Source organism: Nocardia sp. PLKS1-43, from assembly GCF_059510335.1.
The window spans coordinates 1-53,903 of the sequence record NZ_JCAJZQ010000022.1 but is presented as its reverse complement, the minus strand read 5'-3'; the positions used below and the strand labels follow the sequence as shown (position 1 = coordinate 53,903).

Annotated in this window: 54 protein-coding genes; 19 read left to right on the top strand and 35 right to left on the bottom strand. The window is 68.0% G+C overall.

Translation table 11 applies throughout. The annotated features are described in order from the left end of the window. From AC5WS7_RS39445 to AC5WS7_RS39435, 3 genes are all read right to left on the bottom strand, one after another. A partial coding sequence (locus AC5WS7_RS39445) for an acetyl-CoA C-acyltransferase (RefSeq protein WP_495959765.1) occupies window positions 1-733 on the bottom strand: 733 nt, incomplete at its 3' end. Next, the gene (locus AC5WS7_RS39440) at window positions 726-1,379 is read right to left on the bottom strand and encodes a 3-oxoacid CoA-transferase subunit B (RefSeq protein ID WP_495959764.1); all 654 of its coding nucleotides are present in this window, start codon (window positions 1,377-1,379) and stop codon (window positions 726-728) included. The genes AC5WS7_RS39445 and AC5WS7_RS39440, both read right to left, overlap by 8 nt. A gap of 70 nt (window positions 1,380-1,449) precedes the next feature. Continuing rightward, window positions 1,450-2,202 carry a CoA transferase subunit A gene (locus AC5WS7_RS39435; RefSeq protein ID WP_495959763.1) on the bottom strand — a complete coding sequence of 251 codons (753 nt, stop codon included), beginning with the start codon at window positions 2,200-2,202 and terminating at the stop codon, window positions 1,450-1,452. Between the two features lie 164 nt (window positions 2,203-2,366). On the opposite strand from AC5WS7_RS39435, the gene AC5WS7_RS39430 reads away from it, so the two are divergent. Beyond that, a complete protein-coding gene (locus AC5WS7_RS39430) occupies window positions 2,367-3,140 on the top strand; it encodes an IclR family transcriptional regulator (RefSeq protein WP_495959762.1) in 774 nt (257 codons plus the stop codon). Window positions 3,141-3,153: 13 nt separating this feature from the next. Here AC5WS7_RS39430 and AC5WS7_RS39425 read toward each other — a convergent pair whose 3' ends face one another. Genes AC5WS7_RS39425 through AC5WS7_RS39405 form a run of 5 tightly spaced genes read right to left on the bottom strand, consistent with a single transcriptional unit; the run spans window position 3,154 to window position 9,292 of the window. Then, a complete protein-coding gene (locus AC5WS7_RS39425) occupies window positions 3,154-3,990 on the bottom strand; it encodes an HpcH/HpaI aldolase/citrate lyase family protein (protein WP_495959761.1) in 837 nt (278 codons plus the stop codon). Window position 3,991: 1 nt separating this feature from the next. Next, entirely contained in the window at window positions 3,992-4,498 is a 507-nt protein-coding gene (locus AC5WS7_RS39420; RefSeq protein WP_495959760.1) for a MaoC family dehydratase, read from the bottom strand. Further along, on the bottom strand, window positions 4,495-5,658 hold the full coding sequence (locus AC5WS7_RS39415; RefSeq protein ID WP_495959759.1) for an acyl-CoA dehydrogenase family protein: 1,164 nt from the start codon (window positions 5,656-5,658) through the stop codon (window positions 4,495-4,497). Before AC5WS7_RS39415 ends, AC5WS7_RS39420 begins: the two co-directional genes overlap by 4 nt. Continuing rightward, window positions 5,655-7,682, bottom strand: coding sequence for an acetyl/propionyl/methylcrotonyl-CoA carboxylase subunit alpha (locus AC5WS7_RS39410; protein ID WP_495959758.1), 2,028 nt, complete (start codon window positions 7,680-7,682; stop codon window positions 5,655-5,657). Before AC5WS7_RS39410 ends, AC5WS7_RS39415 begins: the two co-directional genes overlap by 4 nt. 14 nt (window positions 7,683-7,696) lie before the next feature. Then, window positions 7,697-9,292 (bottom strand): carboxyl transferase domain-containing protein, encoded by a 1,596-nt coding sequence (locus tag AC5WS7_RS39405; RefSeq protein ID WP_495959769.1) that lies wholly within the window; start codon window positions 9,290-9,292, stop codon window positions 7,697-7,699. Between the two features lie 133 nt (window positions 9,293-9,425). Between AC5WS7_RS39405 and AC5WS7_RS39400 the strand changes: the two genes are divergently transcribed. After that, on the top strand, window positions 9,426-10,037 hold the full coding sequence (locus AC5WS7_RS39400; RefSeq protein ID WP_495959768.1) for an SACE_7040 family transcriptional regulator: 612 nt from the start codon (window positions 9,426-9,428) through the stop codon (window positions 10,035-10,037). Window positions 10,038-10,320: 283 nt separating this feature from the next. Then, the gene (gene car / locus AC5WS7_RS39395) at window positions 10,321-13,839 is read left to right on the top strand and encodes a carboxylic acid reductase (protein ID WP_495959757.1); all 3,519 of its coding nucleotides are present in this window, start codon (window positions 10,321-10,323) and stop codon (window positions 13,837-13,839) included. 66 nt (window positions 13,840-13,905) lie between these two features. Here car and AC5WS7_RS39390 read toward each other — a convergent pair whose 3' ends face one another. Genes AC5WS7_RS39390 through AC5WS7_RS39370 form a run of 5 tightly spaced genes read right to left on the bottom strand, consistent with a single transcriptional unit; the run spans window position 13,906 to window position 18,363 of the window. After that, window positions 13,906-14,325: an OsmC family protein gene (locus tag AC5WS7_RS39390; RefSeq protein ID WP_495959767.1), complete on the bottom strand. Its 420-nt coding sequence runs from the start codon at window positions 14,323-14,325 to the stop codon at window positions 13,906-13,908. Window positions 14,326-14,330: 5 nt separating this feature from the next. After that, complete coding sequence (locus tag AC5WS7_RS39385) at window positions 14,331-15,695, bottom strand: LLM class flavin-dependent oxidoreductase (protein WP_495959756.1); 1,365 nt, start codon at window positions 15,693-15,695, stop codon at window positions 14,331-14,333. Between the two features lie 15 nt (window positions 15,696-15,710). After that, window positions 15,711-16,775 (bottom strand): ABC transporter substrate-binding protein, encoded by a 1,065-nt coding sequence (locus tag AC5WS7_RS39380; RefSeq protein WP_495959755.1) that lies wholly within the window; start codon window positions 16,773-16,775, stop codon window positions 15,711-15,713. Between the two features lie 23 nt (window positions 16,776-16,798). Further along, window positions 16,799-17,530 carry an ABC transporter ATP-binding protein gene (locus AC5WS7_RS39375; protein WP_495959754.1) on the bottom strand — a complete coding sequence of 244 codons (732 nt, stop codon included), beginning with the start codon at window positions 17,528-17,530 and terminating at the stop codon, window positions 16,799-16,801. Next, window positions 17,527-18,363, bottom strand: coding sequence for an ABC transporter permease subunit (locus AC5WS7_RS39370; RefSeq protein WP_495959753.1), 837 nt, complete (start codon window positions 18,361-18,363; stop codon window positions 17,527-17,529). Before AC5WS7_RS39370 ends, AC5WS7_RS39375 begins: the two co-directional genes overlap by 4 nt. A gap of 198 nt (window positions 18,364-18,561) precedes the next feature. Between AC5WS7_RS39370 and AC5WS7_RS39365 the strand changes: the two genes are divergently transcribed. Continuing rightward, complete coding sequence (locus tag AC5WS7_RS39365) at window positions 18,562-19,188, top strand: GntR family transcriptional regulator (RefSeq protein WP_495959752.1); 627 nt, start codon at window positions 18,562-18,564, stop codon at window positions 19,186-19,188. A 55-nt stretch (window positions 19,189-19,243) separates the two neighbouring features. Here the strand turns inward: AC5WS7_RS39365 and AC5WS7_RS39360 are convergent, their stop codons facing one another. Further along, the gene (locus AC5WS7_RS39360; protein ID WP_495959751.1) at window positions 19,244-20,053 is read right to left on the bottom strand and encodes a COG4705 family protein; all 810 of its coding nucleotides are present in this window, start codon (window positions 20,051-20,053) and stop codon (window positions 19,244-19,246) included. Window positions 20,054-20,108: 55 nt separating this feature from the next. Further along, complete coding sequence (locus tag AC5WS7_RS39355) at window positions 20,109-20,684, bottom strand: TetR/AcrR family transcriptional regulator (RefSeq protein WP_495959750.1); 576 nt, start codon at window positions 20,682-20,684, stop codon at window positions 20,109-20,111. Between the two features lie 132 nt (window positions 20,685-20,816). Between AC5WS7_RS39355 and AC5WS7_RS39350 the strand changes: the two genes are divergently transcribed. Further along, window positions 20,817-21,959 carry an acyl-CoA dehydrogenase family protein gene (locus AC5WS7_RS39350; protein ID WP_495959749.1) on the top strand — a complete coding sequence of 381 codons (1,143 nt, stop codon included), beginning with the start codon at window positions 20,817-20,819 and terminating at the stop codon, window positions 21,957-21,959. A gap of 3 nt (window positions 21,960-21,962) precedes the next feature. On the opposite strand, the gene AC5WS7_RS39345 is transcribed toward AC5WS7_RS39350, so the two are convergent. Together AC5WS7_RS39345 and AC5WS7_RS39340 are read right to left on the bottom strand one after the other, a co-directional pair. Next, on the bottom strand, window positions 21,963-22,820 hold the full coding sequence (locus AC5WS7_RS39345) for a hypothetical protein (protein ID WP_495959748.1): 858 nt from the start codon (window positions 22,818-22,820) through the stop codon (window positions 21,963-21,965). Between the two features lie 159 nt (window positions 22,821-22,979). After that, window positions 22,980-23,597 (bottom strand): TetR/AcrR family transcriptional regulator, encoded by a 618-nt coding sequence (locus tag AC5WS7_RS39340; protein WP_495959747.1) that lies wholly within the window; start codon window positions 23,595-23,597, stop codon window positions 22,980-22,982. 112 nt (window positions 23,598-23,709) lie between these two features. Here AC5WS7_RS39340 and AC5WS7_RS39335 point away from each other — a divergent pair, with 112 nt between their 5' ends. After that, window positions 23,710-25,314 carry an FAD-dependent monooxygenase gene (locus AC5WS7_RS39335; protein ID WP_495959746.1) on the top strand — a complete coding sequence of 535 codons (1,605 nt, stop codon included), beginning with the start codon at window positions 23,710-23,712 and terminating at the stop codon, window positions 25,312-25,314. A gap of 43 nt (window positions 25,315-25,357) precedes the next feature. On the opposite strand, the gene AC5WS7_RS39330 is transcribed toward AC5WS7_RS39335, so the two are convergent. Genes AC5WS7_RS39330 through AC5WS7_RS39320 form a run of 3 tightly spaced genes read right to left on the bottom strand, consistent with a single transcriptional unit; the run spans window position 25,358 to window position 28,466 of the window. Then, a complete protein-coding gene (locus AC5WS7_RS39330; RefSeq protein WP_495959745.1) occupies window positions 25,358-26,140 on the bottom strand; it encodes an SDR family NAD(P)-dependent oxidoreductase in 783 nt (260 codons plus the stop codon). After that, window positions 26,137-27,093, bottom strand: coding sequence for an alpha/beta hydrolase (locus AC5WS7_RS39325; RefSeq protein WP_495959744.1), 957 nt, complete (start codon window positions 27,091-27,093; stop codon window positions 26,137-26,139). The genes AC5WS7_RS39330 and AC5WS7_RS39325 overlap by 4 nt, the downstream gene beginning before the upstream one ends. After that, window positions 27,090-28,466, bottom strand: a complete 1,377-nt coding sequence (locus AC5WS7_RS39320) for a flavin-containing monooxygenase (protein WP_495959743.1) — start codon at window positions 28,464-28,466, stop codon at window positions 27,090-27,092. Before AC5WS7_RS39320 ends, AC5WS7_RS39325 begins: the two co-directional genes overlap by 4 nt. A 144-nt stretch (window positions 28,467-28,610) precedes the next feature. Here AC5WS7_RS39320 and AC5WS7_RS39315 point away from each other — a divergent pair, with 144 nt between their 5' ends. Beyond that, window positions 28,611-29,234: a TetR/AcrR family transcriptional regulator gene (locus AC5WS7_RS39315; protein WP_495959742.1), complete on the top strand. Its 624-nt coding sequence runs from the start codon at window positions 28,611-28,613 to the stop codon at window positions 29,232-29,234. A 57-nt stretch (window positions 29,235-29,291) separates the two neighbouring features. On the opposite strand, the gene AC5WS7_RS39310 is transcribed toward AC5WS7_RS39315, so the two are convergent. Further along, window positions 29,292-30,353 (bottom strand): phosphotransferase family protein, encoded by a 1,062-nt coding sequence (locus AC5WS7_RS39310; protein WP_495959741.1) that lies wholly within the window; start codon window positions 30,351-30,353, stop codon window positions 29,292-29,294. After that, the gene (locus AC5WS7_RS39305; protein ID WP_495959740.1) at window positions 30,350-31,402 is read right to left on the bottom strand and encodes a TIGR03857 family LLM class F420-dependent oxidoreductase; all 1,053 of its coding nucleotides are present in this window, start codon (window positions 31,400-31,402) and stop codon (window positions 30,350-30,352) included. Before AC5WS7_RS39305 ends, AC5WS7_RS39310 begins: the two co-directional genes overlap by 4 nt. Window positions 31,403-31,584: 182 nt before the next feature. Here AC5WS7_RS39305 and AC5WS7_RS39300 point away from each other — a divergent pair, with 182 nt between their 5' ends. Next, entirely contained in the window at window positions 31,585-32,643 is a 1,059-nt protein-coding gene (locus tag AC5WS7_RS39300; RefSeq protein WP_495959739.1) for an NAD(P)H-dependent amine dehydrogenase family protein, read from the top strand. A 197-nt stretch (window positions 32,644-32,840) separates the two neighbouring features. Further along, the gene (locus AC5WS7_RS39295; RefSeq protein WP_495959738.1) at window positions 32,841-33,770 is read left to right on the top strand and encodes a DAPG hydrolase family protein; all 930 of its coding nucleotides are present in this window, start codon (window positions 32,841-32,843) and stop codon (window positions 33,768-33,770) included. On the opposite strand, the gene mftR is transcribed toward AC5WS7_RS39295, so the two are convergent. Continuing rightward, entirely contained in the window at window positions 33,764-34,381 is a 618-nt protein-coding gene (gene mftR, locus AC5WS7_RS39290; protein WP_495959737.1) for a mycofactocin system transcriptional regulator MftR, read from the bottom strand. The genes AC5WS7_RS39295 and mftR overlap by 7 nt on opposite strands. Before the next feature lie 96 nt (window positions 34,382-34,477). Between mftR and mftA the strand changes: the two genes are divergently transcribed. The 7 genes from mftA to mftF are packed head-to-tail and all read left to right on the top strand — an operon-like array spanning window position 34,478 to window position 40,185. Further along, window positions 34,478-34,606: a mycofactocin precursor MftA gene (gene mftA / locus AC5WS7_RS39285; protein WP_495959736.1), complete on the top strand. Its 129-nt coding sequence runs from the start codon at window positions 34,478-34,480 to the stop codon at window positions 34,604-34,606. Further along, complete coding sequence (mftB, locus tag AC5WS7_RS39280) at window positions 34,596-34,919, top strand: mycofactocin biosynthesis chaperone MftB (protein WP_495959735.1); 324 nt, start codon at window positions 34,596-34,598, stop codon at window positions 34,917-34,919. Before mftA ends, mftB begins: the two co-directional genes overlap by 11 nt. Next, a complete protein-coding gene (gene mftC, locus AC5WS7_RS39275) occupies window positions 34,916-36,106 on the top strand; it encodes a mycofactocin radical SAM maturase (RefSeq protein WP_495959734.1) in 1,191 nt (396 codons plus the stop codon). The genes mftB and mftC overlap by 4 nt, the downstream gene beginning before the upstream one ends. A 15-nt stretch (window positions 36,107-36,121) precedes the next feature. After that, entirely contained in the window at window positions 36,122-37,297 is a 1,176-nt protein-coding gene (gene mftD / locus AC5WS7_RS39270; RefSeq protein WP_495959733.1) for a pre-mycofactocin synthase MftD, read from the top strand. A 2-nt stretch (window positions 37,298-37,299) separates the two neighbouring features. Beyond that, a complete protein-coding gene (gene mftE / locus AC5WS7_RS39265) occupies window positions 37,300-37,953 on the top strand; it encodes a mycofactocin biosynthesis peptidyl-dipeptidase MftE (protein WP_495959732.1) in 654 nt (217 codons plus the stop codon). Then, entirely contained in the window at window positions 37,940-38,752 is an 813-nt protein-coding gene (locus AC5WS7_RS39260; protein ID WP_495959731.1) for a mycofactocin-coupled SDR family oxidoreductase, read from the top strand. Before mftE ends, AC5WS7_RS39260 begins: the two co-directional genes overlap by 14 nt. Then, the gene (gene mftF / locus AC5WS7_RS39255) at window positions 38,749-40,185 is read left to right on the top strand and encodes a mycofactocin biosynthesis glycosyltransferase MftF (protein ID WP_495959730.1); all 1,437 of its coding nucleotides are present in this window, start codon (window positions 38,749-38,751) and stop codon (window positions 40,183-40,185) included. The genes AC5WS7_RS39260 and mftF overlap by 4 nt, the downstream gene beginning before the upstream one ends. Window positions 40,186-40,291: 106 nt before the next feature. Here the strand turns inward: mftF and AC5WS7_RS39250 are convergent, their stop codons facing one another. The 3 genes from AC5WS7_RS39250 to AC5WS7_RS39240 form a co-directional block, all read right to left on the bottom strand. Next, window positions 40,292-40,774 carry a hypothetical protein gene (locus AC5WS7_RS39250; protein ID WP_495959729.1) on the bottom strand — a complete coding sequence of 161 codons (483 nt, stop codon included), beginning with the start codon at window positions 40,772-40,774 and terminating at the stop codon, window positions 40,292-40,294. 668 nt (window positions 40,775-41,442) lie between these two features. Further along, the gene (locus tag AC5WS7_RS39245) at window positions 41,443-42,429 is read right to left on the bottom strand and encodes a small ribosomal subunit Rsm22 family protein (protein ID WP_495959728.1); all 987 of its coding nucleotides are present in this window, start codon (window positions 42,427-42,429) and stop codon (window positions 41,443-41,445) included. A gap of 82 nt (window positions 42,430-42,511) precedes the next feature. Further along, window positions 42,512-43,123, bottom strand: coding sequence for a TetR/AcrR family transcriptional regulator (locus AC5WS7_RS39240; RefSeq protein WP_495959727.1), 612 nt, complete (start codon window positions 43,121-43,123; stop codon window positions 42,512-42,514). Window positions 43,124-43,223: 100 nt separating this feature from the next. Between AC5WS7_RS39240 and AC5WS7_RS39235 the strand changes: the two genes are divergently transcribed. Then, window positions 43,224-44,567, top strand: a complete 1,344-nt coding sequence (locus tag AC5WS7_RS39235; protein WP_495959726.1) for a cytochrome P450 — start codon at window positions 43,224-43,226, stop codon at window positions 44,565-44,567. Window positions 44,568-44,647: 80 nt separating this feature from the next. Here the strand turns inward: AC5WS7_RS39235 and helR are convergent, their stop codons facing one another. The 3 genes from helR to AC5WS7_RS39220 form a co-directional block, all read right to left on the bottom strand. Then, window positions 44,648-46,837: an RNA polymerase recycling motor ATPase HelR gene (gene helR, locus AC5WS7_RS39230; protein WP_495959725.1), complete on the bottom strand. Its 2,190-nt coding sequence runs from the start codon at window positions 46,835-46,837 to the stop codon at window positions 44,648-44,650. Window positions 46,838-47,026: 189 nt separating this feature from the next. After that, complete coding sequence (locus tag AC5WS7_RS39225; protein ID WP_495959766.1) at window positions 47,027-47,494, bottom strand: carotenoid oxygenase family protein; 468 nt, start codon at window positions 47,492-47,494, stop codon at window positions 47,027-47,029. A gap of 183 nt (window positions 47,495-47,677) precedes the next feature. After that, window positions 47,678-48,271, bottom strand: a complete 594-nt coding sequence (locus AC5WS7_RS39220; protein WP_495959724.1) for a DUF3159 domain-containing protein — start codon at window positions 48,269-48,271, stop codon at window positions 47,678-47,680. An 88-nt stretch (window positions 48,272-48,359) separates the two neighbouring features. On the opposite strand from AC5WS7_RS39220, the gene AC5WS7_RS39215 reads away from it, so the two are divergent. After that, window positions 48,360-48,887, top strand: coding sequence for a PadR family transcriptional regulator (locus AC5WS7_RS39215; protein ID WP_495959723.1), 528 nt, complete (start codon window positions 48,360-48,362; stop codon window positions 48,885-48,887). Between the two features lie 334 nt (window positions 48,888-49,221). After that, window positions 49,222-50,097, top strand: a complete 876-nt coding sequence (locus tag AC5WS7_RS39210; RefSeq protein ID WP_495959722.1) for an SAM-dependent methyltransferase — start codon at window positions 49,222-49,224, stop codon at window positions 50,095-50,097. Between the two features lie 3 nt (window positions 50,098-50,100). Here the strand turns inward: AC5WS7_RS39210 and AC5WS7_RS39205 are convergent, their stop codons facing one another. The 6 genes from AC5WS7_RS39205 to AC5WS7_RS39180 form a co-directional block, all read right to left on the bottom strand. Then, entirely contained in the window at window positions 50,101-50,988 is an 888-nt protein-coding gene (locus AC5WS7_RS39205) for a phytanoyl-CoA dioxygenase family protein (protein WP_495959721.1), read from the bottom strand. 117 nt (window positions 50,989-51,105) lie between these two features. Then, on the bottom strand, window positions 51,106-51,762 hold the full coding sequence (locus tag AC5WS7_RS39200) for a DUF6069 family protein (protein ID WP_495959720.1): 657 nt from the start codon (window positions 51,760-51,762) through the stop codon (window positions 51,106-51,108). Between the two features lie 303 nt (window positions 51,763-52,065). Next, complete coding sequence (locus AC5WS7_RS39195; protein WP_495959719.1) at window positions 52,066-52,227, bottom strand: hypothetical protein; 162 nt, start codon at window positions 52,225-52,227, stop codon at window positions 52,066-52,068. Continuing rightward, window positions 52,224-52,532: a cytochrome C oxidase subunit IV family protein gene (locus AC5WS7_RS39190; RefSeq protein WP_495959718.1), complete on the bottom strand. Its 309-nt coding sequence runs from the start codon at window positions 52,530-52,532 to the stop codon at window positions 52,224-52,226. The genes AC5WS7_RS39195 and AC5WS7_RS39190 overlap by 4 nt, the downstream gene beginning before the upstream one ends. 3 nt (window positions 52,533-52,535) lie before the next feature. After that, window positions 52,536-53,138, bottom strand: coding sequence for a cytochrome c oxidase subunit 3 (locus AC5WS7_RS39185; RefSeq protein WP_495959717.1), 603 nt, complete (start codon window positions 53,136-53,138; stop codon window positions 52,536-52,538). Continuing rightward, a complete protein-coding gene (locus AC5WS7_RS39180) occupies window positions 53,135-53,902 on the bottom strand; it encodes a hypothetical protein (RefSeq protein ID WP_495959716.1) in 768 nt (255 codons plus the stop codon). The genes AC5WS7_RS39185 and AC5WS7_RS39180 overlap by 4 nt, the downstream gene beginning before the upstream one ends. Between the last annotated feature and the right edge of the window lies 1 nt (window position 53,903).

The window sequence follows — 53,903 nt, the reverse complement described above, 5'->3', positions numbered from 1 at the left end:
TGGTGCCGTCCGGGGCGAAGGCCGGGCGCAGCTTGGCCAGCGACTCGACGGTCGTATCGGCCCGGACCCCCTCATCCTGGCTCACCATGATCGGATCGCCCTTGCGCTGCGGCACCGGCACCGGCGTCACCTCGTCGGTGAACACGCCGTTCTTCCAGGCCGAGGCGGCGTTGCGGTGCGAGGCGGCGGCGAAGGCGTCCTGATCCTCGCGGCTGATGGCGTCCACCGCGTTGCGGGCGTCGGTCAGCGCACCCATGGCCTGACCGGTGAAGATGTCCCGCAAGCCGTCCGCGATCATGTGGTCGTCCAGCGTCGCGTCGCCGTACTTGAACCCTTCGCGGCTCTTGGTCAGCAGGTGCGGCGCGCGGCTCATCGACTCCTGCCCGCCGGCCACCACGATCTCGTACTCTCCCGCGCGAATCAGCTGATCCGCCAACGCGATCGCGTTGATACCCGACAGGCACACCTTGTTGACGGTGACCGCCGGGACGTCCATCGGGATACCGGCGGCCACCGCCGCCTGGCGCGCGGGGATCTGGCCCGCACCGGCGGTCAGCACCTGTCCCATGATCACGTAGTCGACCTGTTCGGGCGCGACGCCGCTCTTGTCCAGGGCGGCATTGATCGCGAACCCGCCCAGATCCGAGCCGCTGAATCCGGACAGACCGCCCAGCAGCCGCCCGACGGGGGTCCGGGCTCCGGCGACGATGACGGAAGTGTGCGCATCAGACATGGGCTTGCTCCTCCAACGCGACGACGAGTTCGTAACCTGTTGCGGCGGTTATCTGTTCGACGGTCACATCGGGCGCGAGCTCGCGCAGCAGCAGCGTGCCGTCCCGCACATCGATGACGCCCAGATCGGTGATGATGCGATGCACCACGCCCTTGCCGGTCAACGGCAGCGAGCACCGCTCGACGATCTTGGGCCCGCCGTCGCGGTCGGTGTGCTCCATGACCACGATGACGCGCCGGGCGCCGTGCACCAGATCCATGGCGCCGCCCATCCCCTTGACCATCTTGCCGGGCACCATCCAGTTGGCCAGGTCGCCCTCGTGCGAGACCTGCATACCACCCAGGACCGCGGTATCGATGTGCTCGCCGCGAATCATGCCGAACGACAACGCCGAATCGAAGAACGCGGCGCCCGGGTTCACCGTCACGGTTTCCTTGCCCGCGTTGATGAGATTCGGGTCGACCTCGTCCTCGGTCGGATACGGGCCGGTGCCCAGGATGCCGTTCTCCGAGTGCAGCACCACGTTCACGCCCTCGGGGAGGTGATTGGGAATCAAGGTCGGCAGCCCGATCCCCAGGTTCACGTACTCGCCGTCGACCATCTCGGCCGCCGCGCGAGCCGCCATCTGTTGCCGCGTCCAGCTCATGCTGTGTCCTTTCCGTCATGAGCGGGGCGCTGCGTGGTGACGCTCCGCTGCCTCCTCCGCGCCTGACCACTCATGCCGCCGACACCGTCCTCTTCTCGATCCGCTTCTCCTGCACGCCCGTATGCACCAGCCGCTGGACGAACACGCCCGGCAGATGCACCTTCGACGGGTCCAGTTCCCCCGCCTCGACGAGGTTCTCCACCTGCACGATCGTGGTGCGCCCGGCCATCGCGGCCAGCGGGTTGAAGTTCATCGCGGTCTTGTCGAAGACGAGATTGCCCAGGGTGTCGCCGATTTCGGCGTGCACGAGCGCGAAGTCGGCGACGATCGACTCCTCGAGCACGTAGGTGCGCCCGCGGAACTCGCGCGTCTGTTTCGGCGGCGAGGCGATCGCCACCGAGCCGTCGGCGTGGTAGCGCCACGGCAGCCCGCCCTCGGCGATCGGGGTGCCGACTCCGGCCGGGGTGTAGAAGGCCGGAATTCCGGCGCCGCCCGCGCGCAGCCGCTCGGCGAGGGTGCCCTGCGGGGTGAGCTCCACCTCCAGCTCACCCGCGAGGTACTGCCGCGCGAACTCCTTGTTCTCCCCGACGTACGACGCGGTGACGCGCCGAATCCGACCGGCCGACAACAGGATTCCCAAACCCCAGTCGTCGACCCCGCAGTTGTTGGAGAACACCTCGAGCCCGGACACCCCGCGATCGGCCAGCGCGCCGATCAACTCGTTCGGGATGCCGCACAGGCCGAATCCGCCCACGGCGAGCGAGGCTTCGTCGGGTATGTCCGCGACGGCCTCGGCCGCCGAACCGTATATCGTCACCGCCACTGGGTACCGCACCTTTCGTCCACTGAACGGACGTCACAACCGTTCCCCGGTAGTGAACAATATTGCCGTCCTACCTCGGAAGTATCTCGCGCGAAGTGCTCGACATCCGATCGGATCACGACCTAGGTGTCCATGGAGTGAACGCGCTGGCCTATGCTTGCGGTATGGCTCGGTCGGCACCGGAGAGTTCGCACGTGGTCGAGCGCGCGGCGCGCCTGCTGCGCGCCATCAGCGCGTACCGGTCCGACGGCGCGTCGACCACCGAACTGGCCAATAACACCGGTCTGGCGCGTCCCACGGCACACAGACTGCTGGTATCGCTGGCCGAACAAGGTCTGGCGGATCGCGATCCGAAGACCGGGCGCTGGTCGCTCGGGCCCGAGTTGTATCTGCTCGGCGCCGTGGCCACGAACCGATACGACATCACCGACCAGGCCCGCGACATCGTCGATCAGCTCTCCAGACTGACCGGGGAGAGCGCGTTCCTGTCCGCCCATCGCGGCGACGAAACGGTCTGCATCCTGTGCCGGGAGGGCAGCTTCCCGCTGCGTTCGCACGTCCTGCACGAAGGTAAACGCTTCCCGCTGGGGGTGGCCTCGGCGGGCCTGGCCATTCTGAGCCACCTCCCGGACCGGGAGATCGACGACTACCTCCGGCACACCGACCTCGCGCCGGACTGGGGTGAGGCGCATTCGGAACAGCAAGTGCGCCAACGGATCGCGACCACCCTGGCCGACGGATACGCGGTGAACCCCGGGCTCATCGTGGAGGGCAGCTGGGGCATCGGGGCCGCGGTGTTCGACCGGGCCGACCGCCCCTCGTGGGCGTTGAGCCTCACCGGCGTCGAGACCCGTTTCCGGGAGCCGAGACGAACCGAGCTGGGCACGCTCCTGCTGGAGCATGCCCATCGACTCTCGGTGCGGCTCAAATCCCTCTGATCGAGATGCGCGGTCAGCCGACGGCCCGGTCACCCGCCCGCCGCACGATCTGCTCCGCGTGCCGGAACACCGGCGCGTCGACCATCTTGCCCTCGAAACTGAAGACGCCCCGCTCGCTCCCCGCCGCTGCGAGAACCCTGCTGGCCCAATCGAATTCCGCATCGGTGGGCGCGTACGCCGCCCGGATGACCGGCACCTGACTCGGGTGGATCGCGACCTTCACCTCGAATCCGACCGCGACGGCGTCATCGGCCTCGGCCCGCAGCCCGTCGAGATCCTTGATGTCGAGGTATACGCCGTCCAGCGCGAGCTTGCCGTACGCCTTCGCGGCCAGCAGACAGCTGGAGCGAAGATGGACCGCCACGTCCCGGTACGAGCCGTCCGCGCGGCGGCTCGCGGTACCGCCGAGCCCGGCGACCAGATCCTCCGCACCCCACATCACGGCAACCGCATTGGCCGCCCGCGCGGACTCGGCGACCGTCACCACGCCCAGCGGCGATTCGATCAGGGCGATCACCGCATACGGCGCCAGCGACGAAACCTGTTCCGCGGATTCGCATTTGGGCAGCATCACCCGGGTGTAGCGGGTCTGCCGCAACGCCTCCAGATCCAGGCGCTGATCCTCGGTGCCGTGCGCGTTGACGCGCACGACGGTCCGCTCCGGATCGAGCGGGGTGTCGATGACCGCGCGCCGCGCCGCCGCGCGATCCGCCGCCCCGACTCCGTCCTCGAGGTCCAGGATCACCACATCGGCGGCGGCCGCCGCCTTGGCGAACCGTTCGGGACGGTCGGCCGGGCAGAACAACCACGCCGGACCCGCCGGTGTCCAGGACGCCTGCGTCGAACCCATGTCACTGTCCTTCCGGCCGTTTGCGCACCATCGTCTTGCGGACCGCGGTCGCGACGACGTCACCGTGCTGATTGCGAGCGGTGTGGGCGAAAGTCACGATGCCCTCCCCCGGGCGGCTCTTGGACTCTCGCTTGTCCAGGATCTCGGTCTCCGCGTACAAGGTGTCACCGTGGAAGACCGGCTTGGGGAAAGCGATCTCGGAGAATCCGAGGTTGCCGACGATCGTCCCCTGCGTCAGCTGCGCCACGGACAGGCCGACGAGGGTGGACAGGGTGAACATCGAATTCACCAGCCGCGCGTTGAACGGCGGCAGGTCCTCGGCGAACGCGGCGTCCAGGTGCAGCGCCTGGGTGTTCATCGTCAACGTGGTGAACAGCACGTTGTCCGCCTCGGTGACGGTGCGCCCCGGGCGGTGCTCGTACACCGCGCCGGTCTCGAACTCCTCGAACCACAAGCCGCGCTGCACGATTCGGTGCGGTTGCCGGTCGGTGGCCGATTGCTCGTTCACAGTCCCGCCTCCCGCGCGATCAACATCAACTGCACCTCGGTGGTGCCCTCACCGATCTCCAGGATCTTCGAATCCCGGTAATGCCGGGCGACCGCGTATTCGTTCATGAAGCCGTAGCCGCCGAAGATCTGCGTCGCGTCCCGGGCGTTGTCCATCGCCGCCTCGCTCGCCGCCAGCTTCGCGATCGACGCCTGCTTCTTGAACGGCTTGCCCGCCAACATCAGTGCCGCCGCGTCGTAGTAGGCGGTGCGGGCGGTGTGCGCGCGCGCCTCCATCCGCGCGATCTTGAACGCGATCGACTGATTCGCACCGATCGGCCGCCCGAACGCCTCGCGCTCCTTGGCGTACCGGACCGATTCGTCGACGCAGCCCTGCGCCGCGCCCACGGACAACGCCGCGATCGCGATCCGGCCCTCGTCCAGGATCCGCAGGAAGTTCGCGTAGCCGCGCCCGCGCTCGCCGAGCAGATTCTCCCGCGGCACCCGGACGTCGTCGAAGCTGAGCGGATGGGTGTCCGAGGCATGCCAGCCGACCTTGTTGTAGGCCGGTTCGGCGGTGAACCCGGGGGTCGAGGTGGGCACCAGGATCGTCGAGATCTCCTTCTTGCCACCATCTTTCACACCCGTCACCGCCGTCACGGTGACCAGTTTCGTGATATCGGTGCCGGAGTTGGTGATGAACTGTTTGCTGCCGTTGATCACCCAGTCCGCACCGTCCTCGGTGGCGGTGGTGCGGGTGCCCCCGGCGTCGCTGCCCGCCCCGGGTTCGGTCAAACCGAAGGCGGCCAAGGACTTTCCGCTCGTCAGCTGCGGCAGCCATTCCTGCTTCTGCGCCTCGTTGCCGAACCGGTACACCGGCATCGCGCCGAGCGAGACGCCCGCCTCGAGGGTGATCGCGACGGACTGGTCGACCTTGGCCAGCTCCTCGAGCGCGAGGCACAGCGCGAAGTAGTCCCCGCCCTGACCGCCGTACTCCTCCGGGAACGGCAGGCCGAACAGTCCGAGTTCGGCCATGCCCGCGATGACCTCGTACGGGAAGGTGTGGTTGGCGTCGTGCTCGGCGGCGACCGGCGCGACCACCGCCCGGGTGAAGTCGCGGACCGTCTTCGCCAGCTGGGCGTAGTCGTCCGGTAGCGCCCCGGTGGACAGATAGTCGGTCATCTCTCGGCGTCCTTCTCGTTCTGCTCGTTGGGAATCACACGTGCCAGCAACTGGTCGACCTTGACCTGGTCGCCGGCGGCGACGTGGATCTCCACCGTGCCGTCGACCGGCGCGGTGAGGGCGTGTTCCATCTTCATCGCCTCGACGACCACGATGGTCGTGCCCGCGGTGACCGCGGCGCCGGACTCGACGCCGACGGCGATGACCGAGCCCGGCATCGGACTGGTCAGCTCCGCCTCCCCGGCGTGCGCGTCGCCGGCGCGGACGTTCTCCTCGGCCACTTCGCGGATCGTCACGACACCGGAAGAGCTTGCCAGCCAAAGGTTTTCGTCCTGTTCGGCGACTCGGTAGGTCTCGCCGAGGCCACCGATCGTGACTCGCAGTTCCGCCCCGGCCGGCGACGCGGTCAGGGATCGGGCCTGACCGTCGTCGATCGCGACGACCGCCGCGCCGGGGCTGCCGGTGATGCCGACGTGCACGACGCGACCGGGCGTCGCGAGCCGGAACGTGGTCGGCTGCGGACCGCCCACGCGCCATCCGCTCGGCACGTCCCAGGGGTCGGCGGCGCCGGCCGGCCACAGGTTCAGCCACCGGTGGACCGCGGCCGCGATGATCTGCTCGTCCGAGGGTTCGGCGGCGACGAAATCCGCCACCCGCCGGTCCAGCAGACCGGTGTCGAGGCGACCGGCCACCACGTCCGGATCGGCGAGCAGGAAACGCGCGAACTCGATATTGGTGACGACACCCAGCACCGCGGTCTCGGCCAGCGCCCGGTCCAGGCCGCGCAGCGCCGCCGCGCGATCGGCGCCGTGCGCGATCACCTTCGCCAGCATCGGGTCGTAGTCGCTGCCGACGACCGTGCCCACCCGCAGGCCGGAATCGACGCGCACCCCGGGACCGGTGGGTTCGACCAGATCCACGACCGTACCGCCGGTGGGCAGGAACCCGCGCGCGGGATCCTCGGCGTAGACGCGCGCCTCGATCGCGTGCCCGTTCATCGTGATCTCGTCCTGGGCGATCGTCAGCTTCTCCCCGGCCGCGACCCGCACCTGCCATTCCACCAGGTCCAGGCCGGTGACCAGCTCGGTCACCGGATGCTCGACCTGCAGCCGGGTGTTCATCTCCATGAAGAAGAACTCGTCCGGGCGATCCGCGGACACGATGAACTCCACCGTGCCCGCCCCCGCGTAGTCGACACTGCGGGCGGTATCGCAGGCCGCCGCGCCGATCCGGGCGCGGGTCGCCTCGTCCAGCAGCGGCGAGGGGGCTTCCTCGATCACCTTCTGATGCCGGCGCTGCAAACTGCACTCGCGCTCACCGAGATGGATCACGTTGCCGTGCGTGTCGGCGAGGATCTGCACCTCGATATGCCTGGGCCGCAACACGAATCGTTCCAGGAACAACGTGTCGTCGCCGAATGCCGAGGCCGCCTCGCGGCGGGCGGAGACCAGCGCCGCGGGCAGCTCGGCCGGATCCTCGACCATCCGCATCCCCTTGCCGCCACCGCCCGCGGACGGTTTGACCAGCACCGGATACCCGATATCCGCGGCAGCGGCGATCAGGTCGGCGTCGGTCAATCCCGGCTTCGCGATCCCCGGCACCACCGGCACCTCGAACGCCGCGACCGCGTTCTTGGCGGTGATCTTGTCCCCCATCACCTCGATCGCGTGCGCGGACGGACCCAGGAACGCGATCCCCGCCGCCTCCAGCGCGGCGGCGAAATCGGCGTTCTCGGAAAGGAATCCGTATCCCGGGTGCACCGCATGCGCGCCCGTCCGGCGCGCGGCCTCCACCACCTTGCCGATATCGAGATAGCTCTCCCGCGCCGCGGCGGGACCGAGCAGCACCGCCACATCGGCCTCGCGCACGTGCCGGGCATCGGCGTCCGCCTCGCTGTACACCGCGACCGAACGGATGCCCATCGCCCGCAGCGTGCGGATCACCCGCACCGCGATCTCACCCCGATTGGCCACCAGCACGGTGTGGAACAGGCGGGGCCCGCCGTCCGCCGATGTCGTCGTCATGTCGTTCACCGTCATCACATCCGGAACACGCCGTAGGAAACCGGCTCGATCGGCGCGTTCGCGCACACCGAAAGAGCAAGTCCGAGAATGGTTCTGGTATCGGCGGGGTCGATGATCCCGTCGTCCCACAGTCGGGCCGTCGAGTAGTACGGGTTGCCCTGCGCTTCGTACTGCTCACGGATCGGCGCCTTGAACGCCTCCTCGTCGGCGGCCGACCACGGGTTGCCCGAGGAGTCGAGCTGATCGCTGCGCACCGTCGCGAGCACCGAGGCCGCCTGCTCGCCGCCCATCACCGAAATCCTCGCGTTGGGCCACATCCACAGGAACCGCGGCGAATACGCCCGCCCGCACATCGAATAGTTGCCCGCACCGTACGAGCCGCCGATGACCACCGTCAGTTTCGGCACCCGCGCACAGGCCACCGCGGTGACCATCTTCGCGCCGTGCTTGGCGATCCCGCCCGCCTCGTACTCGCGCCCGACCATGAATCCGGTGATGTTCTGCAGGAACAGCAGCGGAATACTGCGCTTGTCGCACAACTCGATGAAGTGCGCGCCCTTCATCGCCGACTCACCGAACAGCACCCCGTTGTTCGCGACGATGCCCACCGGATGCCCCTGAATCCGAGCGAAACCGGTGACCAGCGTCCTGCCGTACTCGGCCTTGAACTCCTGGAAGCTCGAACCACCTTGCGCGGCACCGCGATCGACCACCCGGTCGATCACCTCGTGCACGTCGTACGGGGTGCGCGAATCGGTCGGCACCACGTCGTACAACTCCGCTGGATCCGCGACCGGATCCAGCGCGGGAGCCACCTCCCACGGCCGCGCCGCTCGCGGTCCCAGTGTGGCCACGATGTTCCGCACGATCCGCAACGCGTCCCGATCATCGATGGCGAGATGGTCGGTCACCCCGGAAACCTTCGAATGCAGATCGCCGCCGCCGAGTTCCTCGGCCGTGACCACCTCACCGGTGGCCGCCTTCACCAGCGGCGGACCGCCGAGGAAGATCGTGCCCTGATCGCGCACGATCACCGCCTCGTCACTCATCGCCGGAACATAGGCGCCACCGGCGGTGCACGAACCCATCACCGAGGCGATCTGCGCGATGCCCTTGGCGCTCATCGTGGCCTGGTTGTAGAAGATCCGCCCGAAATGCTCGCGATCGGGGAACACCTCGTCCTGGCGCGGCAGGAACGCGCCACCCGAATCCACCAGGTAGATGCACGGCAGATTGTTCTGCAACGCCACTTCCTGCGCGCGCAGATGCTTCTTCACCGTCATCGGGTAGTAGGTGCCGCCCTTGACCGTCGCGTCGTTCGCCACGATCACGCACTCGCGCCCGGACACCCGCCCGATACCGGAGATCATGCCCGCCCCCGGGCACTGATCGTCGTACAGGCCGTTCGCCGCCAGCGGGGACAGCTCCAGGAACGGGCTCCCGGGATCGAGCAGCGCGTTCACCCGGTCCCGCGGCAGCAGCTTGCCGCGGTCGATGTGCCGCTGACGTGCCTTCTCACCGCCGCCCAGTGCGGCCACCCGGAGGTTTTCGCGCAGTTCCGCCACCAACCGCTCGTGTTCGGCCCTGTTGCCGTCCCGGTCCAGACCCATCTCGCCGCCCGTCGTATTTCCGGCCATTCGTGACCGTCGAGTCGATTCGGTTAATCCTCGATCACCGAATTTAAGATAACTGTGATTAACTGAGTTGTCCACACCCCTCGCGCCGAGAGGAGATCCGGCGGTGCTGCCCGACCACGAACCGAGCGACGAGCCGAGACTCACCCGGCGCAGCCTGGCCAAGGCCGACCGGCGGCGGCAGTTGCTCACCGAGGCCGCCCGCCTGATCGCCGAGCGCGGCTACGCCGGGGTGCGGCTCGAGGATCTCGGCTCGGCGGTCGGCATCAGCGGCCCCGCGGTCTACCGGCACTTCCCGAACAAGGAGGCGGTGCTGGTCGAGTTGCTCGTGGGCATCAGCGCGCGACTGTTCGAGGGCGGCACCGAGGTGGTGCTCTCGGCCGGCGACCCGGCGACGGCCATCGCGGGCCTGATCGAATTCCATCTCGACTTCGCCCTCGGCGAGTCCGATCTGATCCGCATCCAGGACCGCGACCTGGGATCGCTACCCGACTCGGCCCGCCGCCAGGTGCGCCGGTATCAGCGCCGCTACGTCGAACTGTGGGTGCAGGTGCTGCGCGAGACCGATCCGGGACTGTCGGAGACCGAGGCGCGCACCAAGGCGCACGCCATCTTCGGACTGATCAACTCCACACCACACAGCATGGGCCGCACATCGCCGACCGTGACCCGAGACGTGTTGCGGCGCATGACCATTGCCGCGCTCGCCCCGGGCGTGTGAACGCACCGGCGCGGCCGCCGGCACCCGGTCGAGCCGATACCCCATGACACCGGGACATACAGAGTTCCCATTCATTCCCCGGGTTACCCCTGCGCCCAACCCATTGCAGTGAGCCAAGTCTCACAATCCTTCGCCGTGCTAATTACCTTGTCTATCAGTACAGTCGAGGGCGGGGCGCCGGGGCGAAATCGGGCAGGGGCATGACGATTTCCCTTCTCCCGGAACCACATTGGCAAGAACCCTTGGAGTGATACCGCGGCTCGTGACGGAAGCTGGTGATGGCGTGAGTAAGCAGGATCGGCAAGACCCCCAGGACAGGGCAGCTCGGCTGGAGGCCGAACTCAGAGCCTCCGACCGTGAGTTCCGCGAGACGTTACCGCTGGACGCGGTCACCACGGCCGCACGCGAACCCGGCCTCGGGCTGGCCCGGACGGTGGAACGGATCATGACCGGCTACCGGGACCGTCTCGCGGTCGCGCAACGCCGGACCGAACTGGTGCGCGACCCCGGCACCGGCCGCAATGCCGTGCGGGTGCTGCCGGACTTCACCACCCGCACCTACGGCGAGGTCTGGGATCGGGTGCGCGCGGTCGCCACCGCCTGGTCCGCGCACGGCATCGGTCCCGGTGACTTCATCGCCACCACGGGTTTCACCAGCGCCGAATACCTGACGCTGGACCTGGCCATCAGCTACCTCGGCGCGGTCGCGGTCCCGCTGCAACCCAGCGCCGCCGTGCCGCAATTGCGGGCGATCGTCGAGGAGACCGCGCCGAAGGTGCTCGCGACGAGCCCGGCCTACCTCGGCAAGGCGGTCGAACTGGCCGTGGCGGCCCCGTCGAAACCGCGGATTCTGGTGTTCGACTGCAATCCCGGCCTGGACGACGATCGCGAGGCACTCGCCGAGGCGACGCGGCGGCTGGCGGGCACCGGCCGGCGCGTCGACACCGTGGACGAGATCGTCAGCGCCGCAGCGGATCTGCCGCCCGCGCCGCTGTTCGACCCGGCGCCCGGCGAGGACCCGCTCAGCCTGCTCATCTACACCTCCGGCAGCACCGGGACCCCCAAGGGCGCGATGTATCACGACCGGATCGTGCGCGGATTCTGGACCGGCGAGGCGATGAGCAGTCGCGATATCGCGGCGATCACGGTCAACTACATGCCGATGAGCCACGTGATGGGCCGGGCATCGATCATCGGCACGTTCAATCGCGGCGGGCTCAACTACTTCACCGCCCGCGCGGATCTGTCGACGCTGTTCGAGGACATCGCCCTGGCCCGGCCCACCGAACTCGCCGCGGTGCCCCGGATCTTCGACATGCTCTTCCAGCTGTATCAGAGCGAATTGCATTCGCGCAGCGCCGAATTCGACGATCGTGAGCAGCTCGACGCGGCCGTGCTGGCGGATCTGCGCGAGCGCGTGCTCGGCGGCCGGGTGCTGCACGGCCTGGTCGGCAGCGCACCGATCTCCGCGGAGATGAAGGCGTTCGCCCGAGCGTGCCTGGCCGTACCGCTGCAGGAGGGCTACGGCTCGACCGAGTCCGGCATCGTGATCATGGACGACAAGGTGATCCGCCCGCCGGTGATCGACTACAAGCTCATAGACGTTCCCGAACTCGGATACTTCGCCACCGACCGGCCCTACCCGCGCGGGGAATTGCTGTTGAAGACCGAGAACATCTTCCCCGGTTACTACAACCGGCCCGAGGTGACCGCCGCGGCGTTCGACGCGGACGGGTACTACAAGACCGGCGACATCATGGCCGAAGTCGGCCGGGACGAGCTGCGCTACGTCGACCGGCGCAACAACGTGCAGAAGCTGTCGCAGGGTGAGTTCGTCGCGTTGTCCAAGGTCGAGGCGGTGTTCTCGGCCAACCCGGCCATTCGCCGGATCTATCCCTACGGCAACAGTGAACGCCCCTATCTGCTCGCGGTGATCGTGCCGACCGAGCACGCGCTCGAACAGGCGGGCGGCGTCGAGGCGGTCAAACCGCTGCTGGTGCAGGCGTTGCAGCAGACCGCGAAGGACGCCGGACTCGAGCCGTACGAGATCCCGCGCGATTTCCTGATCGAGACCGAACCGTTCAGCATGGCCAACGGGCTGCTGTCCGATGTCGGCAAGCTGCTGCGTCCCCGGTTGCGCGAACGCTACGGCGACCGGCTCGAACAGCTGTACACCGAACTCGCGGACGGCGCGGCCGAGGAACTGCGGGCGTTGCGGGCCGGAGGCCGGAATCAGCCGATCCCGGCGACCGTCGCACGCGCGGCTCGCGCCTTGCTGGGCAGCTCGGATGCCGAAACCCGGCCCGAATCGCATTTCACCGATCTGGGCGGCGATTCGCTTTCGGCACTGTCGTTCTCGAATCTGCTGAAGGACATCTTCGAGGTCGACGTACCCGTCAGCATCGTGATCAGCCCGGCCAACGATCTGCGCGCCATCGCGGATTACGTTGCGGCCCAGCTGGATCGCGGCGAATATCTGCCGACCTTCGGCGCGGTGCACGGCGTCGGCGCGACCGAGGTCCGGGCGGGCGATCTGCGCTTGGACAAGTTCATCGATCCCGGTATCCTGGCCGCCGCCGAGCGGCTGCCCGCTCCCGCGCGCACCGAGCCGCGAACCGTATTGCTCACCGGCGCAACCGGATACCTCGGCCGCTTCATGTGCCTGGACTGGCTCGAACGCCTCGCCGAACGCGGCGGCAAGCTGATCTGCGTCGTGCGCGGCGCCGACGACGCGGCCGCGCGCCGCAGGCTCGACGACACCTTCGACAGCGGCGACGCCGAACTGCTGGACCACTACCGCAAACTGGCGCAGGAGCACCTCGAGGTGCTCGCGGGCGATCTCGGCGCACCGCGACTGGGCCTGGACGAGAGCGCCTGGAACCGCCTGGCCGAGGAAGTCGACGCGGTCATGCATCCGGGCGCACTGGTCAACCACGTGCTGCCGTACGACCAGTTGTTCGGGCCCAACGTCTACGGCACCGCCGAGCTGATCCGGCTGGCGATCAGCACCCGGCTCAAGCCGTTCACCAACGTCTCGACCATCGGCGTCGCCGATCAGATGGCGCGGGGAACGTTCGACGAGACCACCGACATTCGCGAGCTGAGCGCGGTGCGCCGCGTCCACGACGGCTATGCCAACGGCTACGCGATGAGCAAATGGGCCGGAGAGGTCCTGCTCCGGGAGGCACACGACGCGTTCGGACTGCCGGTGACCGTGTTCCGGTCGGACATGATCCTGGCGCACAGCACCTACACCGGCCAGCTCAATGTGCCAGACATGTTCACCCGGCTGATGCTCACGCTCGTGGCCACCGGCCTCGCACCGAAATCCTTCTACACCCTCGGGCCGGACGGCGCCCGCCCCCGGGCGCACTACGACGGGCTGCCGGTCGATTTCAGCGCCGAGGCCGTGAACGTCCTGGGCAGCGGGCACCGGGACGGGTATCGCACCTACCACCTGTTCAATCCGCACGACGACGGCATCTCACTCGACACCTACGTCGACTGGCTGATCGACGCGGGTTACCGCATCACGCGAGTGGACGACTACGCCGACTGGCTGGCCCGTTTCGAAACGGCGATCAAGGCGCTGCCGGAGAAACAGCGCCGCCACTCATTGCTGCCGCTGCTGCACAACTACGCGGCACCGGACACCCCGGCGAGCGGCGGGGTGGCACCGGCGAGCGAGTTCCGTCAGGCCGTGGCCGAGACCGGAGTCGGTGGGCGGCATGAGATCCCGCAGGTCACCCCCGGCCTGATCGTCAAGTACATCGACGACCTCGAACAGCTCGGATTGTTGTGAACCGTTGCGGGGCAGGGCGTCTCGACGCCCTGCTCCGCCGCCGCCCGCGTCGCGACCGGACGTGGATCAGAGCTGTTCCGCGACGACCTCGAGTTCGATTCCGGTGCCCCGGCGGACCGTGTTGTAGATCGGACAGGTCTCGGTGAACCTCCTGGCCAGCGTCTCGGCGACGGATTCGCTCACCCCGGATATCCGGATGCCGATCCGGGTGCTGTCGTAGCGGGTCGGATCGTCCACTCCGCGCGTGTGAGTCGCGCTCACCTGGATTCCGGTGACCGGATACCCGGCCTCGGTGGCGGTGGATTCGATATTCGCCATCGCGCAGGACACCAGTGCGGCGAGGAACAATTCACCGGCCTGAATGGATTCGCCCGGGCCGAAACGGGAATCGGTGATCAGGTGGTTGGTCCGGGCGTCCAGGACGAACCGCCCGGACACGCCCGAAATGGTGTGCCCCGAGACCGTCACGGTGTTCTCGGCCCGCATCTCGCTCACGAAGCCACCCGCCGCGCCAGCGGTGCCCGATGTGCCCACTCGCCCGCATCCGGCCGGGCCAGACCGAGATTCTCGCGCAGCGTACGTCCCTCGTACTCGGTGCGAAACAGCCCGCGCCGCTGGAGTTCCGGCACCACCTGACGGGTGAACTCCTCGAATCCGCCCGGCTGATAGGGCGCTTGCACGGTGAACCCGTCGCAGGCGCCGCCGGTGAACCACTCCGCAAGACCGTCGGCCACCTCGGCGGCCGTGCCGACGAAGCCGCCCTCGACCCGCCCGCCGTACTGTTTGCCGAGTTCGCGCAGGGTCAGCCCGTCGCGTTCGGTGATCTCGCGGACCTCGCGGTAGTGCCCCTCGACACCGGGCACCTCGACCTCGGGCAGCCGTTCGTCCAGCGGGAACGTCGACAGGTCGACGTCGAGATGGTAAGCGAGCGTGGACAATCCGCCCAGCGGCGGCACCAGGTCGTAGAGTTCGTCGCGCAGCAGCCGGGCGTTCTCGGTGGTCGTGCCGATGATCGGCGTGATGGACGGCAGAATCTTGATCTGGCCGGGATCACGTCCGTGCGCGGCGGCCCGCTCCCTGATCTCGGTGTAGAAGGCCCGCGCGGATTCCAGCGAGGCGTGGCTGCAGAAGATGACGTCCGACCAGCGGGCGGCGAAATCCTTGCCTTTCGCCGAGGCGCCGGCCTGGATGAGTACCGGATAGCCCTGCGGCGGACGCGGCACGTTGAGCGGTCCACGCACGGAGAAGAATTCACCGTCGTGGTCGATCGCGTGCACCCGCTCCGGATCGGTGAACAACGGTTCCGCGGCGTCCAGGACCAGGGCGTCGTCCTGCCAACTGTCCCAGAGCTTTCCGGTAACCTCCAGGAATTCATCGGCCCGCTCGTAACGCAGTTCGCGCGGAAATTGGCTGTCGCGGTTGAAGTTCCGAGCCTCCGCCTCCTGGAAGGAGGTGACGATGTTCCAGGCCGCGCGCCCGCCGCTGAGGTGATCGAGGGTGGCGAACGAACGTGCCACGGTGTACGGCTGCGCATAGGTGGTCGACACCGTCGCGGCCAGGCCGAGACGGTGCGTGACCGCACTCATCGACGAGAGCACGTGCAGCGGATCCAGCCGCAGCGAGCCCAGGGCTCCGTTGCGGAGCTGGGTTTCGGTGCTGCCGCCGAACCGGTCCGGCACCGACAGGATGTCGGCGAAGAAGGCCAGGTCGAAGCGTCCGGCCTCGAGCGTTCGGGCGATGTCCTGGTAGTAGCCGGCGCTGAGCCACCCCGGCACCGAGGACGGGTAACGCCAGCCGCCCGGCCGGCCCGGCCCCGCGGTGACGAAGGCGGCGAGATGCATCTGTGAAGTCGACATAGCTACGGTCACAATCTATTTCGTGAGTTCCTGGTCGATGACCCGTTTGATCGCGTCGAATCGCGAGTTCTGCAGCCAGCTGGTCACATCGACCCGGTCCGGGTAGACGCCGAGGCGGTGGAAGTTGTCGGCGAGGTCCTGGGTGGCCGCGATCGCGTCGTGCCCGACCGTGGTGAAAGTGCCCGCGCCGGAATAGGACAGCCGCCGGCTCCGGATCAGGTCCCGGTACACCTGCGCCTCCAGCGTGCTGTTGCCGAATCCGCCGAGCCGGGTGAAGGCGCCGACCGCGCGCTGCGGGTCGCTCTCGATCCAGCGCTGCGCGTCGCGGACGTTGCGCACCAGCGTCGCGGCCTGCTGTGGGTGGTTGTTCGCGAACGATTCGCTCGCCACGAAGAAGGCGTAGTCGTAGGTCCGCACGTCGGGCAGCGTGGCCGCATCGTGTTTGCGGCGGGCCAGTTCCGCGGTGGGCTGCCAGGTGATCCAGGCGTCCACCTTGCCCTGGGCGAAGGCGGCCTCGGCGTCCGCGGCGGTCAGATTCGCGTACTGGATGTCGGAGATGGTCAGTCCGGCGCTGTCGAGATATTTGATCAGACTGTAGGTTCCGGTGGTGCCGCGCTGATCGGCGACGCGACGGCCCTTCAGATCCGCGGCCGACCGGATCGGCGAACCCTGCGGAACCAGGATGTCGACCTCGTTCGAGGGCAGCGGGTACGCGACCAGCGGCACGATCGGGACACCGCCGCCGATGGCGTAGATGACGGCGGTGGCGGTGGCGAAGGAGAAGTCGACGCTGTGCGCCTTGATCGCCTCCATCACCGGCAGGGAGGCCGGAAATCCGGTGGGCCACTCGATCGGCACGCCGAGTTCGGCGCCCGGGTCCACGCCGCTGAGCTTGTTGCGCAGTACGGTGCCCGGTTCGGCGCGGCCGTCGCCGATCAACGCGTAACGCACCCGCTTCAGCGGGCCGTCGTCCTTCGCGGCGGTGCCGCATCCCGCCGCCGCGAGTGCGGACAGGCCCAGCAGCCCGGCCCCGGCGGCGACGAATCCGCGGCGGTTCAGGGTGCGCGGGGGTGATGACATGGGAAACCTTCCGTTCATGGGTGCTATAGCCGCAGCGCCCGGTCGGCGGCGAGCAGCGCGTCGAGGAGATCGGCCTTGCGGGTGGCGAGTTCGATGTCGCCGGGTGATCGCGGGCGGGGCTGATCGATGCGGATGTCGCGGGCGATGCCGGAGCCGGTCAGCAACAGCACCCGGTCGGACAGGATCAGGCTTTCCTCGACGTCGTGGGTGACCAGGACCACCGTGCGCGGATGTTCGGCCAGCAGACGCTCGAGCAGCCGTTGCATGGTGACGCGGGTGATGGCGTCCAGCGCGCCGAAGGGCTCGTCGAGCAGCAGCACGTCGGGCCGGTGCAGCAGGGCCCTGGCCAGGGCGACGCGCTGACGCTGCCCGCCGGACAACTCCTGCGGCCAGTCCCGTTCGCGCCCGGCCAGGCCCACCGCGTGCAGCAGTGCCACGGCGCGGTCGCGCCCGCCTCGCACACCGAGCCGGACGTTGTCGAGCACCGAACGCCACGGCAGCAGCCGGTCCTCCTGGAACATCATGCGCGAGAGCACTTCCGCGTCACCGGTCGAGCGGACCCGCCCCGCGGTGGGTTGTTCGATACCCGCCAGCAGCCGCAGCAGTGTCGACTTGCCGACCCCGCTGGGTCCGAGGATCGTCACGAACTCCCCGGGCTCGATGGTGAGGTCGATCCCGCCCAGGATCTGCTTGCCGCGATATCGGTGGCCGACGCCGGACAGTTCCAGCCCGCCACCGGCACGAACCCGGTTCATCGGCGACTTCCCTTGCGGTAGTTGACATTCCAACGCAGCACGCGCCACTCCACCAGTCGCACCAGCTGATCGGCGATCAGCCCGGCCAGCGCGTAGAGCACGATCGCCAGCACGATGCGGTCGTTGCGCAGCAGGTCGCGGCCGTTCTGCGCGAGATAGCCGATGCCGTCGCTGCTGGCGATCGTCTCCCCCACGACGAGGGTCAGCCAGGCCACACCGAGCGCGTACCGGATGCCGGTGAGGATCATCGACATCGCTCCCGGGATCACGATCTCGCGCAGCAGGTCCCCGTAACCGAGCCCGTAGGAACGGCCGAGTTGCACGAGTTTCGGATCCACCGAACGGATTCCGGAGACCGTGTTCAGGTAGACCGGAAACACCACGCCGAGGGCCACCAACACCACCTTGGGCACTTCACCGATGCCGAACGCGGCGATCAGCAGTGGCACCACCGCCAGATGCGGGACCGCGCGCAACATCTGCACGCTGCGGTCGATCAGCGCCTCGGCGATCCGCGACAGGCCCACCAGGAATCCCAGACCGAGCCCCAGCGCGGCGCCGATGCCGAATCCGATCGCCACCCGCCGAACGCTGGCGCCCAGGTAACGAGGCAATTCGCCGGTGCCCCAGAGGTTTTCGGCGGTATCGAGCACCGTGCTCGGCGGCGGCAGGATCTCGGCCGAGACGATTCCGGTGGACGCGGCCCACTGCCAGGCGGCGATCAGCAGGACCGGAACGGTCCAGGGCAGCAGCGCGGTGAACGGCACCCGGCGGCGGACGGCCGGGGTGCTGCGCAGGGGGCGGGCGATCGGTGTGGTCAGGGTGTCAGACACGGCGCCGGGACCTCGGCGACCGGACGGGAACGTACATGGCTCTCCTCGCAGAACAACGTGTGCGAGCACGACACTGACAGTTCCGAACACAGATGACGCCAGTTGTATACAGCGGGATTCAAACTCTTTGCGCCAACCGACCGGTACTGGTAGTCGTTGGAAGGCAAGCGGAAAGGGAGTCGACAGGGAGTGGGGACGATGAGCAACGAGTCGCCGTACAAGCAATTGCGCGACCGCATCGTCGGGCAGACCTACCCTCCGGGCACGATGCTGATTCCGGCGGCGGTCGGAGTCGAGTTCGGCGTGTCCAGGACTCCGGTGCGCGAGGCGCTGCACCGGCTCGAGTACGAGGGTCTGGTGGTGCAGGCCCCGCGCGGCTACCGGGTGCGCGAGCGCACCAGCGAGGAACTGCTCGAGATCTTGGACGCGCGCATCGCCCTGGAATCGGCCGTGGCCTTCTCCGCCGCGACCCGCCGTTCGGAGATCGATCTGGCGCGGCTCGCCCGGATGTTCGAAACCGCCGTCGCCGCAAGCGATCCCGAAACGAGCCTGCGACTGCACGCCGACTGGCATCACGCGCTGCGCGCGGCGGCGCACAACCGGACCATCGAGGAACTCATGGATCGGCTCGACGCGCAGATGGCCGTCTACGAGACCGAACGCTCCCAGTCACCCGACAATCTGGCACAGATCGAAACCGAGCACCGCGCCATTCTGGCCGCGGTGGTCGCCGGTGACGCCGAGGCCGCCCGCACCGCCATGATCGCCCACCAGGTCCGCACCCGCGACATCCGCATCGCCGCGGCCGCGGCCCGGGAAGCGTGATCCGGCCGGGTCAGCGGCAGCGCCGGATCACGCACGCGAGGTCACGAGGGCGGAATCACTTCGCGTCGGCGCCCACCAGAACGGGTGCAGCCGGTTGCTCGGTGCGGCGCATCGCGATGTAGCTGTAGACGACACCGGCGACGAGTACCGCGGCCAGGACCGCCGACACGGTATACGTACCCAGCGCCAGGCCACCCTTGCTCTGTTCTTTGGACAGGTAGTTGCCCACCGTCGCACCCAACGGACGAGTCAGAATGAACGCCATCCAGAACAGCACCACCCCGGAGATCCGGGTGAAGTAGTGGGCGGCCAGGATCGCCACCATCACCACCGCGATCACCACCGCCGCGCGCCAGTACCCCAACCCCGTCTCGTCGGCCAGATAGTCACCCGTCGTGGTACCCAACGTGTTCGACAGCAGGATCGCGGCCCAGTACAACAGCTCACCGCGGAAAGTGGTGACCTTGGTGACGTCGTAACTCAGTCCGGTGGCCTTCCACACCGCGAACACCAGCGCGAGTCCGGCGATCAGCACCACGGCGCCGCCGGCGTATCCGAGCCCGCCGTCGGTGGAGGTTCCCGAGCCCGGCCCCCGGGTCAGCAGATCGGCCATGGTGGTGCCCGCCGTACTCGTCGCGGCGATGACCAGCCAGTACAGCGCGGGGTGAAAGCGCCGCACCCGCAGCTGAACCAGAAGTGCCACAAGGAATATCGCGAACAGCACCACCGACGCGGCGACATAACCCAGGTTCAGGGTCTGCGAGAGCATATCCCCGCCGGTCTCCCCCAACGTGGTCGCGGCGATCTTCAGCACCCAGAACAACGCGGTGATCTGTGGAAGTTTGTACCTCGATACCTGATCCATGCCGCGTAGCCTGCCGCGCGGCCGCTGTGGAAACGCTGAGACGCCGCCGGTGCGTTCAGGCGCTGATTCCCGCGGTGAGCAGGGTGGCGAGTTCGCGGTAGGCGTCGGCGTGGTCGAGCCCGGTGCGGTCGCGCACGCCGCCCTGCTGGATGCGGACCATCATGGTGGCGGTGAGGTCCGCGGCGAATTGCGCGTGGACACCGCGGAATTCGCCCGCGGCGACACCTTCGTCGATCAGCTCGCGGACGCGGTCCGCCGCGATGCGGGTGTTGCGCTCGTAGATTTCGCGAGCGGGCGGGAAGGCGTCCAGATCGGCCATGAATCGATCCGAGGCGGTCGACAGTTCGGTACCGACCGCGGACAGGTAGGCCACGATCCGCCGCCGCGCACCGGTGACCGCGCGGACCCGGGCCTCGACCGCCTCGGTGACGCGCCGGAAGAAGTGCACGGTCGCGGCGCGCACCAGCTGCTCCTTACTGCCGGCGAGGGTGTAGAGCGTGGACTTGGAGCAACGCAGGCGGGTGGCGATATCGCCGAGGGTCAGGTGCGCGAAACCCTCGGCGAGGAACAGGTCGACCAGGGCGTCGAACAATTCGGTGCGCCGCGGCGTGGCGAACTCGGTCGGAGCCATGTCCGCGATAATGCCATATCCGGAACAGTACCGAAGTACTCCTTGCAGTACTATGCTGCCCGACAGTACTGTAGTTCGTAACCAGGTACCGATTCACGTACCGGATTCGTTCGAGTGGCAAGGGAGTTGTCCGTGGCCGTCGATCGTCTGCTGCCCACCGCCGAGGCGCAGGATCTGATCCAGCTGACCCGCGATATCGCCGACAAGGTGCTCGCACCCATCGTCGACGCCCATGAGAAGGCCGAGACCTACCCCGACGGCGTCTTCGCCACGCTCGGCGAGGCCGGGCTGCTGAGCCTGCCGTATCCGTCCGAATGGGGCGGTGGCGACCAGCCGTACGAGGTGTACCTCCAAGTGCTCGAGGAGATCGCGGCCCGCTGGGCGTCCGTGGCGGTGGCGGTCAGCGTGCACAGCCTCTCCTGCCACCCTCTGATGATGTTCGGCGCCGAGGACCAAAAGCAGCGCTGGTTGCCGGATATGCTGGGCGGCAACATGATCGGGGCCTACAGCCTGTCCGAACCGCAGGCCGGTTCCGACGCCGCGGCGCTGGCCTGCAAGGCCACCCCCACCCCCGACGGCTACCGGATCTCCGGCACCAAGGCGTGGATCACGCACGGCGGCGTCGCCGATTTCTACACCCTGTTCGCCCGCACCGGCGAAGGCTCACGCGGCATCTCGTGCTTCCTGGTCGACAAGCAGACCCCGGGGCTGAGCTTCGGCAAGCCCGAGGAGAAGATGGGCCTGACCGCCGTCCCCACCACCACCGCCCACTACGACGACGCGCTCATCGAATCCGGCCGGCGCATCGGAGAGCAGGGCCAAGGCCTCCAGATCGCTTTCAGCGCACTGGATTCCGGGCGCCTGGGCATCGCGGCGGTGGCCGTGGGCCTGGCCCAGGCCGCACTCGACGAGGCCGTGGCCTACGCCCGGGAGCGAACCACGTTCGGCCGCAAGATCATCGACCACCAGGGCCTGGGCTTCCTGCTCGCCGACATGGCCGCCGCGGTCGACTCCGCCCGCGCCACCTACCTCGACGCCGCACGCCGCCGGGACGCGGGACTCCCCTACTCTCGCAACGCATCCGTCGCCAAACTCGTCGCCACCGACGCGGCCATGAAGGTCACCACCGACGCGGTCCAGGTCCTCGGCGGCTACGGCTACACCCGCGACTTCCGCGTCGAACGCTATATGCGCGAAGCCAAGATCACCCAGATCTTCGAGGGCACCAACCAGATCCAGCGCCTGGTCATCGCCCGGAGCCTCGCCCAATCCTGACAGCTACCACGGGCCCCGGCCGAATTCGATCCGGAACGTGGGATCCTGCGGCACCCGGATGTGCGGTGTCAGTTCGCCGATCGTGGTGACCTGCACCGCGTCGGTCACGGTGCCGAGGCGCAGCGGCTGCTTCGGCGGGGGCCAGAACGAGTACACCTCGGGATCGCGATTCGCGCCGACGAGACGTCCGGTCGCCATGGCGGTGTGCGCGTTCTCCTCACCCCATCCGGACCAGACGACCAGATCGCCACGCCGGGGCCGCGCGCCGAGCGGATCCTCGGGGACGTAGCGCTGGGTGCCGTGCGGGAGCATGGTGCGAACCAGGTTGTGCTCGAAGTCGTCCGGCATTGTGCCCCGGCTTCGCGCGCGCCGGGCTCTGCCGCTCAGCAACGGCGCGAACTGCTCACGAAGCTGATCACGGGTGAGCACGTTCCGGCGGGCGGCGGCCCACATGATCATCTCGTTGCAGTTGCAGCCGAACGCCTCGTCCAGTTCCGGAAGCGGCCCTTCGGTTTTCGCCAGGATCCACGCCTCGAACTTGCGCAGGTGCATATCCTTCGGCCGGAAATTCGTCCATATCGCCTTGGCTCCGGACAGGTGGAGCTGTTGCAGTTCATCCGCTACCGCCAGCGGCGCGCGTTGGTCCCGATGCACCGTCCCGGACAGCTCGGGCGTTCGGGTCTCGGAGTCGGATTCACCGCGCAGGATCCGATGCGCGGAAGCAGCATCGGACTCGGTGTATTCGGGAACATCGTGAAGGCCGTCCACGACGTCCCGTAACGGCCTTTCCGCAGCGCGTCCCTCGCGCTTCACCAGCCGAACGAGGGTTCGGGCCAGTTCGGAAGCCACGTCATGCAGCAACGCAATCCTTCCCGTCCTGCCCGCGACCGGTCGGCGCCTCGCGCGCGCCACGACCGGGTCGGGCCCCGACCGGCGAATCCACCCGCGGCCAAGGTACTGCGCCCGCCACCCCCTTGCCACACTCGGGAATTGCGGATCCGCAAGCGCGGGAAACGGCTGTCACGCCTCCGAAGTCATGGCTTCGGGCACGGGGCGCCGCACCCCGTCCAAACCCCGTTCGAGCAAGGCGAAGACCGCGTCCAGCGCGGCGCGGGGATCGGGCTCGTCGCCGAGGAACTGAGGGATCTCGAGGACGTAGCGCGCGACGGCTCGTGCGGTGATGTCATCGGGCTCGCGTCCGAGTTCGGCGGCGATGGCCGCGGCGAGCGGCTCTTCGCAGCGAATCCACAACCGGCGCGAATATTCACGCAGCGCGGGGGTGTTCATGATCAGTTCGGTGCGCCGGCGCATCTCCGGGTCCGGATCGGCGAGGAACGGGCCGCGTCCCGCCATGAACTCGCGCAGTGCCGCCAGCAGCGACCGACCGGCAGGACGATGGCGCACCGCCGCGAGGATGCTCTCGCGACGTTCCACACCGTCGTCGAACATCACGGCCTCCTTGCCGTCGGGCACGTGGCGGAACATCGTCGGCACGGAGATATCGGCCGCGTCGGCGATCTCCTTGACGCCGACCTGCTCGTATCCCTTCTCCAGGAACAACCGTTCGGCCGCCTCGGCGAGGGTGCGCCGGGTCTGGGCGTTCTTGCGTTCCCGCAGTCCGGGCGGCTCGCTCGTCATGCCCAGAGCCTATCAAATGACGTAACTCACTAAGATTCGTTATTGAATAACATTTCTTATCGAGTTACATTTTCAGCAGAGTTCTCCGACACCCCGGGAAGGCATGATCACGATGCGCGTCAACACCGAAGACATCGACAACACACCGGTTCTGATCGTCGGCGGGAGCCTGGTCGGGCTGTCCGCGGCTGTATTCCTGTCCTGGCGTGGCGTGCCCGTCGTCGTGATCGACAAGCACCACGGCAGTTCGCCGCACCCTCGGGCAATCGGCTTCACCACCCGCACGGTCGAGCACTTCCGCCAGGTCGGCATCGAGGTGCCCGCCTCCACGCAGGGCATGAGGCCACCGCGCAGAGCCCGGGTGGAGAGCCTGACCGGACACTGGTTCGAGGAATATCCGTGGACCCCGGGCGGTGCCGGCGCGTACGGCGCCGAACAGTCGCCGGTGCACGCGGTCGCCATCACCCAGGACCGGCTCGAGCCGCTGCTGCGTGCGCGGGCGATCGAACTCGGCGCCGAATTGCGAACGGGCACCGAACTTCTCGGCCTCGAACCCGATGAGGACGGCGTCACCGCCCGGCTGCGCCGCCGCGACGACGGCCACGAATACATCCTGCGGGCCCGGTACGTCGTCGCGGCCGACGGCGGCGACAGCGGTGTGCGCACCGGCCTGGGTATCGACCGCCACGGCGTCGGGCCGCTCTCGGTGCAGCGCAGCATCCTGTTCCGGGCCCCGCTCGAGGAGTACCTGCGCGACGGGGTGGTCCAGTTCGAGATCGAACAGCCCGATCTGCGGGCATTCCTCACCACCTACGGCGACGGGCGCTGGGTGCTGATGCTGTCCGACGACGTCGAGCGCGACGCCGAGCAGCAGATCGAGGTGGTCCGGCGCGCGATCGGCCGTAGCGATATCCCGATCGAACCGATCACCACCGGACGGTGGGATCTGACGGCTCTGATCGCCGACCGCTTCTCGTCGGGACGGATCTTCCTGGCGGGCGACGCGGCGCACCAATTGCCGCCCAACCGTGGCGGATTCGGTGCGAACACCGGCATCGACGACGCGCACAATCTGGCCTGGAAGCTGGCCGCGGTGCTGTCGGGGGAATCCGATGCGCGACTGCTGGACACCTACGACGCCGAGCGCCGTCCGATCGCGGATCTGCGTCACGATCAACTGTTCGCCCGCGCCGACTACAAGGCCTACCTGACCACCGCCGAGTCCGACACCCCGGTGCTCGACGATTCCGCCATCGAATTGGGACAGCTGTACCGTTCTGCGGCGGTGCTGGGTGCGGACCCGTCCCTGCCCGCGGCCGCGCGGCCCGACGACTGGGCGGGTCAGCCCGGCACCCGCGCACCGCACCTGTGGGTCACCGTGGACGGACGCCGGTGCTCGACGCTGGATCTGATCCGGCACGACTGGGTGCTGCTGTCCCGGGACCACCAATGGCGTTCCGCGGCAACGCGAGTCGGGGAGAAGCTGGGAATCGGTGTGGCGTTCGAGCAGCTCGGCGCCGACGTCCTGTTCGAGGACCCCGCGACGTTCGAGAACGCGTACGGCATCGGGCCGACGGGGGCGACCCTGATCCGCCCCGACGGCTACATCGCGTGGCGCACCGGCGGCGCTCCGTCGGATCGCGCGGGCGAACTGGAGCGCGTGCTGGCCGCCGTCGCCGCCGCCACCCGCGCCGACACCGTGGGGACGCGGGTGTGAGCATCATCGGCGCCGGCCTCGTGAAGTGCTGCCGCACAACGGCTTACGTCTCGGTCGCCGCCTCCGCCATCGCTCGGACACGTCCCAGCACATCCGGATAACGCCGCAGATGGGCGCCGCCGTTGAGATCGAGCGTCGCCCCGGTCATCCAGCGGGTGTGGTCCGATGCGAGGAATACCGCCGCGTCGGCGATCTCCTCCGGCCGGCCGCTGCGCCCGAGCGGGGTGTTCTCCAGATACTCCTCGCGCAGGCCCGGCACCAGCGCGACACCGGCGACCAGCGGGGTGTCGACCAGACCGGGAGAGATGGCGTTCACCCGGATACCGCGCTCGGCGAGTTCGAGCGCGGCGACCTCGATCAGCATCAGCACACCGGCTTTCGCGGCACAGTAGGCCGCCATGCCGGTTCCCGGTTGCCGCCCGTTGAGCGAGGCGATGCAGACGATGCTGCCGCCGTCGGCCAGATGACGGCCGGCATGTTTGATCACCAGGAAGGTACCGGTCAGGCAGACGTCCACGGTGGTGCGCCAGCCCGCGAGTTCGAGTTCGGTGATCGGGCCCGGCACCGAGACGCCCGCACAGTGCACGACCGCGTGCGCGCCCGCCGCGGCGGCGAACGCCGCCGCGACCGAATCCTCGTCGGTCACGTCCATCCGCACGGATGTGACGGCCTCACCGAGTTCGCCGGCCAGCCGCGCGGCGGCGGCCGCATCGATATCGGCGACCACGACCCGATAGCCGAGTGCGGCCAGGGCGCGCACCGTCGCCGCGCCGATTCCCGATGCCCCGCCGGTCACCACAGCCGTGCGGTCCTGCGGCGCGCTCATGCGGTCCGCTCCGCTTCGAGCTTCGCATCGGCCGGTGCGGCCCCGGCGAGATGTCTGCGGAGGAAATGGATCTGATGGGCGACCGCGGCGTCGAACCACGCCTGTTCCGGGAACACGTCGAAGTGATCGCACGGGTAGTGCCGCACCTCGGCGCGCGCGGTGAAGGCGACCTTCGCCGCGGCGTGCGGCGGCGCCACCCGGTCGAAATCGGCGATCTGCATCAGCACCGGAGCGCCGATCCGGCTCGCGCACCGACCGACTCGATAACCGCCGAGTTCGAGGCCGACCGCGGCGTCCACCTCGTTGCGCCAGGTCGGACCGGCCAGGGCGAGATAGCTCTCGTAGTACCCGTCGGCGGTCAGCGCCGCGCGTTCGCCCGGGCGGCCGACCAGCGGCATCATCACCGGCTCCCGTCCCAGCCGGGACGCGACCGCACTGCGCACGGCCGTCACCGTCGATCCAGCGACCGCCCCCGCGCCCACCTGCCGGTACGCGAGCAGCCCCGCGGCCGCGCCGGACACCAGCGGCACCATCGTGATCACCGCGCACACGTCCGCGCGATCCGCGGCGACGGTCAGCGCGTGCCCACCCGACATCGATACGCCCCACACGATCACCCGCGCGGCGTCCACCCCGGCTTGCCGCCCGGCCGCCGCGATGGCCGCCCGATAGTCCTGCGCCTGCTCGGCCATCGAAACCCGTTGCCGCCGAACCCCTCCCGAAGCACCGAAGCCACGGTAATCGAAGGCGAGCACGGCGAGTCCGGCATCACGCAGCGCCCGCGCGAACGGCGCGAGACCCGAATCCTTGGTCCCGCCGAAACCGTGCGCCATCACCACCACCGGACACCCCTCGGCCCGTTGGAACGCGCCCCCAGGGCTGGGCTCGAAAAACCATCCGTCACAGTCGATTCCACTGGAATCGAACGAGATCTGCCGATAGTCCACGCTCATCCGTTCACCTCCGGCGTCGCGGCCTGCTCGCCCACGTGCGACCAGGTCGGTGGCCCTTCCGAGGCGGCTCGGCGGGCTCCGGCGGGCAGTTCGTTCGTCCGCATATCGTGCTCGTAGAGGAAGTAGTCGACCTGCTGGGTGTGGCGGGGGCGGTCGAGCATGTGGCCGGTGTAGCGCTGCTGGTCGGCGACGATGACGCGGTGCATCTCCGACTCGGCGGGCAGGCGGTAGCGGCCGATCGCGTACGCGCCGATCAGCCGCGCCTGGCATTCGACGAACGGGAAAAGGGTCGGGGTGGACTGCGCGAATCCGGCGAACACCAGATCGTCCATACCGGGCAGGAACATTCGCTTGTACAGGTCGATCCGGTTGTCCGGGGCGCTGATGAATTCGGGATCGAAGAACGGGAAGGTGATGTTGTAGCCGGTGGCGTAGATGACGATATCGAAGTCGTCACTGCTGCCGTCCTCGAAATACACTGTGCGCCCGTCGAATCGGGTGATGTCGGGTTTGGGCAGCACGTCACCGGAGCCCAGCCGCAGCGGCAGTTCCACCGACTGCGTCGGATGCGCCTCGAAGAAGTTGTGATTCGGCGTGGGCAATCCGTAGTTCTCCGGCCGGCCCGCGGTCAGCGGCTGCCCCAACTGGGCGATCTTGCGCTGCCAGGACAGCGGCAGATACGGGGTCGTGCGGTAGTACTTGTCGGCGGGACGGCCCGCGATGTATTTCGGCACGATCCACGCGCTCGAGCGGGTGGACAGCGTCAGCCGGTTGCCCAGCGCCTTGGAGGACAGTTCCACGGCGATATCGGCCGCGCTGTTGCCCAGGCCCACCACCAGAATGCGCTGGTCTCGGAAGTCCATCGGGGTGCGCGGGTCGATGTAGTGGTGCGCGTGCATCGTCTCGCCGGTGAACTCGCCCGGGAAATTCGGGTAGCGCGGATCCCAGTGATGGCCGTTGGCCACCACCAGCAGGTCGAATCGCCGGGCTTGCCCGCACTGGGTGTCGAGTTCCCAACCGCCGCCGGGCAGCCGCCGCGCGTGCGTGACACCGTTGCCGAATTCGATCGCCGTGCCGAGATCGAAAGCCGCGCAATAGTCGTCGAGATACTGCTTGATCTGGGTGTGGTGCGGAAAGTCGGGATAACTCTCGGGCATCGGGAAGTCCCGGAAGGACAGCTGATGCTTCGAGGTGTCGATATGCAGGGACCGGTAGGCGCTGGAGTGGCCGTTCGGATTGCCGAACGCCCAGTTGCCCCCGACCCGGTCGGAGGATTCGAAGCACACGTACGGCACGCCGTAGTCGTTGAGCATCTTGCCCGCGGTCAACCCGCTGATACCGGCGCCGATCACGGCGGTCCGCGGTAGGTACATTCCCGATCCCTTCCGAGCCCAGTAGACAGATGAACGATTCTGTCTACGGTAGACAGAATCTCAGAACTGTCTACGCTTTGCTATGGTTTTCGCGGAACCAGTGGTGATCCGCCTCGGCGGACCTTCGAGCCGGAAGCGGGGCGCGTGACCGAGGCACCGACGACACAGGTGGTGGACCGGTTGCTCGACGCGGCCCAGACGCTGCTGGCGCGCAAGGGAATTCGCGCCACCACGGTCAGCGAGGTGGCCGAGGAGGCCGGGGTGTCGCGGGCGTGGCTGTACCGGCACTTCCCGGACAAGGCGGCGCTGCTGGGCGCGGCGATCGTGCGCCTGAGCGACTCCTACTGGAGCGATGCCCGCACCGAGCTGGACACACTCGGCACCTTCGCCGAACAACTCGTCGCGGGCGTGCGGATCGGCCGCCACACCTACGACGATCCGGGCGCGCTCCCGCTGCGGCTGCGCATGACCGAACCAGAGGAGTTCGCCGCCTGCGCGGGCGCGGGCGTGTCGGGTCTGGTGCCGGACCTCGCCTCGTTCTGGCTGCCCTATGTCCAGGCCGCCGCCGCCCGCGGCGAGATCCACCCGCACCACGACCTGGCCGAGGTCGCCGAATGGGTGGCACGGGTCTTGATCTCCCTCGGCACCGTCCACGGCGAGACGATCGACGCGGACGATCCCGCCGCGGTATCGCGCCACATGCGCCGCTTCGTCCTGCCGGGTCTTCGGGCCGACCCGCTGCGCGAATCACCAACCGCCGCAGGCTAGTCCGGCACACTCTCGGACCACCTCACGCAGCCGAACACGACACGGCACCTGCCGAGATCAGCCCAGTGCGCCCGGGACGAGATCCTGGACGGCTGCGGCGCTGCGCGCGAGCATGGCGCGGAACATGCGGTCGCCGCGTTCGGTGGGCTGGGCTGCGCCGCAACCGAAGACGACGATCAGCGGAGCTTGGATGAGCGAGGCGGCGTAGTCACGGCGGCACTGGTCCAGTGTGTAACCGGTGACACCGTGCGCCAGCAGCGCCTCGTGATACTCGGCCAGCAGACCGTGTTCCGCGGCCCGCCGGTCGTCGACGGTGAGGCTGGTGGACAGCAGGAACGCGATGTCGCGCAACGGATGTCCGGTCGTGATGGTCTGCCAGTCGATGACGGTGACGGCGCCCTCGGGACCGAACATGATGTTGTCCACCCGCAGATCGCCGTGCAGCAGGGCGAAATGCTCGATCGGGGCGATCAGCCACTCCCCCGCGGTCGCCTCGAGCCAGTCCAGGAGTGCGGATTCCGGTCCGGTGAGCCGATCGGCGAACCGGTCCCGGAAGGCCGAAGTCATCGGGGCGAGAACCGATTCCATCAGTTCGCGATCCGCGTCGGTCGGCAGGGCCAGCCCGGGTTCGCGCAGCAGCGTCTCGTCACACCAGCGCGGGCCGTGCAGTCCGGCCGCCGCGACGGCGACCGCACGGGCCTGCGGCACCGTACATCCGGCGATCTGGTCGCCTTGTTCGGCGGGCGCGAGATCGTCCAGCAGCAAGAGGAATTCGCTGCCAGACTCGGACACCGCCGTGGCATGCGCGCGCGGCACCGGCACCCGGACCGTCGCCGCGAGGTCGCGATAGAAGCGCACCTCGTTGCGAAACGCGCCGGATCCGAACTCGCGCTGCTCCTTCGGGCCGGTCGCGAGCTTGGCGACCATCCGGTCCGGAAGCCGGGACTCACCCCGGTACCCGAGGCCGAGCCGGAAGGACCCCGCCATCTGACCCGACCCGATCGGCGTGGCGGTAACGGATTTCACGACGACGTCATGGCCCGCGTCGCGCAACACGGCGGTGAGCCGCTCGGGGGTGAGTTCGGTCGCGGCCGTGGGGATATCGCCGTAATCCATCATCGAATCTCCTCGGCATCGCCGCGATAGGCCGCGACGATCGGCTGCAATTCCCGCGGCGCGGCGCCGTGCAGGATGACCCGGTCCGCTCCCAGGTCGAATTCGGCGCGCACGCGGGCGGCGCAGGCCTCCGGGGATCCCGTCGCCGATGCGGCCAGCCATTCGTCCGGAATCAGTTCCGCGATCCGCTCGATCTGCTCGTCGGTGGCCTTGGCGTCGATCGCACCCGGAATCGAGGTGACCGCCGGATCGCTGCGAAAGCGTTCCAGCACAGCCGGATCCCAGCGATTCGTCCGGACCAGCAGATCGCCATACCCCTGCAGATACGAGGCCAGGCGCGCGACGGTCTTGCGCAGCCGGACCGGTTCGGGCAGATGATCGCCCACGGTCGCCAGGCAGGACCACACCCGGACATCGGCGGGATCGCGACCGGCGCGTTCGGCCGCGGTTTTCACCGTGTCGACACAGCGGCGCAGGGTTTCGGGCGTGAAGTAGGTGTGCAGGATGACGTCGTCGAATGAACGCCCGCCCAGGGCAAGGCTTTTCGGTCCGAAGGCGACCAGGCCGAGCCGGATGTCCTCGTCCATGTCCGGGTCCAGCACCAGGACCGGGAACCGGCCCATCGGACCCTCGTGACCGATGATGGTCTCGCCGCGCCACAATCGGCGCATCACCTGCGCCCAATCCGCCATCTGCGCCGTGGTCACCGGCGGCACCCCGAAGGCGGCTTGCACGGGCGCGATGCCGCGGCCGATGCCGAGGGTGAACCGGCCACCGGACAGGCGATGCATCGTGGTCGCCCACGATGCGGTGACGAGCGGATGCCGGGTGTTGTGATTGGTTGCGGCCGTGGCGATCCGCATGCGTTCGGTGACCGCGCACGCCGCCCCGACGAGGGAGGCGGCCTCCTTGATATTCCATCGCTCGGAGATGAACGCGGTGCCGAACCCCATCTCCTCCCCCGTCCGCGCCTCCTCGATCAGCGCGCCGGGCCCGCTGCCGCCCGCACCCGCGAGCAGATAGTAACCGAGTTGGTCGAGCGAGCCGGCCATGTCACACCGCCGCCCACATATCCGCGGCAACGCCGCTCACCTGCACGACTCCGCAACCCAGCCGTTTCATGCGGGTGACCGTAGCACAACGCCGAACACATTTATAGACACCAGTCCAGACGATAGGCTGGCCACGCGGAAGAGAATTTCACTCGGTGAGTTGTCACCACGAAGGAGGGCTCATGCTCAGGGTTGTGCAGTGGGCGACCGGCGGCGTCGGCAAGGCCGCCATCGAGGCCGTGCTGCGGCATCCGGAACTCGAACTCGCCGGATGCTACGTCCATTCCGAGGACAAGAACGGCAAGGACGTCGGGGAGATCCTGGGCATCGACCCGCTCGGTGTGGCCGCGTCGAACGACGTCGACGCGATCCTGGCGCTGGACGCCGACGCGGTGGTCTACTCCCCGCTGGTGCCGAATCCCGAGGAGGTCACGCGAATCCTGCGCTCCGGCAAGAACATTGTGACGCCGGTGGGCTGGTTCTATCCGGGTGAACGCGATGCCGCGCTCGCGCAGGCAGCCGCGGACGCCGGAGTCACCCTGCACGGCACCGGCATCAATCCCGGCGGCACCACCGACCTGCATCCGCTGGTGCTCTCGTCGATGTCCTCGGCGGTCACCTTCGTACGCGCGGAGGAGTTCTCCGATATGCGTACCTACAACGCGCCCGATGTGCTGCGCTGGGTGATGGGCTTCGGCGGCACCCCGGACGAGGCGTACAAGAGCCCGATGCTGGGCCTGCTGTCCGGCGGATTCACCCAATCGGTGCGCATGTGCCTGGACACACTCGGTTTCGCCGAAGCGACGATCGGCACCTCGCACGAGGTCGCCGTCGCGACCGCGCCGATCGACTCGCCGCTGGGCGTCATAGAGCCGGGAAAGGTTGCCGCCCAGCGGTTTCAGTGGGATGCGACGATCGGCGACAAGGTGGTGGTGCGGATCGCGGTCAACTGGCTGATGGGCGAGGAGAACCTCGAACCGGCCTGGGAGTTCGGCCCGCAGGGTGAACGCTACGAGATCGAAATCCTCGGCGACCCGGACACATTCGTGGTCATCCACGGCTGGCAGCCCGCGAGCGTCGCGGAGGGCCTGCGCCGCAATCCCGGCATCGTGGCCACGGCGAACCACTGCGTCAATTCGATTCCCTATGTCTGCGCCGCCGAGCCCGGCATCAGAACCTTCCTCGAACTGCCGTTGATCGCCGGACGCGCACACCCCGATCTGGCTGCCACCCCACGCTGACGCCCACGCATCTCCCCCATGGCGAGGGTGGTCTCGGGCCCACCGGGCATCAGCACACTCCGAACAGCGTCACGGTGTCGGTAGACCGCTGAGCGGCCGATTGTGATGCATCCCAACCGATCCGGGCGAAGCCTGCCACCTGCCCAGGATCGAGCGAGCCGCACGCGCTCGCGACCGGTCCGGGTTATCTTCACCCGATGGTGCGCAGTGTGAGACTTTCCCGTCGCGCCGCCCTGCTCTCGGGCGGCGCGGCAGCGGGTGCGTTGGCGGTCGGGCCGTGGACGCGAGCGGTCGCACGGGCCGATCAGCCGACGTGCCCGCCCCGCTATCCGGGATATTCCGCACAGGATTGGGCAAAGCCGTTCTCGCGCTTCATGTCCGCCCACACACTTCCGGCACCCGATCCGGTTCGGGCGGCCTTCGCCGGACCACCCGTCCCGGCCGCGAGCATCCCCGACTTCACCGGACTCACCCGCGAACTCGCACCGACGGGCTACTCACCGATCGAGACCGGCTACGGGCAGACCGCGACCGGAATCTCTTGGGTCGCATGCCATACCGAGATGCCCCGGGTGACCGCCCGGATGTGGGACTGGTGGTTCGGCTGGCACTCGAACGATTCGGCCCGCTATAAACTGTGGCATCCGGACGCGCACATGTACGCCTCGATCGCCGTCGACAAAACAGCCGCACCGGTGCCCGATCGCGCCAGATACGTCGGCAACATCTCCTACGTCGACGAGTACATCGGCCCGAAACTCCAGCAGCTCGCGATCCGCTTCGACGACCCGGTCGGGCACGGATTCACCGTCCCCGACGGACACACCGTCGTATTCGGACGGGTCGGCAGTTCGGTCGCGCCCGTGGATCTGGGCCGGCTCGCCCACCAGGTCCGGCCCGTGCCCGGCGGCGTGGAGATGCGCAGCCGGTTCTACCTGAATCTGTACGGATTGCACGTGCCCGACGCTCGACAAGCGTTGTGCGCCACCGCACGTGGGACATCGGTCGATCCGCGCGATGTGGTGCTGGGCGTGGACGTCGCGCGAAATCTGTTGATGCACTGCGGTCAGGAGATGCACCACCTGTCCCGCTTCCTGCCCGAACTCTACGAGGCGTTCGGTCACTGACCGGCCGAATCGCCCACGCCCGCAGCGAGATACGCCTTCAACGCCGACAACGTCGCGGCCAGCAACGCCTCCAGCGACGAGTCGGCATCCTCGAGCCACTGTTCGTAGGCGCTCAGCGCGAGCGCGAGGGTCACCTGTCCGGCGGTGCGCGGCAACAGATCTCCCGGATCCAGCTCGAACCGCCGCGCCACGAAATTCGTGATCACCGCGCGCCACTGCTGATAGCGCAGCACCGAATGCGCTTGCAGCGCAGGGGTGGCCAGGATCAAATGCATCCGCTGCCGATGTGAGGCGACCACGCCGGGATCGAGCCGGTTGAATTCGATGACCGCCCGCTGCACCGCCTCGTGCACCGGCACATCCTCGGGCATATCGTCCAGATGCCGCGCCAGATGCACGAGGCTGGCGTCGAACTGTCCCCAGGGAATGTCGTTCTTGGACTTGTAGTAGCGGAACAGCGTCCGGCGGCCGACCCCGACCGCCGCGGCGATGTCGTCCAGGGACGTCGCGTCGAAACCGCGCTCGGCGAACAGGCGGAAGGCCACCGCCTCGATCGCGCCGTGATCGGTGGCCGGGGGCCTGCCCGGTGATTTGCGCACTCGATCGCTCACCTGAGCGAAGTTAGCAGAATTCGCCGAATCCCTTCCATTATGACCTCCGGTGCCATTATTATCCGGATCACATATTCAGCACTCCGAAGGAGAGTCATGAGCGAGCACAACCGCACCGAATACGGCACGGCCGCCCAGCAGGCCCAGGCCGAGGTCCAGCTCGACCCCGCCGCCGACAGCCTCGTCGAGGACGTCTCGATCGATGGCATGTGCGGTGTCTACTGACCCGAACGAGAACGCTTGTGCCGACGGATCATTCGATGCCCGCTCGGCGTGGCAGCTCGCCCCGACGGTCTCGCTTCGCGGCGAGCCCTTCGGGGCCCTGGCCTACGATTTCCACACGCGCAAGCTCTCGTTTCTGAAGTCGGTGCAGCTGGTCGGCGTCGTCGAACAGCTCGCCGAATGCCCCTCCGCACTGTCCGCGATCGACCGCGCCGGTGTTCCGGCGAATGAGCAGCAACGGTATGTGTCCGCGCTCGCCGCCCTGGCGCGCAGCAAGATGATCACCCCTCGACCGCCGGAGGCCCGCACGCCATGACGACCATGCTTCCCGACCCCGCACCCGTCCCCCGGCTCATCGAGCAGTTCGAACGCGGCCTCAACGCCCCGATCTGCCTGACCTGGGAGCTGACCTACGCCTGCAATCTGGCCTGCGTGCACTGCCTGTCCTCCTCCGGACGGCGCGACCCGCGCGAGCTGAGCACCGAACAGTGCAAGGCCGTCATCGACGAGCTGCAGCGCATGCAGGTGTTCTACGTCAACATCGGCGGCGGCGAGCCCACTGTCCGCAGTGACTTCTGGGAGTTGCTCGACTACGCCGTCTCGCACGACGTCGGCGTCAAATTCTCCACCAACGGTGTGCGCCTGACCCCCGAGCGCGCCGCGAGACTCGCCGCCACCGACTACGTGGACGTGCAGATCTCCCTCGACGGCGCGACCGCGGAGGTCAACGACGCGGTCCGCGGCCCCGGATCGTTCGATATGGCCACTCGCGCATTGCAGAACCTGGCCGACGCCGGATTCCGGGACGCGAAGATCTCGGTCGTGGTGACCAGGCACAACGTCAACCAGCTGGACGAATTCCAGGCGCTGGCCGACCGCTACGGCGCCACGCTGCGGCTGACCCGGCTGCGCCCGTCCGGCCGCGGCGCGGACACCTGGGACGAACTGCACCCCACCGCCGCGGATCAGCGCGTGCTCTACGACTGGCTGATGGCCAACGGCGAATCCGTGCTCACCGGCGATTCGTTCTTCCACCTGGCCGCCTTCGGCGAATCGCTGCCGGGGCTGAACCTGTGCGGCGCCGGGCGGGTGGTGTGCCTGATCGATCCGGTCGGGGACGTCTACGCCTGCCCGTTCGCCATCCACGACACCTTCAAGGCGGGCAACCTGCTCACCGACGGCGGATTCGCCAGTGTCTGGCGGGAATCCGCGCTGTTCGCCGAGCTGCGCGCACCCACCGGCGGCGGCGCGTGCGCCTCCTGCAACTTCTACGATTCCTGCCGCGGCGGTTGTATGGCGGCCAAATTCTTCACCGGTCTGCCGCTGGACGGCCCGGATCCCGAATGCGTACAGGGATACGGTGAATCGCTGCTGGCGGGCCGGCCCCCGGGCAAGACGCCCAAACCGTCGCAGGACCACTCTCGAACCGGCAAGAAGCGGGAGGTATCGCTCGGTATGCCCATCAGCATGCCCAGCCGCGCCTGCTCCGAAAGCCCCATCTAGACAAGGATTTCCGCAATGCCCCGCAATGCCTGGTTCGAGACCGTGGCCGAAGCACAGCGCCGCGCTCGCAAACGTCTGCCGAAATCCGTGTACAGCGCGCTGCTGGCCGGTTCCGAGGCCGGCGTGTCCTACGACGACAACACCGCCGCGTTCCGCGAACTCGGCTTCGCACCGCACGTGGCGGGGCTGTCGGACACCCGTGAGCTGTCCACCACCGTTCTGGGACAGGACATTTCGCTGCCGGTGATCATCTCTCCCACCGGCGTGCAGGCCGTGCACCCCGACGGCGAGGTCGCCGTCGCCCGCGCGGCCGCGGCCCGCGGCACCGCGATGGGACTGAGTTCCTTTGCCAGCAAACCGCTTTCGGACGTGCTGGAGGCGAATCCGGCGACGTTCTTCCAGTCGTACTGGATGGGCGACCGCGAGACCATGTCCCGCCGCCTGCGCGAGGCCCGCGAGGCCGGGGCGAAGGGCCTGATCGCGACGCTGGACTGGTCGTTCTCCAACGGCCGTGACTGGGGTTCGCCCACCATCCCCGAGAAGCTCGATTTCAAGGCGATGCGCCAGAACGCGCTGAGCGTGCTGGCCCGGCCGCGCTGGGCCTACGAATTCGCCAAGGCCCGAACGATTCCCGATCTGACCACGCCGAATCTCGCCGCGCCCGGGGAGAAAGCGCCCACCTTCTTCGGCGCCTACTACGAGTGGATGCAGACGCCGCTGGCCACCTGGGACGACATCGCCTGGATGCGCAAGGAGTGGGACGGGCCGTTCATGCTCAAGGGCATCTGCCGCGTCGACGACGCCCGGCGCGCCGTCGACGCCGGGGTCACCGCGATCTCGGTGTCCAACCACGGCGGCAACAACCTGGACAGCACTCCGGCCCCGATCCGGTGCCTGCCGGCCATCTCCGGCGCGGTCGGCGATCAGGTCGAGATCGTGCTGGACGGCGGAATCCGGCGCGGCAGCGATGTGGTCAAGGCGGTCGCCCTGGGCGCTCGCGCGGTGATGATCGGGCGCGCGTACCTGTGGGGCTTGGCCGCCAACGGGCAGGCCGGTGTGGAGAACGTGCTCGACATCCTGCGGGGCGGAATCGATTCCGCGCTGCTGGGCCTGGGCAAATCCTCCATTCACGAGCTCACCCCCGAGGACGTCATCGTGCAGCCGGGATTCACCCGGACGCTCGGCGGCTGAGGATGTTCCCGCTCGCCGCCGCGCGCTATCCGGACCTGCCCGAGCGCCCGCGCGTGCTCGTGCCGGTCGGCGCGACCGAGCAGCACGGCCCGCATCTGCCGCTGTCCACCGACACCGTCATCGCGACCGCGGTCGCGCAGCGGGTTGGCGAGCTGACCGGCAGTTGGGTGGCCCCGGCGATCGCGTTCGGCGCGAGCGGTGAGCATCAGGGATTCCCCGGGGTGTTCTCGGTCGGCACGCGGGTGCTGACCGAGATGATCATCGAACTCACCCGTTCACTGACCCTGTGGGCGGGTGAGATCGTCTTCGTCAACGGGCACGGCGGTAACGTTGGCGCGTTGCGCACAGCCGTGGAAACCCTTCGCGCACAAGGACACGACGTGCGGTGGCTGCCGTGCGCCGTCCCCGGTGACGCGCACGCCGGATATACCGAGACCTCGATCATGCTGCATCTCGCCCCCGGAGATGTCGCACCGACCGAGGCCGTCGCGGGGAATGTGGAGCCACTGCCGGAACTCATGGACCGGCTGCGGCGCAACGGAGTTCGTGCGGTGTCGCCCAACGGCGTACTCGGCGATCCGGCCGGCGCGAGCGCGCGGGCGGGTGCGGAACTGGTCGATCGGATGGTGCGGAGAATTGTCGATGAGCTTCGATAACCCGCCGGTGCGGGTCGCCTTCGTCACCGGAGCCGCGCGCGGCGTCGGCGCGGCGACGGTGCGTGAGCTGCTGCGCCGCGGCTGCCACGTGGCCGCGATCGATGCCTGTGGCACCGGGCCCGCCTCCGCCGGGGTGCGGTATTCGCTTGCTTCCCAGGCGGATTTGGCCGCGGTGGCGGCGACCGATCCGGAGCGGGTCCTGCCGGTGGTCTGCGATGTGCGTGAGCCCGAACAGCTTCGGGCCGCCGTCGCGCAGACGCTGTCCAGGTTCGGACGGCTGGACGCGGCCGTCGCCGCGGCCGGGATCATCGCCGGCGGGCAGACGCAGTGGCAGACGCCGGAATCCGAGGTGCGCGCACTACTCGAGGTGAACGCGCTGGGTGTGTGGAACACCGCCGCCGCAACGGTTCCGGTCATGCTGGCCGGGCCAAATCCCGCCGGATGCCGGTTCGTCGCGGTCGCCTCGGCGGCGGGCGAGCGGGGCTTGTTCCATCTGGCCGGTTATGCCGCGAGCAAGCACGCGGTCATCGGGATCGTGCGGGGCCTGTCGGCCGATCTGGTCGGCACCGGAATGTCGGCGGTCGCGGTTTCGCCCGGCGCCACCCGGACCGAGATGCTCACCGCCACCGCCGCTCTCTACGACGACATCGGCGATCCGGCCGAACTCGCCGCGCACCAGGGTCTTCGGCGCGTCCTGGAACCCGAGGAGATCGCCGCGACCATCGCCTTCTGCTGTTCGGCCGAGGGCGCGGTGTTGAACGGATCCGTGGTGCGCGCGGAAGGGGGCTTCGGCACGTGAGCGGCTCGGCCTGGCTCGCCGTGGGCACCGTTGTCCGGCTCGACGCGACCGTCCGCCGGTTCGCCGAGGGACAATTGCTGTTCGGCGGTAGCCCGACCAGGCTGTTGAAGGTACGGCCCGCTGCTGCCGCAATCCTCGGTGACACCGGGGAATTCACCGTTTCCGACGCGGTGACGGCGAATCTGGCCGGCGCACTGCTCGGACTAGGGCTCGCGCAGATCGCCTCCGCCGGTGAGCCGGCGCCGCTCGATCAGCTCACCGTCGTTGTGCCGGTGCACGATTCGCCCCGCGCTCTGCGACGTCTGCTGGCGGGCCTGACCGGGGTGCGGGTCGTGGTCGTCGACGACGCCTCCCCGGACCCGCTCGCACATGCCGAGGTCGCGAAGGAGTTCGACGCCACGCTCGTGCGGCTGGATGTCAATGCCGGTCCAGCAGCCGCACGCAATGCCGGACTCCGCACTGTCACAACACCTTTCGTCGCGTTCTGCGATGCGGACACGGTGCTGGCCGCCGGCGAGCTCGAGCGCCTGCTGCTCCAGTTCGCCGACGCGCGCGTGGCCGCGGTCGCCCCGCGCATCCTCGGCTTGGCGGATCCCGACGCGAACTGGATCACCCGCTACGAGAGTTCCCGATCCTCCCTGGACTTGGGCCCCGTTTCCGCTGTCGTACAACCACTTTCCCGGGTCGGCTGGGTCCCGGCGGCCTGCCTGATCGCCCGCGCGCAAGCACTCGGCACCGGCTTCGACGAATCCATGCGCCTCGGCGAGGATGTGGATCTGATCTGGCGCCTGTGCCGCGACGACTCACTCGTACGCTATGTCGCCGACGTGACCGTCCGGCACGAACACCGCCGCACCCCCGGTCCCTGGCTCACCCGCAAATACCTCTACGGCACCAGTGCCGCCCCCCTCGCCGACCGTCACGGCGCGAACGTCGCACCAGCGGTGCTGCCCTCCGCGCTCGCGCTCTCCGCGATCGGGCTCCTGCTGCAGAACCGTTGGGCCACACTGTTGTCGGTCCTCGGGTTCCTCGCCCACGCCAGGCATATCCGGCAACGGCTTCGCCGCATCGAGGCCCCGCCCCGGCTGCACGCCGTACTCACCGCGCGCGCCGCCACCGACACCCTCGGGCAGATATCAGCGCTGCTGCTGCGCCACTGGTTCCCGATAACCGTTCTGGCACTGCCGTTCTCCCGCCGGGTCCGGCGGGCCACCGCCGCCGCGATCGTCGTCGACGCCGTCGCGCAGCTGCGCTCGCGGCCGGCGGCCGGCAATCCCGTGCCCCACCTGCTGGCCCACCTGCTGGCCCACCTGCTGGCCCGCCGTCTCGACGACGCCGCCTACGGACTGGGCGTCTGGCGTGGCGCTCTGCGCCAGCGTTCCCCCGAATGCCTTCTCCCCCACATCACTCGACCTCGGCGCAAGACCGCGTAGCGTCCCCGCAGGCGGCGAGGAGCGCCCGGGTCCCCGGGAGGAAAGAACCCGGACGTTCCACCGCATCAACCGATTACGCCGCGCTGGGCGGGCGCGAGGTCGACGATCAGGCCGTGGCCTTCAGCACGGCACTCAGCGTTTTGGCGTCGCCCTGGATCTTCTTCAGCGTGTCAGCGGCCTTGTCGCCGTCCAGGCTGTCCTTCTTCTTGGCATCGGAGAGTTCGTCCTCGAACTTCTTGTACGCGTCCTTGGCCTTCGAGGGCACCGCGGACTCGTTGTCCTTCAGCGCATCGATGTCCTTGTCGAGCTTCTTGCTCAGGTCGTCCGCGTCCTTGGCGTCCTGGATCGAGTCCAGCACCTTCTGGATCTTCGCGACGGACGCCTTCTTGTCCTTGTCATTGTCGTCGTCCTTCTTGTCGCCGTCCTTGTCGGAGTGCGGTCCGGGGATGTTGAAGGTGAACGAGCCGGTCGGCGGAGCCGGCGTCGTCGTCGTGTCGGCGGTGGCGACGGCCATGCCGCCGAGCGCGGGCGCCGCGATGGCGGCGGCAGCGGTGAACGAGACCAGCATCCGTCGGGAGATTACGGTCATCAGCGAGGTCAACTCCTTGTTTTGCGGTTTCGGTGAGGTGTCGCCGGAAATTCGTCGAGCTCATTCGAATTACCGACAACAGCACCGAAAGGTAGGGGACCGACTCGGAATCTTTCAATTCGCCAGAAATTCGCGAACAGGCAGTTTCCCGATCTTTTGCCCCGCTTTCGCCGAGCGTCATTTGTGAATTAAACAGACCGACTCGAGAAGTTCACCATCTCGTCAACCGATCCGAATACCCCCTCCGACCCGGCCGAACTCTGCCACCGAGCACACCGCGCCATTAGCGCACCAGCCGTCACAATGTCAATTGCCTCGGCTTATCACGAACCGATCACACGCAGCTGTGAACGGCATATGCGCAGGTCATGCGCACTAAATCCGGCCACAGGCTACCTGAACGGCGCCCGCAACAAGTTTGAAGTCGCATCCGAATCCCCCGCCCGCAGAACGGCCACAATTCTTTTCCATTCGGCAAAATACCGGCACATCGCCGCGACTCGCTCCGGCGTTACATCCACTCCCGCGATTGAACCAGCAGTTAGCTCCGCCGCTGAAATCGAAGCTGAACAACGGCGCGGAAAAACGCCACACCCGCACTTTATCGGTCGAGTGTCCAATGAAAATTGGTCGATAGTCCAGCTTCCGCGAACAGCGCGCGTCGGCAATCAATCCGGGGAACCGGGCGGCCACGCGTCGCCCCACTGCACGTCTCGGGCACGACGATATGTCTCGCCCTGCCGCTTGGAGACGAGCGTCGAGACGACGCCCTCGTCGGCACCGCACACCTGGAGCGTGACCAATCCCTTGCGCTTGAGCGGATGGCGCAGGATGCGGCCGCGGGCGCGCGGGCGCGCGACGCGGGAGGCGATGACGTAGGAGAACTTCTCGTCCTCGTGGCCGAGTTCGCCGCCTTTGAGCCTGCGGTGCAAGGAGGTTCGGTTGACGCGGGCGCTGAAGTGGCACCAGTCCGCGCCCTCGGCGAGGGGACAGGCCGCCTGGTGCGGGCAAGGGGCAACGACCCCGAGCCCGGCGGCGATGAGAGTGTCGCGAGCGCCGAGAATGCGGCGATGACCGTCGGGCGTTCCCGGCTCGATGACGAGCACCACCTCCGCGGCCTCGCCCGCCCGCGCGACCACCGCCGCCTGATCCACGGCCGAAAGTTCGCTCAGCACATAGGAAATGGCAGCCAGGTCCACTCGATCAGCGGTCCGCGGATCTGTGACCATGCCCCGATGCCAGGCCGCGGAACGGACCACGGCCTCGGCGGACCCGCCGGCCAGACGGCGTCCGAGTCGCAGTGCCTCCTCCACCTGATCCAGTACGACGGCCTCGGTCAAGGAAGCGAACGCGTCCGCCGCCGCCCACAGCGCCGCACCCGTGCCACCGCCGATATCGAGGAAGGAGCGCGGCCGGAAATCGGGGGCCAGCTCACGAAACTGCCCGAGCGCGCCGCGGACCGCCGCCCAGGTCGCGGGCATACGGTAGGCCGCATAGGCGGTCACGTCGGCGGGCGAACCGAGAATCGGCGCCGCGGCCGGACGCGGATCCCGATAGCGGGAGATCAATCGATCGACCGAGGCGGCCAACTGCCGCTCGGGAACTCCCGCACACGCCCGTTCGAGCCCCTCGACGAGTTCGACAGGCAGATCCACCCCGAATATCCCTTCATATGTGCTGGCCGGACCGCCATTCTGTCAGGCGGCGCCCGCGGGCTCGGCACATGGCCCGGTCGATTCAGCGATACAGACCGCACAGCGCGCGGCAGGCCGCCTCGACGATCTCCTCGGAGGTCGCCTCGATGGCTCCGTCCAGCCAGGCGGTGATGAGTTCGGCCATCCCGCCGATGAACAGCAGGCCGGAGGTTTCGTCGGCGATCCGGCTGCGGCCCGAGTCGCCGAGCCAGGAGCGCACGTCGACCGCGGACTGGTGGGCCAGATGACGAAGCAATTCGGTACGCCTGCGCCGCAATTCGGGAATCGCGACCGATTCGACGATCGCGACCCGGCCCTTGCGCGGGTCCGCGACCAGCAGTCGCACGAACGCGCTGATCGAGGCCCGCATGCGGGCTTCCGGATCGTCCCCGGCCGCGTCGACGGCGCTGCGACTGTTCTCCTCGATTTCGATCGCGATCGCGTTCAGCACGGCTTCGAGCAGGGCGTCGAGCCCGGTGAAACTCTCGTAGAAGTAACGCTCGCTCAATCCGGCCTCGGCGCACACGGCGGTCATCGTGGTCCGGGTCGCCGGATCCGCCCACACCGTCAGCCCCGCCTCGAGCAGGCGTGACCGGCGTTCGGAGGCCCGTTCGGCGGCGGTCGCTCCGCGATAGACCCCTGATTGCACGGCCATGGCCCCAGCATGCCACAGCGAATTCGACACCAAGGTTGACAGGATGCTCTTCCTGAATCAGGCTTGGCGTGAGCGGCATCACAGAAAGCGGAGGTAGGCGATGACGGCCGACACTCTCGAGACCAGACCGATTCCGACCCTGCGGCGGGAGGACCGCGGCCTACCGGTGCTCGGGACGCTGCTGGAGTACACGAAAAATCCACTGGCCGTGTTCCAGCGCGAATGGGATCACTACGGTCAGGTCGCGCCGATGTACTCGCTCGGGCGGACCTCGGCGCTGCTGCTCGGCGCGGACGCATGCGGCGCGGCGCTGACGAACAAGGACGGCGCCCTGGCCAACGGACCGGCCTGGTCGCGGCTGGTCGGACCGTTCTTCCACGGCGGGCTCATGCTCATCGACTTCGACGAGCACAAGCGGCATCGCCGGATCCTGCAGCAGGCGTTCACCCGCCCCCGCCTCCAGGCGTATACCGAGCGTCTGCACCCGGCCATCGAAAAGGGCGTCGCGCACTGGGACGAGAGCGAATCGTTCCCCTCGTACTGGAAGCTCAAGCAGCTGACCCTGGACATCGCCGCGGATCTGTTCATGGGCGGCGCCGCCGATACCAGTCCGGCCCAGATGGAGCGGATCAACAAGGCGTTCATCGCGTGTGTGCAGGCCGCCACCGGGATCGTGCGCGGCAACGTGCCGTTCACTCGCTGGGGCAGGGCCTATCAGGGCCGCAAGTTGCTGGAGGATTTCCTGCGGCACTATCTGCCGGCCAGGCGGGCCGAGGAGACCGACGACATCTTCTCGGTGCTGTGCCACATCGAGGACGAGGACGGCGCCCGGTTCACCGACGACGACGTGGTGAATCACATGATCTTCCTGATGATGGCCGCGCACGACACCTCCACCATCACCACCTCCACGATCCTGCAGTATCTCGGCCAGCATCCGCGGTGGCAGGAACGTTGCCGCGCCGAGGCGCTGGCGCTGGGCCCGGCTCCGTCGATGCTCGAACTCGAGGGCCTGGAATCGATCGACCTGGTCATGCGCGAGGCGCTGCGGCTGCGCGCGCCCGTCCCGGTCCTGGTCCGGCACGCGGTGAAAGACACTGTGATCCAAGGGGTTCGGATTCCGGCCGGGATGGATGTGGTGGTCGGCATCCAGTTCACCCACCTGATGCCGCAGTACTGGACCGATCCGCACACCTTCGATCCCGATCGCTTCGGTCCCGAACGTCGCGAGGACAAATCCCACCGCTTCGCCTGGGAGCCCTTCGGCGGCGGCGCACACAAATGTCTCGGCATGCATTTCGGTGGGCTGGAAGTGAAGTCGATCATGCACCGCCTGCTGCGCGACTACCACTGGAGCGTCGCTCCGGACTATGTCGCGCCGATCGACTACCACTCCCTGCCGTTCCCCAGCGACGGGCTGCCCATCACCTTCACCCGCAACTGAGGTTCGCCGCTCCCCCGGCCGGACAGGACCCCCGCCTCCGTCGAATACCGCGCGGCGAAGGTCCTGTGCGGCGGCCGACGCTACCTCGACCCGCTCGCGACCCGGGCCGGGCCGGTGAGCCCGGCCAGTGCGGCCGGCAGCGGCTCCCGGTGCAGTACGCCGAGACGCTGGGTGGCGCGGGTCAGCGCGACGTACAGTTCGGCCGCGCCGCGCGGGCCGTCGGCGAGGATTCGTGCCGGCTCGACCACGAGCACGGCGTCGAACTCCAGCCCCTTGGCCTGCGACGGGGTCACCGCGCCGGGCACCTCCGGCGGTCCGATGACGATGCTGGTTCCCTCGCGCCCGGCTTCCTCGCGGACGAATTCCGCTATGACCGAGGCCAATTCGTCCGAATCGACCTGCCGCGCCCACGGCTGCACCCCGCAAGCGCGCACCGACTCCGGCGGCCGGACATCGGGCGCGAAGTCCGCCAGCAGCGCGGCGGCAACGCTCATGATCTCCGCCGGAGTGCGGTAGTTCACCGACAACGACCGATAGGCCCAGCGACCCGGGACATACGGGGCGAGCATCGCATCCCAGGAACGCGCGCCCGCGGGCGAACGTCGTTGCGCCAGATCGCCGACCACCGTGAAGGACTTGCCCGGACAACGGCGCATCAGCACCCGCCAATCCATCTCCGACAGTTCCTGCGCCTCGTCGACCACGACGTGCCGGTAGGTCCAATCCCGGTCTGCCGCAGCGCGTTCGGCCAGTTCACGAGTATCGCGTTCGATGAAGCGCTCGGCCAGGTCCTCCGCGTAGAGCAGATCGGTGGCGTACAGATGGTCCTCGTCGTCCATCGAATCCTCCCGGCCGATCATGAGTTCCAATACGCCCGAGGCATATTCGGCGTGCGCGCGACGATCGCGCCCGGCCGAGTCGTCCTTCGGTTCGGGCGGGCCCAGCAGATCGACCAATTCGTCCAGCAACGGTACGTCCGACACGGTCCAGGCCGCGCCGTCCGCGCGCCACAGCGCCTCGTCCGCGCCTGCGGCGCAGAGCCTTTCGCAGGAGCTGTACAGCGAGGCCAGCAGTTCCTCCGGTGCGAGGATCGGCCAGAGTTCGTCCAGCGCGGCGAGATATCCGCGATTGTCCGCGAGTTCGGCGAGCAGATCACCACGCAGTTGCTCCCAGGCTTCGCGATCCCCGCGAGTCAACCAGCCCTTGCCGATCCGGGCGATCGCGCGTTCGGTGAGCACCCATTCGACGATCTCCCGGAACACCCGGCGCGCCTGGTTGTGCGGCAATCCGCTCTCGCGGGCCTCCTGGATCGCCCACTGCGCGGTCTCGGCATCGATCCGCACCGTCACATCGGTCAGCTCGATCGTGATCGGATCCCGCGGCGGCCGCTGCCGGTCGGCGATCGCGGCGGCGAGCACGTCCAGGATCCGCAGCGAACCCTTGAGTTGGGCGGCGGCCGGTGTGTCCTCGGCGGTGACGTGCAGACCGGGCACCAGATCGCCGGTCGTGGTGAACACCACATCGGATTCGCCCAGCGACGGCAGCACCCGGCCGATGTGGTTCAGGAACGCCGAATTGGGCCCGACCACCAGCACACCGTGGCGTTCGATCTGCTCGCGCTGGGTGTAGAGCAGATAGGCGACGCGATGCAGCGCGACGACGGTCTTGCCGGTTCCCGGTCCGCCCTCGATCACCAGCACACCCGCGTGGTCGAGCCGGATGATCTCGTCCTGTTCGGCCTGGATCGTGGCCACGATATCGCGCATACCCGCACCGCGCGGTGCGTCGACGGCCGCGAGCAGCGCCGCATCGCCCCGCTCCCCCGCACCGGGCCGCCCGAACACCTCGTCGGTGAATTCGACCAGTTGCCTTCCGCGAGTGAGGAATTGCCGACGACGACGCATATTCTCCGGAGTCGCCGCGGTGGCGACGTAGAACGCCCGCGACGCGGGCGCGCGCCAATCCAGCAGCACGGGTTCATAGTCGTTGTCCGGGTCGAGCAGACCGATCCGCCCGATGTAGGCGCGTTCGCCCGATACGGTGTCCAATCGGCCGAAACACAGTTTGTTGTCCGCCACGTCCAGTCGTTTCACCTGGGTGGCGAGGGTGCGCACCTCCACGTCCCGGTCCATCGGGGACAACCCGTTTGCACGTAACGCCGCGCTGTAGCGCCGCTTGGTCTGCGCACGTTCGGCATCCAGGCGCGCGTACAGCCCGTCCACATATTCCCGTTCGGCTCGCAATTCCTCGTCGTACCCCTGTGCCGCCACACGCCCCTCGCTTTCCTGACCCGACTACCTGCGGATAGTCGCCTCGGCCAGCGATTGTGCAGCATGAACGGGGCCTTGCCGCAAGCCCCGGTATGCGCTATACAATAAATACGGGAAAGAAATGGGATAGCCCCCTTTTTCATCCATGAATCGCGCGACCCAAAGTCGGCCTGCGATACGGAATTTCGATCACAACACTCCACACTGCCGTGGTGATCGGCGAATCCCCTTCTCGGACAGATACTTCCGCACCTCCTGGCCGAGCGAACCGAAGCGGCACCGAGCGGCGCGGCGCTGTCCACCACGGCCCGGCACGCTCTCGGGATTCGTAGCCTCGCGCACCGGGCGACCGGCCGCCCGCGAACGCGGCAGGCCGACCGGCGTGTGTCGATCCTCACGCGGCCTCGGGCGGCACCGCACCGAACACGAGCGCCGGACCATCCGGCAGCCAGTTACCGTGGAATCCCGCGGGCATCCGCTGCGCGGATCAATCTCCGCCACCGGTCCCGCGGCCAGATCCCCGGCGTCGAGAACGACCGGATCGCTGCGATCGGTCGCCGGATCGTATACGTAGGACAGTAGCCGGCCCGGACCACCGGGCCGGTCGTCGGCCGGGGCGAACGACGCCTCGGACGGATCGCACCCGCACGGCAGCACACAACTGGTCCTGGGTCCGTTGCGCAGATACCACCCGCTCAGCTCGGGCGGGATGGCGCCGGACACCGGCAGCTCGGTCGCGCCTGAGTTCGGTGGTGACCGCGGCGGAACCGCCCAGCAGGTGTGGAGCCGTGGTGGTCATCGAAACAACTTCCTGCACAGGTGAATTCGGGACGGGGCAGGTTACCGGACGGCCGACGGGTTCGCCGCGGCCCGGGCAGCGGCCTGCGCCCGCGCGGTGTAGCGCAGGGTGAACAGCGCCGGGATCGCGAACGCGGCGACCTGCACCACGGTGCGCGGCGTATCGGTGTGCGCCAGGGTCGCCAACAGGACGCAGCCGACGGTGAAGCTCGCCGCCCAGACTCCGGTGATGATGTAGTTGACCCGGATGAAAGCCGGGGTCGACCACAGCTCCGGCGGGGTGGACTGCTTGGCGATCGGCATCGTGAACGGCGTGCGGAGCAGCAGGGAGATTCCCGCGACGACCATCAGCACACCGCTCGAGATCGCCGGTGAGTACGGGTGCAGCGGGGTGTTCGGATCGACGAAGGCCAGGATCGTCAGGGCGATGAAGAATGCGGCCGAGCCGAGGTCGATAACCATCCCGGCCACTGCGCGACCGGCTCTGACCAGGCGGAATATCTCGATCAGCGACAGGCACGCCGCGATCAGCGCGGCCCACTGCCAGTAGTGCGAGGGCACGACCGCGTACACGATCCAGGGGGCGAAGGTGCGCAGGAAGGACATGGATGTCTCCGGATATTTCGTAACGGACATGTTGTTTGCGGATATTCCGGTACCGGAATGCGAGTCCATCCTGATATTCCGGACCCGACATGTCAACCCCGTAATGTAGGCTGCGGTCATGAGCCTCAGACACGCCCTGCTCGGTCTGCTGGCGGACCGCCCCGCCAGCGGCTACGACCTGCTGCAACGGTTCGCCGGATCGCTCGCGAACGTCTGGTCCGCATCGCAGACCCAGGTCTACACAGAGCTGACGAAACTCGCCGGCGAGGGTTTGATCTCCGCCTCGCAGGAGGGCCCGCGGCGGCGCAAGGAGTACGAACTCACCCCGGCGGGCGATGCCGAACTCCGGGAGTGGCTACGTGCGGCCCCCACCCGCCCGCCCGCCCGCAACGACATGCTCCTGCGCGTGTTCTTCCTGGGCCGCCTCCCCCCTCAGGAGGCCCTGGATCATCTGACCGCCATCGAGGAGCGCGCTCGCGACCAGTACGAGGACCTGGTAGCTCTGGAGAGGTCGACCGAATGGTCCGGCAACGACTTCTCCGAGTACGGCCGGCTCGCCCTGGAGTGGGGCCAGCGCTACTGGGCGATGAATCAGGAATGGGCGCGGTGGGCCCGCAAGCAGATCGTCGCCCGGCAGCGCGCCTAGCCGACCGGAATGCCCTGTGCCATCGGAACTTCCGAGGATGCTTCCATCTGGACGAGGACATCCTTCCGGCCGTAGAATGGTGGGCGGTACCACGCTGACCTCACTACGACCTGCCGGGATGGCCTCCCCGCAGCCATCATCTTCGGCGGGAAACGGTTCCCGCGCTTCGATTATTCGAATCATTCACGGAGACAAGTAGTTTCCGGCTCATTCGGCTTCGCCGCGCGCCCCGCGATCGCACCGAAGCCCGTGCGCCCGGGACTTCTCGACCCGAATCACCGGGCCGTATACCGAGCCGAACACTCCCCCGGACCACAGATCGTGGAGACTCGCCATGACATCGGAAATCGAAGAGTACCAAGGGGCTTCACCGGATGCGGTCCGGCAGCACTACGACGTGGGCACCGAATTCTATCGGCTCTGGCTCGACACCGGCCTGACCTATTCGTGCGCGCTGTGGGCCGAAGGGGACGATCTGGACCGCGCACAGCGCCGCAAACTCGACTACCTCATCGAGCAGGCCTGCATCACCGGCGCCGAGAAGGTACTCGATATCGGCTGCGGCTGGGGCAGCCTGGCCCGCGCGATCGCCGATCGGCATCCACGCGCCCGCATCACCGGTCTCACCCTCAGCCACGACCAATACGACTATGCCCGAACACATCCCGCGAGCCGGTTCGAGGTCCGCCTGGAGCATTGGAATGCCCACCGGCCGGACGAGCCGTACGACGCGATCTTCTGTGTCGGCGCGCTGGAACACTTCGTGCGATTCGGATTGTCGCGCGGGGAACGCACCGACGCCTACCGCGCATTCTTCGCGCACTGCCACAGCCTCCTGCATCCGGGCGGAGCGCTGGTGATCCAGACGATCGGCAAGGGCAACCGGCCGCTGGGGCCGGATTCGCTCGCCGACGCGCAGTTCCTGGCGAACGAGATATTCCCGGAATCCGAGCCCCCGCGCCTGGCCGAACTCGGCCACGCCGCGGAGAAACTCTTCGAATTCCGTTCGCTGGTCAATCACCGCCTCGATTACGCGCGAACCTGCACGGAATGGCTGCGGCGTCTGCGGGCGCGGCGCGCCGCGGCGGAGCGGATCGCCGGGGCCACCGTCACCGAGGCCTACGAACGATATCTCGAGGCCTCGGCCAAGCAGTTCGACGCCGAGCATCTCGTGCTGTACCGCATCGCACTGTGCAAGGTGCCCCAGTGACCGTCACATCTCGGCTGAATCCTCGTGAGCCAGTACTCTTTTGGGGTGCATGCCGTCGACCGCGCCCATGAACGGCGGATGGATGCTGTATCCCAGCATCCGGCGCATATCCTCGGACACCGCTTGCGCGGTCTGCCGGCCGACGCCCAGCGTGTACGCCTCCTGCGGCCGGAGCCAAGGCTCGCAGTACTGCACGGTCAGCCCCAGACGCGCTGCGCCCGAACGGTTCTCACCCCCACCGTGCCACAGCGTGCCCAGATAACAGGCGCACGATCCGGCCGGCATCCGCGCGACGACCCGGATATCGGACGGTGCGGGCTGCCGTTCGCCGTCCCAGCGGTGACTGCCGGGCAACAGCACCGTGCCGCCGTTGTCCTCGGTGAACTCGTCGATCGCCCACATCGTCGCCACACTGAGTGCCGGACGTGGCCGGGGCACCGGGTAGAAACCGTCGTCGTGATGCGGCAACTGGGCCCGCTCACCGGGCAGGATTTCGATCGCCTGCAATTGGGAGAGCAGATAATTCGGCAGCAACAGCCGGTCGAGCAGGGCCAGTACCCGGGGATGTTCGGCGAGCGCGTCGCAGGCCCGGGTCTTGTCGACCAGGTTGTACGCCCGCCGGGTCCGCTCACCCTCGAAGGTATTTCGCCCGCTCCGGCCCAGCAGCGGCGTCAGCGCGGTGCGCAGGCGCTCACAGTCCGCGGCGGTGAGCAGGTTTTCCCAGATGACGTAGCCGTCCCGCTCGACCGCGGCCAGATCCGCCTCGGCCACCGCGGCATCGACCGTCCCGGTCGCGCTGACCGTCGCCGGATGCCGTCGGGCCAGATCGACCCGCAGATCGTCCAGGCCGGTGATCACAGCGACGGAATCCGGAGGAGGTGGGGAGTTCACGGGTTACCCCTCACGCAGTGCGGACGAACCGATCGGCCCACATCATTGTGAATTCCGTTGCCCCCGTTGCGCAAGACACTCGTTGCCGGGCGGCGCGAACCTGCCGCCCGGCCGAGTTCATCGGTATACGAGGCTCTTCGCGCCCACCATCCGCACCAGGCTGAGAATCGGCAGGCCGATCACCAGATGTTCGATCGCCGTGGAGATTCCGACCCACACGTCCTCGGACAGGACCAACGGAATGACCACCGCCGCAGCGGTGAGGATTCCGACGATCCAGGTGAAGAACAACCCCGGCGTGGGGGTGCCCATGCGCAGCAGATACCACAGGGCGCCCGCGAGTACCGCGCACAGGAAGGCCACCACCGCGAACCAGTACGCGTCCTGGGCCATCGGATTCCACACGCCGAATTTCCCGCTCTGCGTGACTCGGGTGGCGATGACCTGGATGATCCACGCGCACAACCACGCCGCGAGCGCGGTCACGACCGCCGCGGCCAGCACGCCCCCGATGAATTTGCCGGGGTCGAGTTCGGGCCCCTGCCGCTGCCGGGGACGCCGATCCGGATACTCCGCGTACTCCGCGTATTCCGGCCGAGGATCGCGATACTCGGGCGGGCGATTCGGATATTCGGGTTGCGGATATCCATACCCGGGCTGCTGCGGGGCGTCGTATCCGCGATCCCTTCCGTAGCCGGGCTCACGATAATTGCCCGGCTGATAGCCGGGCTCGTACCGTGCCGTGTGCTGGTCGCGCGGATCCCTGGGATTCAACCGCCGATCACCTCCGTAGAATGCATCCGTGTGCGTCGAGTGTAGGGCCTGTTCCAACTCGCCGCTGAGCACTTCGGCCCATTGTCGAGCGTCTGCACACACCACCTCGGGGCAACAGTTGTGACGGTGACGCCGAACCTTGTTCTCGCATACCGAATACGGGACGGATATTCGCGGCGTCGTGAAAACTGCGTACCCACTTTCGCGGCGCCGACACATTTCCGGCGAATACGATCTCGCTCAGGCCGGTTGACGCACTGAACTGGCCGTATGCACGGCATACTAGGCGTCGGCAGAATCCGGTCAACCGTCCAGCAAGCGGAATCCGAGCAGGCGGCGCTGGTCGGTGAGGTCCAGCACGATGTCCCGAACCAGACCATGCGCGGCGGCGAGGGTGCGAAATTCTTCGCGCCGGCGTTCTCGGCCGCCGTACATCACAAGGCGAATGCGAGCGGGCGCGGTCACCGGTAGAGGTTGATTCCCAGCAGGGCAGCCCAGAGCACGACCACCCAGACGTCGGTGCCGACACGCAGCCATCGGGGTGCGGTGCGCACCTCCATGAAGTGCCGGACGATCAAGCGGGACTTGAGCATTCCGAGGGCGGCGATGACGCTCACGAGAACGCTGTCCGATACGGATCCGTCGCCCCGGTTCTCGGGGGTCAGACACCACGCGAGAACGGTGATCGCCACGAGCACGAGCCATACGAGGGCGAGAGTGCGCATTTCCGGTCGCGACCGGCGGACGAGTGCGGTGGTCTGGGAGCTCACGGGTCACCTCATGAGATAGAGAATGGCGAAGATGACGACCCAGAGCAGGTCCACCATATGCCAGTAGGTCGCGCCCTGCTCGACCATATGCGGTCGCCGCAGAGCCGGATTCCGCAACTCGCGCACGACGATTCCGAGGATCAGCAGTCCCAGGACGAGATGGGCGAGATGGATACCGGTCAGGACGAAGTAGAAGCTGAAGAATTCTTCGGAAACGGTGTGGCCGTGCGTGATCTCCTGCTGCCACTCGAAGGCCTTGAGCGCCACGAACAGCACGCCGCAGGCACCCGCCGCCCATATCAGCCGTTCCGCCGAGCGGGCGGCCCCGCGCCGGACCTGTTGCACCGCCATCGCCACGAACATCGAACTGGTCAGCAGCACAACCGTATTCGCGACACCCACAGCCAGGCTCAGATGCCGCTGCGCCTCGGCGAACCGATCGAGCGAGCGGTCCCGGAACACCATGTAGACGATGAAATAGCAGCCGAAGAAGAACAGGTCCCCCAGCACCAGAACCCACATGTCCAGGTCGCCGGGAACTCGGCCCGGGACCGGGGACGCCGATTCCTCCGACGCCTCGGACGCCTCTGCGTCGGATATCGTCATCGCAGGTCCTCCCGAGCGTAAAGCGCTGGCGTACCGTCTTTTTCGGCACGTCCCGCGTTCCACATGATGAGTAGCAGACAGCCGACCCAGATCCCGAAGATCACCACCGCGATATAGAACGTGATCATCCCGTTCCAGGCGAACGCCCCGGCGTGGAACACCCACATCTGGGTGGCGAGCACCTCGGTGACGATCTGCCAGACCGAGATGTAGGCGAACCATTTGGGAAATATGCGGTTTCGGTCATAGAGAATGGCGATGGCGATCACGGCGTAGGCCGCGGTGAAACATCCCAGGGAGCCGTTGTAGGACAGCATGCCCAGGTCGTAGAGCAGATGCAGAATCCGCGGCTCGCGGTCCGGCCGGAATGTCGCGGTCAGCCAGCAGACCAGCAGCACGTGAAATCCGGGAATGGCGCCCACCCCCATACTGGCGATATAGGCGTAGGACAGCACCGATCCCGAGGACATCCGCTTCATGAAATATCCGATGATGCCGTTGGAGATCGCCGCGCCCCCGGCGATCACCAGCAGTATCGCGAAACCCGTTCGAATCGTCGTGTGGTGCTGGTCGAACCACTGTGCCACTTGGATATCGGTGACATCCGGGCGCGGCGGCGGCGTGGCCCGGCCCATGAACACCACTCCGGCCGACAGCGCGCCATAGAACGCCGCGAAGATCCAATAGCTGAGGTAGACGTCCGGGCGCATGCCGCGGGCGGGCGTCGCGCTCTCGGCCGCATCGCCCGAGGCGGTGGGAGTCACG

Excerpts from the sequence above, each read along its gene's own strand:
- AC5WS7_RS39440 (WP_495959764.1), bottom strand. The coding sequence starts at position 1,379 with ATGAGCTGGACGCGGCAACAGATGGCGGCTCGCGCGGCGGCCGAGATG.
- AC5WS7_RS39430 (WP_495959762.1), top strand. The coding sequence starts at position 2,367 with ATGGCTCGGTCGGCACCGGAGAGTTCGCACGTGGTCGAGCGCGCGGCG.
- AC5WS7_RS39425 (WP_495959761.1), bottom strand. The coding sequence starts at position 3,990 with ATGGGTTCGACGCAGGCGTCCTGGACACCGGCGGGTCCGGCGTGGTTG.
- AC5WS7_RS39415 (WP_495959759.1), bottom strand. The coding sequence starts at position 5,658 with ATGACCGACTATCTGTCCACCGGGGCGCTACCGGACGACTACGCCCAG.
- AC5WS7_RS39410 (WP_495959758.1), bottom strand. The coding sequence starts at position 7,682 with ATGACGACGACATCGGCGGACGGCGGGCCCCGCCTGTTCCACACCGTG.
- AC5WS7_RS39405 (WP_495959769.1), bottom strand. The coding sequence starts at position 9,292 with ATGGGTCTGGACCGGGACGGCAACAGGGCCGAACACGAGCGGTTGGTG.
- AC5WS7_RS39390 (WP_495959767.1), bottom strand. The coding sequence starts at position 14,325 with ATGCGGGCCGAGAACACCGTGACGGTCTCGGGGCACACCATTTCGGGC.
- AC5WS7_RS39385 (WP_495959756.1), bottom strand. The coding sequence starts at position 15,695 with ATGTCGACTTCACAGATGCATCTCGCCGCCTTCGTCACCGCGGGGCCG.
- AC5WS7_RS39380 (WP_495959755.1), bottom strand. The coding sequence starts at position 16,775 with ATGTCATCACCCCCGCGCACCCTGAACCGCCGCGGATTCGTCGCCGCC.
- AC5WS7_RS39375 (WP_495959754.1), bottom strand. The coding sequence starts at position 17,530 with ATGAACCGGGTTCGTGCCGGTGGCGGGCTGGAACTGTCCGGCGTCGGC.
- AC5WS7_RS39365 (WP_495959752.1), top strand. The coding sequence starts at position 18,562 with ATGAGCAACGAGTCGCCGTACAAGCAATTGCGCGACCGCATCGTCGGG.
- AC5WS7_RS39360 (WP_495959751.1), bottom strand. The coding sequence starts at position 20,053 with ATGGATCAGGTATCGAGGTACAAACTTCCACAGATCACCGCGTTGTTC.
- AC5WS7_RS39355 (WP_495959750.1), bottom strand. The coding sequence starts at position 20,684 with ATGGCTCCGACCGAGTTCGCCACGCCGCGGCGCACCGAATTGTTCGAC.
- AC5WS7_RS39340 (WP_495959747.1), bottom strand. The coding sequence starts at position 23,597 with ATGACGAGCGAGCCGCCCGGACTGCGGGAACGCAAGAACGCCCAGACC.
- AC5WS7_RS39335 (WP_495959746.1), top strand. The coding sequence starts at position 23,710 with ATGCGCGTCAACACCGAAGACATCGACAACACACCGGTTCTGATCGTC.
- AC5WS7_RS39330 (WP_495959745.1), bottom strand. The coding sequence starts at position 26,140 with ATGAGCGCGCCGCAGGACCGCACGGCTGTGGTGACCGGCGGGGCATCG.
- AC5WS7_RS39325 (WP_495959744.1), bottom strand. The coding sequence starts at position 27,093 with ATGAGCGTGGACTATCGGCAGATCTCGTTCGATTCCAGTGGAATCGAC.
- AC5WS7_RS39320 (WP_495959743.1), bottom strand. The coding sequence starts at position 28,466 with ATGTACCTACCGCGGACCGCCGTGATCGGCGCCGGTATCAGCGGGTTG.
- AC5WS7_RS39310 (WP_495959741.1), bottom strand. The coding sequence starts at position 30,353 with ATGATGGATTACGGCGATATCCCCACGGCCGCGACCGAACTCACCCCC.
- AC5WS7_RS39305 (WP_495959740.1), bottom strand. The coding sequence starts at position 31,402 with ATGGCCGGCTCGCTCGACCAACTCGGTTACTATCTGCTCGCGGGTGCG.
- AC5WS7_RS39300 (WP_495959739.1), top strand. The coding sequence starts at position 31,585 with ATGCTCAGGGTTGTGCAGTGGGCGACCGGCGGCGTCGGCAAGGCCGCC.
- AC5WS7_RS39295 (WP_495959738.1), top strand. The coding sequence starts at position 32,841 with ATGGTGCGCAGTGTGAGACTTTCCCGTCGCGCCGCCCTGCTCTCGGGC.
- mftA (WP_495959736.1), top strand. The coding sequence starts at position 34,478 with ATGAGCGAGCACAACCGCACCGAATACGGCACGGCCGCCCAGCAGGCC.
- mftC (WP_495959734.1), top strand. The coding sequence starts at position 34,916 with ATGACGACCATGCTTCCCGACCCCGCACCCGTCCCCCGGCTCATCGAG.
- mftD (WP_495959733.1), top strand. The coding sequence starts at position 36,122 with ATGCCCCGCAATGCCTGGTTCGAGACCGTGGCCGAAGCACAGCGCCGC.
- mftE (WP_495959732.1), top strand. The coding sequence starts at position 37,300 with ATGTTCCCGCTCGCCGCCGCGCGCTATCCGGACCTGCCCGAGCGCCCG.
- AC5WS7_RS39260 (WP_495959731.1), top strand. The coding sequence starts at position 37,940 with ATGAGCTTCGATAACCCGCCGGTGCGGGTCGCCTTCGTCACCGGAGCC.
- AC5WS7_RS39250 (WP_495959729.1), bottom strand. The coding sequence starts at position 40,774 with ATGACCGTAATCTCCCGACGGATGCTGGTCTCGTTCACCGCTGCCGCC.
- AC5WS7_RS39240 (WP_495959727.1), bottom strand. The coding sequence starts at position 43,123 with ATGGCCGTGCAATCAGGGGTCTATCGCGGAGCGACCGCCGCCGAACGG.
- AC5WS7_RS39235 (WP_495959726.1), top strand. The coding sequence starts at position 43,224 with ATGACGGCCGACACTCTCGAGACCAGACCGATTCCGACCCTGCGGCGG.
- AC5WS7_RS39220 (WP_495959724.1), bottom strand. The coding sequence starts at position 48,271 with ATGTCCGTTACGAAATATCCGGAGACATCCATGTCCTTCCTGCGCACC.
- AC5WS7_RS39215 (WP_495959723.1), top strand. The coding sequence starts at position 48,360 with ATGAGCCTCAGACACGCCCTGCTCGGTCTGCTGGCGGACCGCCCCGCC.
- AC5WS7_RS39210 (WP_495959722.1), top strand. The coding sequence starts at position 49,222 with ATGACATCGGAAATCGAAGAGTACCAAGGGGCTTCACCGGATGCGGTC.
- AC5WS7_RS39185 (WP_495959717.1), bottom strand. The coding sequence starts at position 53,138 with ATGACGATATCCGACGCAGAGGCGTCCGAGGCGTCGGAGGAATCGGCG.